Here is a 57,671-nt window from a genome sequence, read left to right as displayed (position 1 = left end):
TCGCCATCAAAGGTCAGACGCGCACGCACCTGTCCTTCTTTGCTGTCCGGGAAATCAAACGGACGACGGATCATCTCAATGCTGTTGGCCTGCACGGTAAATTCGCCAGGGCGCGTCATTTTCGACACCTGACGATACTGGGTCGCCTCCAGCAGCTTCACCATCTCGTTTTTGCTGATGGTCATGTCTGGCTCAAGGTTGACCATTCGGCCATAAACAGCCGCAGGCAATTGCCAGACTTTGCCATCAATACGGCTACGAATTTTTTGATCGAGATAAACGCCGTAAATGGCGATCAGCACGGCAAAAACAATAGCCAGTTTTAGCAGCAGCCATAGCCAGCCGCGTTTGCCACGAGGCTTACGCCCTTTGCCTTTGCCCTTACCTTTGCGCGGCATCGGTTCTTCATCCTCATAGTCATCATAATCGTCGTAATCATCGTCATCTTCGTAACGACGACGGCTTACCTTTTGTTTGACCGGACGCGTCGGTTTCCCTTTGCGTCCAATTGGCTCGCGGTCATTCCCGGCCATGCTTTTTCTCCGCAATATTCAGGCGCAAAAGCCCGATTTTCTGTTCTTCTGTAACAAGACAGAAGAAGATATCTCTCAAATTTACTTTGGTCTTCATGAATACTTTTTCGTCCGTCGCGTCGGTGCGGTATTTGCCGGATCATCCGGCCAGACGTGTTTGGGATAACGCCCTTTCATCTCTTTTTGCACATCGCAATACGCTCCTTTCCAGAAGGCGCTCAAATCTCGTGTGATTTGCAGCGGCCTTTGGGCAGGAGAAAGCAACTCCAGCACCAGCGGCACACGCCCCTGGGCGATCGTCGGATTGGTGGCCTCGCCAAACATCTCCTGCATTCTCACCGCCAGCGCGGGCGGGTTATCTTCATGGTAACGAATGGCGATCCGGCTTCCCGTCGGCACAGTGTAATGCGCAGGCAATTCACTATCCAGACGTTGCTGCATCCCCCAATCAAGTAATCCGCGTAGCGCCTGATAAATATCGAGTGATTTCAGGCCGCGTAGCGAATGTACGCCTGCCATATGCGGCAGTAGCCACGTTTCCAGCGTCGCCAACAAACTTTCATCATCAACCGCTGGCCAGTCATATTCTGGCAACCACCTGGCGGCGCATAACAAACGCAAGCGTAGCTGTTCCGCTTCCGGCGTCCAGTTAAGCACGCTTAAGCCTTTTTCACGAATGCCGTTAAGCATCGCCTGATGCAGCTCGTCTTCTGAAGGCTTCGCCAGCGGCTGCACTTTTACCGTCAGTTGGCCGATTTGCAACCGACGCCAGGCTTTCAGCGTACCTTGCGCATCATCCCACTCCACGGTGTCCGATTGCTGCACCAGCTGCGGACAGCGTTGCACTAATTCATCGATATCGACCGGTAGCGCCAGTAAAATCCGCGCATCCGGCGAGGCGCTACCCTGCAATAATAACGGTGCGATCAACCATTCGTGGCGGCTGAGCGCATCATCGGCATCGAGCATTGCCCCCATGCCGTTTGCCAGTTGATAGCGCCCCTCTTGCCCACGGCGGCGAGCGATGCGATCGGCAAACGCTCCGGCAAGTAACGGTGCGATAAGCGAACTGTCTGCCTCACCGCCGCGTACGTTTAAGCGCTTTAACAGTTGCTGGCTACGTTGCTGCCAGGCAGGTTGATTGCGCGAAAACGCCACGCCCAGATCGATATTGCCCATCCGTGGTGGCTCTTCGAGAATAGCGGCAATTTTTGCAGCGGTAGCAGCTTCGTCGTCGCTCTTTGCGCTCACCAGCATTGCCGCTAAACGCGGATCGTTACCCAGCGTCGCCATTTTCTGCCCTTTCGTGCTTAGCCGTTCACCGTCCATCGCCCCCAGCATCCGCAACAGGCGTTTCGCGGCCTGTAAATTCACGGCTGGCGGTTGATCCAGCCAGCTCATCTGCGTCGGATCGCTGCATCCCCATTGCAGTAATTCCATCAGCAAACCGGAGAGATCGCTTTGTAAGATTTCCGGTTCACTTTGCGCGGAGGCGCGTTCTGCTTGTTCTTTGGCGATTAAATGTAGACAGATCCCCGGCTCCAGACGTCCGGCACGCCCCGCACGCTGCGTCATAGATGCCTGACTAACGCGTTGAGTAATCAGCCGCGTAAGCCCCGTGCGCGGATCAAAGCGCGCCACACGTTCCTGAGCACAATCCACCACCAGACGAATACCTTCGATGGTTAAACTGGTTTCAGCAATATTGGTTGCCAGCACTACTTTGCGCATCCCTTCTGGTGCCGGAAGGATCGCTTTTCGCTGATCGTTCAGCGACAACGCGCCATACAGCGGGCAGAGCAACACATCACTACCGATGCGCGAAGCCAGTTGTTCCTGAACGCGCTGAATTTCTCCGACACCAGGTAAAAATAACAGTAATGAGCCGCTTTCCTGATGCAGCAATTCGGCGGTGGCAACCGCCACGGCTTCATCAAAACGCTGATGAGCGGGCAGCGGTAAATATCGGCGTTCAACCGGAAACGAGCGCCCTTCTGAGATGACGACGGGCGCTTCTGGCAGCATCTGCTGCAAGCGGTCATTGTCCAGCGTAGCCGACATAATCAGTAGTTTAAGGTCATCACGCAGACCTTGTTGCACATCGAGTAACAGCGCCAACGCCAGATCCGCCTGCAAGCTGCGCTCATGAAACTCATCGAGGATCACCAATCCAACGCCGCTCAGTTCAGGGTCACGCTGGATCATGCGCGTCAACACGCCTTCGGTAACTACTTCCAGGCGAGTATTTGGCCCGACACAGTTTTGCGCGCGCATCCGGTAGCCTACCGTATCACCTGTTTTTTCGTTAAGCAGTTCCGCCAGTCGTTGCGCAACGTTACGCGCCGCCAGGCGACGCGGCTCCAGCAGGATAATTTTTCCGTTAATGCCGGGATGCGCCAGCAGTTGCAGCGGCAGCCAGGTTGATTTCCCGGCCCCGGTCGGCGCACTTAATAACACCTGCGGTGCACCATCGAGGGCAGCAAGTAACTCAGGTAAGACGGCAGCAACGGGCAACGACGACACAAAACGCTCCAGAGGGTTAACATTCTTCGCGCCACATTGTAGCATCGCGGTAATGCATAACCGAGTACCTCACATGTCTGAACCGCAACGGCTGTTCTTTGCTATCGACTTACCTGCAGAAATCCGCGAACAGATTATCCACTGGCGCGCCGCACAGTTCCCACCAGACGCGGGACGTCCGGTCGCCGCCGATAATTTACATCTGACACTGGCATTTTTAGGCGAAGTGAGCGCAGAGAAAGAGAAGGCGCTTTCTCTTTTAGCCGGACGGATTCGTCAGCCCGGTTTCACACTCAAGCTTGATGACGCCGGTCAGTGGCTGCGTTCGCGTGTGGTATGGTTAGGGATGCGTCAGCCGCCACGCGGCTTAATCCAGTTGGCGAATATGCTTCGTTCACAAGCTGCACGCAGCGGTTGTTTTCAAAGCAATCGACCGTTTCATCCACATATCACCTTATTGCGCGACGCCAGCGAGGCGGTGACAATCCCGCCGCCAGGCTTTAACTGGTCGTATACGGTGACGGAGTTCACCCTTTACGCCTCCTCGTTTGCCCGTGGGCGCACACGCTACACGCCGCTAAAACGCTGGGCGCTAACGCAATAACAAGGATTGTCGCAATGGAATTTTCTCCCCCTCTACAGCGCGCAACGCTAATTCAACGTTACAAACGCTTTTTAGCCGATGTGATCACACCCGATGGTTGCGAATTAACGCTACACTGCCCGAATACGGGTGCGATGACCGGATGTGCAACGCCTGGCGATACCGTCTGGTATTCAACTTCAGACAACACAAAACGGAAATACCCACACACCTGGGAGTTAACCCAAAGCCAAAGCGGCGCATTTATTTGCGTCAATACACTTTGGGCTAACAGGTTGACGAAAGAGGCTATCCTTAATGAATCCATTTCAGAACTGTCAGGATATAGCTCTCTGAAAAGCGAAGTAAAATACGGCGCCGAACGCAGCCGTATTGACTTCATGTTGCAGGCGGATTCGCGTCCAGACTGCTATATTGAAGTGAAATCGGTTACGTTAGCGGAGAACGAGCAGGGATATTTTCCCGATGCGGTCACTGAACGAGGTCAGAAACACCTTCGGGAGTTAATGAGCGTAGCGGCTGAAGGCCAGCGTGCGGTTATCTTTTTCGCCGTGCTGCATTCAGCCATTACACGGTTTTCACCCGCGCGCCACATCGATGAGAAATACGCGCAACTATTGTCAGAAGCTCAACAGAGGGGGGTAGAAATTCTGGCTTACAAAGCAGAACTTTCTGCTGAAGGCATGGCTCTTAAAAAATCACTGCCGGTTACATTGTAGTAGAGTAAGTAACTGGTTAATTTACATTCTGGTCGCGTGCGCAAATACGCTTTTCCTCACACAGTTGTCAAGTGTTACGTTTAGATAATTGCTATCCGGAAAAGCTTCTGCTATTTATAGCGGCCTCATTTTTCCCCCGAACATGGGGATCGATAGTGCGTGTTAAGGAGAAGCAACATGCAAGAAGGGCAAAACCGTAAAACATCGTCCCTGAGTATTCTCGCCATCGCTGGGGTGGAGCCATATCAGGAGAAGCCGGGCGAAGAGTATATGAACGAAGCCCAGCTGGCGCACTTCCGTCGTATTCTGGAAGCATGGCGTAATCAACTCAGGGATGAAGTCGATCGCACCGTTACACATATGCAGGATGAAGCAGCCAACTTCCCGGATCCGGTAGACCGTGCAGCCCAGGAAGAAGAGTTCAGCCTCGAACTGCGTAACCGCGATCGCGAGCGTAAGCTGATCAAAAAGATCGAGAAAACGCTGAAAAAAGTGGAAGACGAAGATTTCGGCTACTGCGAATCTTGCGGCGTTGAAATTGGTATTCGTCGTCTGGAAGCGCGCCCGACAGCCGATCTGTGCATCGACTGCAAAACGCTGGCTGAAATTCGCGAAAAACAGATGGCTGGCTAATTACAGCCGTTCCATCACGTTTACCACAGGCGGGAAATGCTCCCGCCTTATTTTTTGTTCAACGAGATGACAGACACACACTATATTGGTCGCTTCGCCCCCTCTCCTTCTGGCGAGCTTCATTTTGGCTCTCTGATTGCCGCGCTTGGAAGCTTTCTACAGGCTCGCGCCCGGCAAGGTCGCTGGCTTGTTCGCATTGAAGATATCGATCCGCCTCGTGAAGTTCCCGGTGCCGCAGAGACCATCCTGCGCCAGCTGGAACATTACGGTCTACACTGGGACGGCGATGTTCTCTGGCAATCGCAACGTCACGACGCCTATCGCGAAGCACTCGCATGGTTACATGAGCAAGGGTTAAGTTATTACTGCACCTGCACGCGCGCACGTATTCAAAGCATTGGCGGTATTTACGACGGTCATTGCCGGGAGTTGCATCATGGGCCAGAAAACGCTGCTGTACGTATTCGCCAGCAGCATCCGGTCACCCAGTTTACTGACCAGCTGCGCGGCATTATTCATGCCGACCAAAAACTGGCGCGGGAAGATTTTATTATTCATCGCCGTGATGGTTTATTTGCCTATAACCTGGCGGTGGTCGTTGACGATCACTACCAGGGCGTGACAGAAATTGTCCGTGGCGCGGATTTGATCGAACCCACGGTGCGCCAAATCTCGCTGTACCAGCTTTTTGGCTGGCAGGTGCCAGATTACATTCATTTGCCACTGGCACTTAATCCACAAGGCGCTAAACTTTCCAAGCAGAATCATGCGCCTGCGTTGCCAAAAGGCGATCCTCGGCCGGTGTTAATCGCGGCACTTCAATTTCTGGGCCAGCAGGCAGAAACACACTGGCAGGATTTCAGCGTCGAGCAAATTCTCCAGTCAGCCGTCACAAACTGGACGCTGACTACCATTCCTGACTCGGCAATTGTAAATTCAACATTCTCAAATGCGTCATGCTGAGCTATGATTAGCCGCTATTTTTTTGTCCTGAATGATGTTTGACACTACCGAGGTGTACTATTTTTACCCGAGTCGCTAATTTTTGCCGCAAGGTGCTAAGCCGCGAGGAAAGCGAGGCTGAACAGGCAGTCGCCCGTCCACAGGTGACGGTGATCCCGCGTGAGCAGCATGCTATTTCCCGCAAAGATATCAGTGAAAATGCCCTGAAGGTAATGTACAGGCTCAATAAAGCGGGATACGAAGCCTGGCTGGTTGGCGGCGGCGTACGCGACCTGTTACTTGGCAAAAAGCCGAAAGATTTTGACGTGACCACCAACGCCACGCCTGAGCAGGTGCGCAAACTGTTCCGTAACTGCCGCCTGGTGGGTCGCCGTTTCCGTCTTGCTCATGTCATGTTTGGCCCGGAGATTATCGAAGTTGCGACCTTCCGTGGACATCACGAAGGTAACGTCAGCGACCGCACGACCTCCCAACGCGGGCAAAACGGCATGTTGCTGCGCGACAACATTTTCGGCTCCATCGAAGAAGACGCCCAACGCCGCGATTTCACTATCAACAGCCTGTATTACAGCGTGGCAGATTTTACCGTCCGCGATTACGTTGGTGGCATGAAGGATCTGAAAGACGGCGTTATCCGTCTGATTGGTAACCCAGAAACGCGCTACCGTGAAGATCCGGTACGTATGCTGCGCGCGGTTCGTTTTGCCGCCAAATTGGGCATGCGCATCAGCCCGGAAACCGCAGAACCGATCCCACTCCTGGCAACCTTGCTAAACGATATTCCTCCGGCGCGTTTGTTTGAAGAATCTCTGAAACTGTTGCAAGCGGGCTACGGTTACGAAACCTATAAACTGCTGTGTGAATACCATCTGTTCCAGCCGCTGTTCCCGACCATTACCCGCTACTTTACGGAAAATGGTGACAGTCCAATGGAGCGGATCATTGAGCAGGTGCTGAAGAATACTGACACGCGTATTCATAACGATATGCGCGTCAACCCGGCGTTCCTGTTTGCCGCCATGTTCTGGTATCCCCTGCTGGAAACAGCACAGAAAATTGCCCAAGAGAGCGGCCTGACTTATCACGACGCTTTCGCGCTGGCAATGAACGATGTGTTAGACGAAGCCTGCCGTTCACTGGCGATCCCGAAACGGCTAACCACTTTAACCCGTGATATCTGGCAATTACAGTTGCGCATGTCCCGCCGTCAGGGTAAACGCGCATGGAAATTACTCGAACATCCGAAGTTCCGCGCCGCTTATGACCTGCTGGCACTGCGTGCTGAAGTAGAACGCAACGCCGAGCTACAACGTCTGGCGAAATGGTGGGGTGAGTTCCAGGTTTCCGCGCCGCCAGACCAAAAAGGGATGCTTAACGAACTGGATGAAGAACCGTCACCGCGTCGTCGTACTCGTCGCCCGCGCAGACGTGCGCCGCGCCGTGAGGGCACCGCATGACAGTGGCGTATATTGCCATCGGCAGCAATCTGGCCTCTCCGCTGGAGCAGGTCAATGCTGCCCTGAAGGCAATAGATGACATTCCTGAAAGCCGCATTCTTGCCGTTTCTTCGTTTTACCGCACCCCACCGCTGGGGCCGCAAGATCAACCCGATTACTTAAACGCAGCCGTGGCTCTGGAAACCTCTCTTACAGCAGAAGAGCTCCTCAACCACACACAGCGTATTGAGCTGCAACAGGGTCGTGTCCGCAAAGCTGAACGCTGGGGACCGCGCACGCTCGATCTTGATATCATGTTGTTTGGTAATCAGGTCATAAACACTGAGCGCCTGACCGTTCCGCACTATGATATGAAGAATCGTGGATTTATGTTGTGGCCGCTGTTTGAGATCGCGCCGGAACTCGTGTTTCCTGATGGTGAAACGTTGCAAGCAAGACTCACTACTTTCCCTCCCAGCCCACAGCACTGGTAAACCACATTCCTGGAAAAACGTATTGGGTAATGCAATGTTGTATAATATTATTTTATAGTTTCAATGAATTAATTCTCTCTCCCCCATCATATAAATCACAAAAAAACAGCATTAAAAATATAATTACGGCAAATATATTTTCATTACCTATATTAACTTTTCTCTTTATAAGAGGTTTTTAATGATAATTAACCAATTTATTCTGAGTACTATGCCTCACTCCCGGTATTAGCACTGGATAGCACTTAATTGGATTCTGTCAGGCTGGGACGGGGGCAACAAGTGCATACAACGACCTGTCCTTAACGCGTAATTATTAATTTCTACAGCGTATTATCACATTATTTAAACCTGCCCAACCTCACCAAATACATTCATAAAATGCATAATTATAATAAATCATAAAAATCCATTCACCGAAGATATTTTTCTTTAAAGAGTGTGGCATTTATAATAAGTTTTGGTGAGAAAATTCACCACCATTAATTTTAATAAGGATATTTCTATGTTAAATAAAAGTGCTATTGCTGCGGCATTAGTCATGTTCACCAGTTCAGCCTTCGCGCTTGATGGCGGTCAATTAGATTTCTCAGGTTTGGTCAGTGACAATACCTGCGCCCTGCACGTCAACGGTGGCGCGCAGGACGGTCAAATTACTCTGCAAACCGCTACAACCGCTGAAGTTAATGGCGCAGGTGTCGTAAAGACTGCCGACGTTGGTGCAAAACCGGAAGCCTTTTCTATTGCGATAGATTGCTCGGGCGATCCAAAAAATAACGCCAGTCTGAGCATGGGTTCTGTGTTCTTCAGTAACAGCCAGGGCACTCTGAACAACGATCTCTCTATCAGCCAGGCGGCAACCGGGGTCGCTATTGCCATTCACTACCTTACCAATGCCACCACCTACCAACAGGTGAAAGTTAACGACAGCACCGATGTTAAAAACCTTGTGTTTACCAACGGCAAAGCGGTTTACAACTTTAAAGCGTCGTATGTTAAACAGGCAGCAACAGTTGACGCAACGGCAGGTTATGTCAAAACCAACGCCGCTTATACAGTGACTTATCAGTAAATCTCTGCATCACCCGACAGCCCACTGCTGTCGGGTAACTCAATAAGGATAGTGTTATGACCAGGATGTGTCAGTTTGTTGTTTCCGCTGTTTTCATCGCATCGACAGCCGTTTTCAGCCTCACCGCGCAAGCAGATATCGTGCTTTCCGGTACGCGCATTATTTACAATGCAGACCAGAAAGACGTTACTTTGCGCATGGAAAACAAAGGCGCCCGCCCATTATTAGTCCAGACCTGGATTGATACCGGCAGCGAGAATGCCGACCCCAGCACATTGAAAGTGCCTTTTACCGTGACGCCACCGGTTTCCCGCGTTGATGGTAAAAAAGGCCAAACGGTTAAAATTGCGTGGAACGCCAGCCAGACCCTTCCAGCCGATCGCGAAAGCATTTATTGGTTCAATGCGCTGGAAGTTCCCCCCAAGATGAGCGATGCCGATGCCAAAGGAAAAAACATTCTGCAACTGGCTTTCCGCACCCGTATCAAGCTGTTCTATCGCCCAACCGGTCTGGCGGGTAACCCGGCTGATGCACCAAAACAGTTAACCTGGCGTCTCCAGTCTTCAGCCGGAAAAGTGGTGCTGCAGGCGACAAACCCTACGCCTTATCACGTCTCATTCAGCAGCATTACCCTTGGCTCAGGCGGTAATAAATATACCGTGGAGACCAGTATGGTCGCACCCATGAGCAGTGCGGAAATGGTGGTAAAAGGCGCTCCCCGTTCTGTGTCTGGTGCAACAGTTGATTACTCCGCCATTAATGATTTTGGCGGTGGCATTGACGGCCAAGTCAAACTTTGATGCCCACAAATTATATCGGCTGAGATCGTACAATGAAGCTCCCCTACGATGGCAAAAAAATTCAACGATCGCCGCTCGCTTGCCTGATTGCGTGCAGCCTGCTGCCCTGTACTCAAAATGTGTGGGGGGCAGACGAGACCGTTGAGTTTGATAACACGTTCCTGATGGGCGCAGGCGCCAGGGATATTGATGTCAATCGTTACAGCAAAGGTAACGCAACATTACCTGGACGCTATGACGTCAGCGTGTTTATTAATAACCAGGCCAGCGCCAATCTGAAAATCGAGTTTATTGAATTAGACCCTAAACACGCTGCTCAACCCTGCATCTCCGCGAACACGTTATTACAGCTGCATATTCGCCAGCCAGAAAAGCTAACGGATAACGCAATTTTGCAAAAACGCGAAAATGCTGCGCAGGATTGCCTCAACCTAGAGGTTGCTATTCCGCAATCAAGCGTCGCTTACAACAGCAATGATCAGCGGCTTGATATCAGCATGCCGCAAATCTGGCTGCAAAGAACCTATGCCAACTATGTCGACGCCTCACTCTGGGATGAAGGCATCAATGCCGCAATGCTCTCTTACACCCTTAACGGCTGGCGCAGTGAATCCCCCAATCAAACCACAGAAACCAGCTACGCCGGACTAATGGGCGGTATCAATTTATGGGGATGGCATTTTCGCTCACATGGTAACTATTCGTGGGACAAAGAGGACGGCGGCAGTTTTGAATTTCAGGATAAATACCTGCAACGCGATATCGCCGCGCTTCGCTCTCAACTGGTGATGGGTGAAACCAATACCACAGGAGAAACCTTCGACTCGGTGCCTATTCGCGGGATGCGACTCTATAGCGAAAGCCGCATGTTGCCACCCACGCTGGCATCGTATGCGCCCGTTATCCGTGGCGTGGCAAACTCTAACGCGAAAGTCACGATCACCCAAAACGGCTATAAAATTTATGAAACGACCGTGCCACCAGGGCCATTCGCGATTGACGATCTCACTCCGGCAGGGTTCGGTGCCGACCTCGAAGTGACCATCACCGAATCGGACGGCTCAAAGCGTACGTTTAGTCAGGCCTATTCATCGGTGATCCAGATGATGCGTCCCGGCGTAGGCAAATGGGATATCAGCGGCGGTGAGGTCAATAAAGAGGAACTTCAGGATAAACCGAACCTGCTGCAAGGGACCTACTATTACGGATTGAGCAACACCTTCACCGGCTACACTGGTCTGCAAATGACCGATAACGGCTACTGGGCCGGTTTACTGGGGGTGGGGATGAATACATCGCTGGGCGCATTCTCCTTCGATGTTACTCAGTCTCATGCCGAAATCCCTGACGATAAAACTTATAGTGGGCAGAGCTACCGTATTTCATGGAATAAATATTTCGCCCCGACCGAAACGTCACTCAACATTGCCGCCTATCGCTACTCCACTGAAAACTATCTGGGGCTAAACGACGCGTTAACGCTGATTAATTCAGCCAATCATCCTGATGAAGAGGACTACTCGGGTATTGTCAGTTATGCGCGCATGAAAAATCAGTTCAGCGTTAGCATTAACCAAACGTTAAAAAGTGATGAACGTGACTATGGATCTTTCTATGTGAATGGCACATGGACAGATTACTGGGTAACCAACGAATCACAGAGCAGTTTTTCCTTTGGCTACAGTAATTCCTTTAACTGGGCGAGCTACAGCGTCAGCCTGCAACGCACATACGATGAAGACAATAAGAAGGATGATTCAGTTTACCTGAGCGTGACCATTCCGCTTGATAAACTGCTGGGTCGTGATAGCCGCCAGGGTGGCTTCAAAACGCTGAACACCAGCGTTAACAGCGATATGAAAGGGAGTTCGCAATATAACGCCATTGCCTCGGGCTACAGCCAGGATAATCGCTGGAGTTACAGCGTGAATACCGCCTATAACGCGCAGAAAAACAGTGACAGCCTGAAAAGTATCAGCGGTTATACCAGCTATGAATCGCCGTGGGGAACATTTTCAGGCTCAGCCTCCACCAGTAGCGATCACTCACGTCAGTATGGGCTCAGCACCGATGGCGGTTTTGTACTCCACCGCCACGGTCTGACCTTCAGTAACGACAGTTTTACCGACTCTGACACGTTGGCGCTGATCAACGCCCCCGGTGCAAAGGGCGCGCGCATTAACTTTGGTAACAGCACCATCGATCGCTTTGGGTACGGCGTGAGCAGTTCACTGTCACCGTATCGGGAAAATACTGTCGTGCTCGATGTTAACGATCTGGATAACGACGTGGAGCTCAAAAACACCAGTAGCATCGCCATTCCGCGCCAGGGTTCCGTCATTTTCAGCCATTTTGACACCGACACCGGGCGTTCTGCCATTCTCAATTTACTGCGCAGCAACAATCAGCCCGTGCCGTTTGCTTCTGATATTACCGACGAAAAAGGGACCTCTATCGGGACCGTCGGACAGGGTAGTCAGGCATTTGTACGTGGTATTGCCGACAGCGGTGAATTGACGGTCACCTGGTATGAGAAAAATAGTCGCCAGCAGTGCCGTATTCATTATCAGATACCGTCATCACCCACCATGACCGGTAAAACTATCGTACTCAACGGCGTGCCATGCACCCAGCAATAATGTTCCAGGAGAGGAAATGAGAACTTTTTTACTACCGCCCCTGCTGCTGCTGACGTCGCTTTGTCTCCGCCCTGCACTGGCAACCGATCTTTCGGTCAACTTTACCGCAACAATCAAAGAGACGACCTGTGCCATGACGCTCAATGCATTGAATGGGGCCAATATCAGCGGTGATGCCACAGCGAATAACTATTATCTGGATCTGCCTGACATGGGCGTTTCGGACATTGTGAATAAATCGTCAATGTCGGAGGCTAATTTTAAAATCCTTCCCAGCAATTGTAATAACTATATTTCCAGCATGTCGATGACGCTTAATGGCGCAGTCAGCGGCTATACAGATTCGTTAATCGCTAATGACCAGACCGTTTCGGGGCATACCAACTATGTTGGTCTTGGTATTAAACGTATGAACGCAAATGAAAATCTCCGTTTTAAACTCAACGGTAGCCAGCGAGTCACCTGGACGAGTGATGAAATAAGTAATGGATTGGATCTCACTGCCATGCTTCGTCAGACCACCACAGCGAATCCGATCACCACTGGACAATTCCAGGCCAAAGTGACTTTCGTCTTTACCTACGAATAGCAGGTTTGTTTATGAATTATCAAAATATAACCTTTGTATTGCTGCTGTGCTTTGGATATATCGCCATCGGCCACGCCGCCAGTAGCTCTATGGACGTTACGGTACGCGCTAAGGTCATTGCCAGTACCTGCACGGCGGAATTGCGCAATGCGCAGGATCAGCAAGCCACCACCATCGCAATTGGCGATGTCTATCTCAACGAGCTTTCCGCTAAATCGAAATACCAGAACTTCAGTCTGGTGTTTTCAAACTGCGAAGGGTTAGCAAAGGATCAGGCCAAAGTTGTGCTTTCGGCACAGACGGGCTGCGATGGCGCTTCCAGTTCCGGTGGCGGATATCGTAATGAACTGACGACGGCGGACGATGATGCGGCAACCGGTGTCGCAGTTGAAGTGTGGACGACGAATCAGCCAGAAGGTCAGGGCAGCATTCAGCTTAATTGTAAAACCAAACCGACCAGCATTGTCGATTTAACCGCGGCAACAGGCTCGAATATTGTCCACTGGCCGCTCAGTGCCCGAATTGTCATTGCATCGGATAATACCATCGCGGATGTTCGTGCAGGTCAATTCTCCACCAACGCTATATTTTTTGTAACCTATGAGTAGATGATGATGAAAACATTTATCTACATATTCGCACTGTGGTTTTCATACAATGCCATTGCCGCCAGCACCAATATTAATATGACCGCCAATATTGTCAGCACCAGCTGTAAAGTCACGTTCGACAATAGTGGGAGTATTGATTTAGGAACGGTGGATTACAACTACCTGAACAATAATACTTCCGTCGATCGCGTTTATACCGGTGGTCACTCGTTCTACATTTCTGTCAGCGACTGTGCGCAGGTTGCAGGAAAGAACCCTGCTCGTCTTACAGTGAGTTTTACGCCCGTCGCTGGTACGCTCGGTGCAACAAACCAACAGGTTTTCGCTAATCAGACGACTAATGGCGCTAAAAATGTCGGCATCGTGATCTTATCCACTCAGGATGCGCAAAATATTTTCAATGTACTGGATACCCACGGTCAACCGCAGAGCATTTATCCTGTGAGTGCCGATCAGTTAGCTAATGCTACCTATCATTTTCATGCGAGGATGCAGAAGGTCGACCTGACGCAAGCCGCGACAGCCGGCTTAGTACGAGCCAGTGTGTTTGTGGGTGTTTATTATGAGTAATGTTTTTCGTTTTCAAGGATGATGAAATGAACCGTTTACAGCTAACAACGTGGGGCAACATTTTATTGCTATTATTGCCCCTATATTCAGGCTGCCTCCAGGCCGCATACACACTTGTTGTCGGAGGTAAAGATACCACTGGTGATCGAGTTCAAAACAATGGTCCGGCTAGTGATGGTTATTCCACTACCATCTATACTACGGGTAGCAGCCAGGTCGTGATTGGGCGTGCCACAGCACTGCAATACAGCAATGTTAAAATCAAGCTAGATCTGGATACCGCTGCCATTCCTAATACAGGGGTTATTTACTGCTCCCCTGACGGTACGGGCGGACCGATTTCACTGGAGAACCATTTTATTAAAAGTCCGTACATCTACGATGGTCACCAACTTTTTAAAACCAATATTCAAGGGCTGTATTTTACCGCACGCATGTATGGTCTTTGGTCGTATGGTGTAGAGTCATCAGACAACTTTTATATCGGTGATACAAATCCACAACCACTGGATCTTCGCACATCAACGTGCCCGGGCAGTTCTGGATGGTATCTGACCCTTGGTGGCTTAGTCTCTCAAATGGACATCGACTTATATAACGACGCAACCTTTGACCCCGATGCCAGCGGCAGCATTGCCCTGCTGAGTGACGCACCCTATCACTACTCTCTGAAAAATCAGTCCCCTGGCGGAAATCTCAAATCCCGTACAATTTTTCAGACGTTTAATATGGGAAATGTCACGTTAACCTCTCCTACCTGTTTGTCGGCGGTCCTCACTGGCAGCAGTGTCAGTCAGGGTGACACGGTAGGTTTGGGCGAATACAGTCCAAAAGAAGTTATTGACGGTGCGAATGGTGTGCCTTTTTCGATCACACTAAAAGGATGTTACCGGGTAACAGACATCGAAGTAAAATTGACGACAGGAGCTCCTGCGCTATCAGCGTCGCTATTGGGCAACTCGCTTACAGCAAATGCGGCAAGCGGTGTAGGTGTAGAGATCAAAGGTAAGCCCAACTCACATTATCCAGAAGTGACGCTGATGCCCAACGACGCCTCCTCAATCTATAAAGCGTATGGCGATAACCCGGATAACTCAAACGGTATTATTGGCAGTAACTCTTCGGGTTCTCCTGCCGACCAAACGCTGAATTTCACCGCGACTCTTAAGCAGGATGACAATCAGCAGATCCGGGCCGGAGATTTTAAAGCGACTGGCATCTTCTCAATCACCTACCCCTGAGCCCCGCTACCGGCAGGTCCCCCTGCCGGTTTTGACCACAAAGGGCTAACACTCATCACTGACATCCCCTACAATGCGCCAATCCTATCGATAACACTTATGACTAACAGGGGTTATGATGAAACCGACCACCATCTCCTTACTGAATAAATACAAACAAGAAAAAAAACGCTTCGCCACCATTACCGCTTACGACTACAGCTTCGCCAAACTGTTTGCTGATGAAGGGCTGAACGTGATGCTGGTTGGCGATTCTCTGGGTATGACTGTTCAGGGGCACGACTCCACACTCCCGGTAACCGTTGAAGATATCGCTTATCACACCGCCGCCGTGCGTCGTGGCGCACCAAATTGCCTGCTGCTGGCTGACCTGCCGTTTATGGCTTACGCCACCCCGGAACAGGCCTTTGAAAATGCCGCCACAGTAATGCGTGCCGGAGCCAATATGGTCAAAATTGAAGGCGGCGCATGGTTGGTTGAGACGGTACAAATGCTGACTGAACGCGCAGTTCCGGTGTGTGGTCATTTAGGTTTAACCCCACAGTCAGTTAATATATTTGGCGGCTACAAAGTACAAGGGCGTGGCGATGAAGCGAGCGATCAACTGCTCAGCGATGCGTTAGCCTTAGAAGCCGCTGGTGCACAGTTGCTGGTGCTGGAATGCGTACCGGTTGAACTGGCGAAACGCATTACCGAAGCGCTGGCGATTCCGGTCATCGGTATCGGGGCGGGCAACGTCACCGACGGGCAGATTCTGGTGATGCACGATGCGTTTGGCATTACCGGCGGCCATATCCCTAAATTTGCCAAAAATTTCCTCGCCGAAACGGGCGACATCCGCGCAGCGGTGCGTCAGTATATGGCTGAAGTCGAGTCCGGCGTTTATCCGGGCGAAGAACACAGTTTCCATTAAGGAGTCACGTTGTGTTAATTATCGAAACCCTGCCGCTGCTGCGTCAGCATATCCGCCGTCTGCGTATGGAAGGCAAGCGCGTGGCGCTGGTGCCTACTATGGGCAATTTACATGATGGTCATATGAAGCTGGTTGATGAAGCGAAAGCGCGGGCCGATGTGGTCGTGGTCAGTATTTTCGTTAACCCGATGCAGTTTGACCGCCCGGAAGATCTGGCGCGCTATCCGCGCACCTTGCAGGAAGATAGCGAGAAGCTGAACAAGCGCAAAGTGGATCTGGTTTTCGCTCCCTCGGTAAAAGAGATCTACCCGAACGGTACAGAAACCCACACCTATGTCGATGTTCCAGGCCTTTCCACCATGCTGGAAGGTGCCAGTCGTCCAGGACATTTTCGCGGCGTATCGACCATCGTCAGCAAACTGTTCAACCTGGTCCAGCCGGACATCGCCTGCTTCGGGGAAAAGGATTTTCAGCAACTGGCACTGATCCGCAAAATGGTTGCCGATATGGGCTTCGATATTGAGATTGTCGGAGTGCCGATTATGCGCGCGAAAGACGGTCTGGCGCTCAGTTCCCGTAACGGCTATCTGACAGCGGAACAACGTAAAATTGCGCCGGGTCTGTACAAGGTCTTAAGTTCAATTGCCGACAAATTGCAGGCTGGCGAACGGGATCTCGATGAAATTATTGCTATTGCCGGGCAAGAACTGAATGAAAAAGGTTTCCGTTCCGATGATATTCAGATTCGCGATGCCGACACCTTGCTGGAAATCGCTGAAAACAGCAAACGAGCTGTGATTCTGGTAGCCGCCTGGCTTGGCGATGCTCGCCTGATCGACAACAAAATCGTCGAACTGGCGTAATACTTATACTCTAAATAATTCAAGTTGCAGGAAGGCGGCAAGCGAGTGAATCCCCAGGAGCTTACATAAGTAAGTGACTGGGGTGAGCGAACGCAGACGCAGCACATGCAACTTGAAGTATGACGAGTATAACTGGCGCTACGGCTGATGGCGCCAATTATTAATTTGCCCCACGTCATGGCGATGACGTCTGTAAGCGGTTATTCATATCGCAGGCAATTTAGTTAATCAGCTTATCAAGCTCAGCAAGAGGTAAATTTGCCATCTCTGCAACGTCTTCCCGAGACATTCCTTTACTCAGAAGACGCAGGGCGAATTCTTGCCTTTCCTCCTGTCTTCCCAGCTGAATCCCCTTCTCAATCCCCTTCTCAATTCCCTTCTCTTCAAACCACTGCGCCAGCGTCATCATAGACTCCCCTCCCGTTTCCCTGTCTCTCACCACACCATAAAACAAATCCGCTTGTTCAGTATGACCACGTTGCAGCATATAGTTTTGCATGGCAACTAACTGACTTCCGCTAGTGTACCCTTCGTCAATCAGCGTGACCAGTTTCTCCAGCAATAACATTAAGTCGCGCTGGCGAATATGTTTTTGCAGCAGTTCGAGAATCGCAATCCGCCGATGTTGCATGATTTCGTCATCCGGTGTGATAGTGATATCCACCAGCGGGAAAGGACTGTTATAGACGCGTCGCGCCAGCTCCGGCGAGTAAAACATATCAAACCAGCACATTGAGAGCGGATAAGGTGTGGCCTCGCCCTGATAAAACAGAATCGGCACCACCAGCGGCAGCTTATCGTGATCTGCCTCCAGATGCCGGTGCATGGCAGCAATAGAATAACGCATCATGCGAAACGCCATTTTTTTATCCGGCTTGCTTTGGTGTTCAATCACAACATGTAGATAGCCCGTATTACCCTGCATTTGCACGGAATAGAGCACGTCAGTGCTGTGCCCTTTCAGGCTTTCTTCAATAAAACTCCCCGACTCAAGATGCAGCGTGTCGAGATCACACAGTTCGCGTAGCTCCGCTGGCAAATGGATATCCAGAAAGTCGCGAGCCGTTTCCGCGTGCATTAAAAATTGTTTAAACACCGCATCATGCGGTGTGGTACTCGGTGCATCCATCTTCCCTGCCTTCCGTGTTGTCTTGCGTGAAGGCAGTATCCAGTCAAGGCGCGCCGTCGTCAGCCGCCTCTTTAGTGTTTACCGAGCAGCGTTCAGAGAAATTTCAATTGGTTACAGGTGTTACATGGCTCGCTTCGGCACGGTACGCAAACTGCTGATGCAAATGCCGTCAGATGAGTAGACACTAAACAAAAATCGGGCAATACTGCGTGAGAATTTCCTCAAAGCAGGCACCGCCTGCTTCGTTAACGACAGGGTAGAAAGGTAGAAGTTATGATTCGCACGATGCTGCAGGGCAAACTCCACCGCGTGAAAGTGACTCATGCGGACCTGCACTATGAAGGTTCTTGCGCCATTGACCAGGATTTTCTTGACGCAGCCGGTATTCTCGAAAACGAAGCCATTGATATCTGGAATGTCACCAACGGCAAGCGTTTCTCCACCTATGCCATCGCAGCAGAACGCGGTTCGAGAATTATTTCTGTTAACGGTGCGGCAGCCCACTGCGCCAGCGTCGGCGATATTGTCATCATCGCCAGCTTCGTCACCATGCCGGATGAAGAAGCTCGCACCTGGCGGCCCAACGTTGCCTACTTTGAAGGCGACAACGAAATGAAACGTACCGCAAAAGCGATTCCAGTTCAGGTGGCCTGATAATCACCCCTGCGGCTGGTTACTCACCAGCCGCGACATCGTCTCCAGCGAATCCGTTCTTAAGATATAAAGCCGTTTTAGTAACAACGGATTATCCCCCGGTTTTACTTTGCCTTTCATGGTGGTCACTGCCAGATGAAATCCGGCTTCACGTGCCGCCTTAACCGCTTTGTCATTAAAACCGCCAAACGGATAAGAAAGATACAAGACATGTGGATTAAACTGCGCCAGCGCCCGACGCGATCGCGCAAAATCAAACAGAATATTGTGCTCACTACGGCTCAGTAATATGGGGCGGCGATAGCCATCTATCCGATGCAAAAAATGAGTATGTGACTGGAAATCAAATACATCACGAATTTCGTTAAGCTCAGAAATGCTCATAAATTGCAGCGATTTTGGATCCCATTTCTGCGGGTGACGTTTGATGCGCGAGGTAACAATAAATGCCGTCGCCTTCATACCATAGTGTTTCAACACAGGATACGCATAGCGGCTCACCGACTTGAGACCATCATCAAAGGTAATCACCACGGCACGTGCCGGGAGATTAATTTTATTCTGCACGTAACCTTCCAACTGCGTCATGCTCAGTGTCGCGTACCCCCTGTCGCGCAGCCAGGCCATCTGGTTATTGAAGGCGCGTACCGAGGTGGTCGTCGAAGTATGGCGAAAACGGGTATTTTCTTCGTCGCGCAGAATATGATGATAGGTTAGCACCGGCAGGCCATTGTCGGGTTGGGCATCCAGCGCGCTGATATAGGCCAGTCGATCGCCAATACGGATCTGATACCAGGTTTGGTTTAACCTGTCTTTCAGTTTATGCAAAATCGGATAACGCAAATTGTCCGCCAGTACCCCAAATGGCGCACTGCCCACACTCGGCGCGTTATAAACCGGCGTATCTTTCCAGGTTATTAAGTTCTGATTACTCAGCGGCTTGTTGAGGTCACCCAAACCGTCTTCAACTTTTTGTCGCCCCTGAACCGGCTCGAGATGACCTTTATCGATAAACCCTTTGCCAAAGCCAAAATTAAATGCGTAATAACTTGCGGCAGTGGGCTCCACGGCAATGATTTGTCCGGCCCGAATATTCCCTACCGTCACCATTTTGTCGCCAATTTGCGCCCAGACCGCAGCATTTTCGATGGTTTGCATATAACGGGCAGGTAATGCGGCACTGACGCTTGTGGTAAACAGCATCAGCAGGAGAATAACAGCTTGTTTATACATGAAAAAATAACCAAGGATGAAACAACGCTTTTATTGTAGCAAAAGCGTCATCAGGATCGCGGGTTAATACTCATACAAATTATGTTTGAGGACGAAAGGCGGATTTTTTTGTTGTTGGTGCCAAAGACTACTGACCTCCGGCGCACCCAGTTCGACAATTCGCTCGCGAAACTCAGCGCTGGATAATGTTTCACGGTAGGCCAGCATCTGTTCAACTAACGGTAACGTTACCCCAGAAATCACTTCACAGCGGGAGTGTTTGTGGCTTAATAGCGAAGCCACGCGGTACGGCGGCGCTCCGGCAATATCAGTTAAAAAGATCACCCCATCGCCAGAGTCTGCTTCATGCAGAGCATCGCACATCATACGGCTGAGCATATTAGAACTTAATCCGCGCCAGAAATTCACGGCCCGGCACTGAAGAAGCGCCCCGTGTTTTTTCTCCAGCGCATCCAGTATCTCTTGCGCCCGATCATCGTGACAGGTAATAACCCAACCTAGCATCGCCTTCCTCCTTAGCCGAAAATCAGTCTACCCTGACCATTGTTGATAAAGGGTGATAGCCGTCAAAACTCCTCTCCCCCGAATCCAGAGGAGAGGAAATAGCCTTAGCTACGTAGACCACGCCCACGTTGGATCAGCGACCAGCAAATCAAATAAAACGCCACAATAAAGACCACCAGTACGCCAAAGGTAGTGACCAGCGGCACATCATTGATTCCGAGGAAGCCGTAGCGGAAACCACTGATCATATAAACGATCGGGTTCAGGTGCGACAGTCCCTGCCAGAACGGCGGCAGCAAAGTCAGGGAGTAAAAGACCCCGCCCAAATACGTGAGTGGCGTTAACACAAAGGTTGGCACCAGGCTGATGTCATCGAACGTTTTGGCAAACACGCCGTTCAGCAATCCAGCAAGGGAGAATAACACCGCCGTGAGCACCAGCGTTAAAGCGACAAATACCCACGAATGTACCTGAAAAGGCACAAAAAACAGTGAAATTGCCGTCACCAGAATGCCAACAAACAGTCCGCGCGCCACGCCACCGCCAACATATCCGGCAATAATCACGTGAGTCGGTACGGGTGCAACCAGCAGCTCTTCAATATTACGCTGGAACTTGGCACCAAAAAATGATGAAGCGACGTTGGCGTAGGCATTGGTGATTACCGACATCATGATCAGCCCCGGCACGATGAACTGCATATAGCTGAAGCCATGCATATCGCCGATGCGCGAACCAATCAGGTTACCGAAGATAATAAAATAAAGGGTCATGGTGATGACCGGTGGCACCAGCGTCTGCACCCAGATACGCATAAAGCGATGGATCTCTTTCGCCCAGATGCTTTTTAGTGCCACCCAGTAAAGATGCATCATGCGCGATCTCCTTGTTTTTCATTAACCAGTGAAACAAACAGCTCTTCCAGACGGTTAGCTTTGTTACGCATACTTAATACCTGAATACCCTGCTCACTTAACTGCGTGAACACGCTGTTAATCCCCTGCTCACGCAGCACTTCAACTTCCAGCGTAGCGGTATCGACCAGTCGATACTGATAGCCATCGAGCTTCGGTAATGGGCTTTTCGGCGCGAGATCGAGAATAAAAGTTTCCGATTTCAGCTTCGCCAGCAGCGCCTTCATCGAGGTATTTTCCACCAGCTCACCATGTTGAATAATGCCGATATTGCGGCACAGCATTTCTGCTTCTTCCAGGTAGTGCGTGGTAAGAATGATGGTGGTGCCTTTGTCGTTTAAATCCTTCAAAAATCCCCACATTGAGCGGCGAAGTTCGATATCCACGCCTGCGGTCGGTTCGTCAAGAATCAGCAGTTTAGGTTCATGCATTAACGCACGAGCAATCATTAAACGGCGCTTCATCCCACCCGATAACATACGCGCACGTTCGTTACGCTTTCCCCATAAATCGAGCTGTTTAAGATACTTTTCGCTGCGGATGTACGCTTCTTTGCGCTCTACACCGTAGTACCCCGCCTGGTTCACCACAATTTGTTGCACGGTTTCAAACGGGTTGAAGTTAAATTCCTGCGGCACCAGTCCCAACTGACGTTTAGCGTTCACGACATCCTTCTCGAGATCGTAACCAAATACGCTGACCCGCCCGGAGGTTTTATTTACCAGAGAGCTGATAATACCGATAGTGGTTGATTTCCCGGCCCCGTTCGGCCCGAGAAGCGCATAAAAATCACCCGCTTCGACCTGCAAATCGATTCCACGAAGCGCCTGAACGCCGCCTGGATAGGTTTTTTTAAGCTGTTGAAGTTCCAGTGCAATGGTCATAAATTTTTACTTACCTTACGTTCTTACACTTTATCTGTGGTTTAAATCGTCCCGGAGTTGCCCTATATTAGCCAAACGTAATTATTTGGTTACAGGTCGTTAACCTCCATGAAAGACATAGATACACTCATCAGCAACAATGCACTATGGTCAAAAATGCTGGTGGAAGAGGATCCCGGGTTTTTTGAGAAACTGGCGCAAGCGCAAAAACCGCGCTTTCTATGGATTGGATGTTCCGACAGTCGCGTTCCTGCAGAACGTTTAACCGGTCTTGAGCCGGGCGAACTCTTTGTTCACCGTAATGTTGCTAACCTGGTCATTCACACCGACCTGAACTGCCTTTCCGTGGTTCAGTATGCAGTGGATGTTCTCGAAGTTGAACACATTATTATCTGTGGCCACTACGGTTGCGGCGGCGTACAGGCCGCAGTTGAAAACCCGGAACTGGGGCTTATCAACAACTGGCTGCTACACATTCGCGATATCTGGTTCAAACATAGCTCATTGCTTGGCGAAATGCCGCAAGAGCGCCGTCTGGATACCTTGTGCGAACTGAACGTCATGGAGCAGGTATATAACCTGGGCCACTCCACCATTATGCAATCAGCGTGGAAACGCGGGCAGAAAGTCACCATTCACGGCTGGGCCTACGGCATTCACGACGGTTTGCTGCGTGATCTGGATGTTACCGCCACCAACCGCGAAACCCTTGAACAACGTTACCGTCACGGGATTTCCAATCTCAAGCTGAAACACGCCAACCACAAATAAAAACACCATGCCGGATGCAACACATCCGGCACATCCGCACTTACTCGTCCAGCAGCACTACTTTGCCGATGTACGGCAGATGGCGGTAACGCTGAGCGTAATCAATGCCGTAGCCCACCACAAACTCATCCGGGATCGAGAAACCGATAAATTCTACCGGGACATTCACTTCACGACGGGACGGTTTATCCAGCAGCGTACAAATCGCCAGCGACTTCGGTTCGCGCAGGCTTAAGATTTCACGCACTTTCGACAGTGTATTACCCGAGTCGATGATATCTTCAACAATCAGCACGTCCTTACCACGGATATCTTCATCCAGATCTTTGAGGATTTTCACATCGCGGGTGGTGGACATGCCGCTACCGTAGCTGGAGGCGGTCATAAAATCGACTTCATGAGATACCTGAACTTCACGGCACAGGTCCGCCATAAACATAAATGAGCCACGCAGCAGGCCTACCAGCACCATATCGCTGCCGCTGTCTTTGTAACGCTCAGTAATCTGACGACCCAGTTCGGCGATACGCGCTTTAATCTCCGCTTCGGGGATCATTACTTCTACAGTATGTTTCATATCTCTAACCATATGATTTAAAAACAAATCACTTCGCACGGGCAGGTTTTGGCACCGCAACAAAGCGCAAGACACGCAGTATACCAGTAAAACTATTCATTCGCGGAATCTGTTAATAAAGCTCGAATTGTGATGACGATCACACATGTTAAAACCTATAATTAATTGCTACTAAAATATTAATGAATTGAAATGGTGTCTCTTTATGGCAATTAACAATACCGGCTCGCGACGATTACTCGTCACGCTAACAGCCCTTTTTGCAGCGCTTTGCGGGCTGTATCTACTCATTGGCGGAGGCTGGCTGGTCGCGATTGGCGGCTCCTGGTACTACCCTATCGCTGGCCTTGTGATGCTCGGCGTCGCCTGGATGCTGTGGCGCAGTAAACGCGCTGCGCTTTGGCTATACGCCGCCCTGCTGCTCGGCACCATGATTTGGGGCGTCTGGGAAGTGGGTTTCGACTTCTGGGCGCTGACTCCGCGCAGCGACATTCTGGTCTTCTTTGGTATCTGGCTGATCCTGCCGTTTGTCTGGCGTCGCCTGGTCATTCCTACCAGCGGCGCAGTTGCCGCACTGGTGGTGGCACTGCTGATTAGCGGTGGCATTCTGACCTGGGCCGGATTTAACGATCCGCAGGAAATCAACGGCACCTTAAGCGCCGATGCCACACCTGCCGAAGCTATCTCCCCCGTTGCCGATCAGGACTGGCCTGCCTATGGTCGCAATCAGGAAGGTCAACGCTTTTCACCTCTGAAACAAATTAACGCTGATAACGTCCACAAGCTGAAAGAAGCCTGGGTGTTCCGTACTGGCGATGTGAAGCAGCCGAACGATCCGGGCGAAATCACCAATGAAGTGACGCCGATTAAAGTAGGCGACACGCTTTACCTGTGTACCGCTCACCAGCGTTTGTTTGCGCTCGATGCCGCCAGCGGCAAAGAGAAATGGCATTACGATCCTGAGCTGAAAACCAACGAGTCTTTCCAGCATGTAACCTGCCGTGGTGTCTCTTATCATGAAGCCAAAGCAGAAACTGCTTCGCCGGAAGTGATGGCGGATTGCCCGCGTCGTATCATTCTCCCGGTCAATGATGGCCGCCTGATTGCGATTAACGCTGAAAACGGCAAGCTGTGCGAAACCTTTGCCAATAAAGGCGTGCTCAATCTGCAAAGCAATATGCCGGACACCAAACCGGGTCTGTATGAGCCGACTTCACCACCGATTATCACTGATAAAACCATCGTGATGGCGGGTTCCGTCACTGATAACTTCTCAACCCGCGAAACGTCTGGCGTGATCCGTGGTTTTGATGTCATTACCGGGGAGCTGTTGTGGGCCTTTGATCCAGGCGCGAAAGATCCGAACGCGATCCCGTCTGACGAACACACCTTTACCTTTAACTCGCCAAACTCGTGGGCACCTGCGGCCTATGACGCGAAGCTGGATCTGGTGTATCTGCCGATGGGCGTTACCACGCCAGATATCTGGGGCGGTAACCGCACCCCAGAACAGGAACGTTATGCCAGCTCAATTCTGGCGCTGAATGCCACTACCGGGAAACTGGCGTGGAGCTATCAGACCGTTCACCACGACCTGTGGGATATGGATCTTCCGGCACAGCCAACGCTGGCAGATATCACCGTTAATGGTCAAAAAGTTCCGGTTATTTACGCTCCAGCGAAAACCGGCAACATTTTTGTGCTTGATCGCCGCAATGGTGAACTGGTGGTTCCGGCCCCGGAAAAACCGGTGCCGCAAGGCGCAGCGAAAGGTGATTACGTTACACCTACTCAACCGTTTTCTGAACTGAGCTTCCGCCCGACGAAAGATTTAAGCGGTGCGGATATGTGGGGCGCCACCATGTTTGACCAACTGGTGTGCCGCGTAATGTTCCACCAGATGCGTTATGAAGGTATTTTCACCCCGCCATCTGAACAGGGTACGCTGGTCTTCCCGGGTAATCTGGGGATGTTCGAATGGGGCGGAATTTCCGTTGATCCGAATCGTGAAGTGGCAATTGCCAACCCAATGGCGCTGCCGTTCGTTTCGAAACTGATCCCACGCGGTCCTGGCAACCCGATGGAACAGCCGAAAGATGCCAAAGGCACCGGTACGGAATCCGGCATTCAGCCACAGTACGGCGTACCGTATGGCGTTACGCTCAACCCGTTCCTTTCGCCGTTTGGTCTGCCGTGTAAACAGCCAGCATGGGGCTATATCTCGGCGTTGGATCTGAAAACCAACGAAGTGGTGTGGAAGAAACGCATTGGTACGCCGCAGGACAGCATGCCGTTCCCGATGCCCATTCCGGTGCCGTTCAATATGGGTATGCCGATGCTGGGCGGGCCAATCTCCACGGCGGGTAACGTGCTGTTTATTGCCGCTACGGCAGATAACTACCTGCGCGCTTACAACATGAGCAACGGTGAAAAACTGTGGCAGGGCCGTTTACCGGCGGGTGGTCAGGCAACACCGATGACCTATGAAGTGAATGGCAAGCAGTATGTGGTGATCTCCGCAGGCGGTCACGGTTCATTTGGTACGAAGATGGGCGACTATATTGTGGCTTATGCGTTGCCGGATGATGTGAATTAAGATTGACTCATATTGCTGACAAAGTGCGCTTTGTTCATGCCGGATGCGGCGAAAACGCCTTATCCGGCCTACTAAAACTCGCAAATTCAATAAATTGCAGAGTTCACGTAGGCCTGATAAGCGTAGCGCATCAGGCAGTTTTGCGTTTGTCAGCAGAATAATGCCCGGAGAGATCCGGGCATATTTCCGAATACGGTCTTTTTATACCGTAAACCCTAACATCATCCCCGTATCTTCATGCTCCAGCAGATGGCAGTGCGCCATATATGCATGTTCTTTCGGTGCGTCGTGATTAAACTTCACCAGGACTTCGCTGACATTACCTTCTACCTTAACAGTATCTTTCCAGCCTGCGCGATGCGTCGCTGGCGGTTTGCCATTTTCTGACAAGATACGGAACTGCGTACCGTGGATATGGAACGGATGCAGCATCATGTCGCCCACGCCAGAGATAACCCAACGCTCGTACTGCCCTTTTGCTGCCGCAAACATCGGCTTATTCATATCAAACGCCTGACCGTTGATTTTATTGGCATGGTGGAAATCGAACTTCCCGCCGTGGTTCATATGATTCATATTGCCGTGCCCCATATGGCCCATCATCTGGCTGTGATCCATCCCGGCCATCGCCTGATCGCCATATTTCTCCATCAGCATCTGCATCCCCATCATATCGAGCATCGGGTCCATAGAGAGTTGCAGCTTGCGTACCGTCAGCCCTTCCAGCGAAGGTAATGCTGGCAGGCTACTTAACGCGTCAGGTAAGGCACCTGAAGCACTAATGGAAATCGGCTGGATCCGCATTACCGGATGCGGCTTGTCAAACGGTGCAATTGCCATTCCCATCTGGCTGACCGGTAGCGTCACCAGATCAAAGGGTTTGTTGTCGTTAACCTCCACCAGCACTTCGAAACGCTCGCCCATCAGCACCGGCAGCTCGCTCACCTTCACTGGTTCAGGTAGCAGACCACCGTCGCTGGCAATCACATACAGCGGGCGATTGTCACTGGTAGCGAAATTGAGCGAGCGGGCGTTACAGCCATTGAGCAAACGCAGGCGCAGCCAGCCGCGCGGGGCGGCGTGTTGCGGGTAGATAGCACCATTGGTCAGCAGCGTATCGCCAAACCAACCCACGGCAGCGGTCATCACATCCAGTTGATAATCAATCTGCCCGTCAGCGTTAAATTTTTTATCCTGCACGATCACCGGGACATCATCGATACCCCACTGTTTTGGCAGCATTAATTTTAGAATCTCGTCATCTTCAATCACTACCAGCCCCGCCAGCCCCATCGCCACCTGTCGCCCGGTTTTGCCATGTTGATGCGGATGGAACCAGCAGGTAGCGGCAGGTTGATCAACGTTCAACGTCACCGTACGCTTGCCACCTGGCGGAATAATTCCCTGCGGGCCGCCGTCGACTTCACCCGGTACTTCCAGCCCGTGCCAGTGCAACGTCGTTTCTTCCGTCAGTTGGTTATAGATATCAACCGTTACCGCTTTGCCGCGCTGTAATTTCACCGCCGGCCCCAGCAGATTGCCGTTATAGCCCCAGGTAGTTGCAGTTTTCTCGCCAAAGGTGGACTGACCTGCGCCAATAGTTAACTGAATGCGATTACGGGCATCGGTCGTGAGCAAATCAGGGATCGGTAACGTTGGGCGTTCCGCCGCAAATACTGCGCGGCTCCACAGCGGCAAGGCTGAAGCTACGCCCAGCGCAATGGAATATTTCAAGAAATCACGACGTTGCATAGTTATTTCCTTATTCTTAAGCAGGCGAAACAAAATCAAACGTTGAGCATAGTCCTTCCCCTTACGGGAAGGTCAAGCCGCAGACACAATTTAATCAACAATAATGGTCGTCGCCTCGCTCGCAGTGTGCTAACGTTTATCTTCTTTAAGCCCCTGGTAGAAGCAATGAAGACGTTTTTCAGAACAGTGTTATTCGGCAGCTTGATGGCCGTCTGCGCAAACAGTTACGCGCTCAGCGAGTCTGAAGCCGAAGATATGGCCGATTTAACGGCAGTTTTTGTCTTTCTGAAGAACGATTGTGGTTACCAGAACTTACCAAACGGGCAGATTCGTCGCGCACTGGTCTTTTTCGCCCAGCAAAACCAGTGGGATCTCAGCAACTACGATACCTTCGACATGAAAGCCCTCGGTGAAGACAGCTACCGCGATCTCAGCGGCATCGGCATTCCCGTCGCTAAAAAATGCAAAGCCCTGGCTCGCGATTCCTTAAGCCTGCTTGCCTACGTCAAATAATCCCTGATACCTTTTTGTAGAAATATTGACCGTGCATCCGCGGTCAATGTTAGCTATTATGTTGCGCCCTTTTTTTACGGGTGTTAACAAAGGAGGTATCAACCCATGGCCGAAAAAAAACAGTGGCATGAAACGCTACACGACCAGTTTGGGCAGTACTTTGCTGTAGATAACGTTCTGTATCATGAAAAGACCGCTCACCAGGATCTGATCATTTTTGAGAACGCCGCATTTGGTCGCGTAATGGCGCTGGATGGCGTAGTACAAACCACCGAGCGCGACGAGTTTATCTATCATGAGATGATGACCCACGTTCCGCTATTAGCCCACGGTCACGCGAAACATGTGCTGATTATCGGCGGCGGCGACGGTGCCATGCTGCGTGAAGTGACCCGACATAAAAACGTTGCGTCAATCACGATGGTGGAAATCGATGCGGGTGTCGTATCGTTCTGCCGTCAGTATCTGCCCAACCATAACGCCGGTAGCTACGACGATCCGCGCTTTAAACTGGTAATCGACGATGGCGTCAATTTCGTTAATCAAACCAGCCAGACCTTTGATGTTATTATCTCCGACTGCACCGATCCTATCGGTCCCGGCGAGAGTCTGTTCACCTCAGCATTTTATGAAGGCTGCAAACGTTGCCTGAATCCTGGCGGTATCTTCGTCGCACAAAACGGCGTCTGCTTTTTACAGCAGGAAGAGGCTATCGACAGCTATCGTAAACTCAGCCATTACTTCAGCGATGTTGGCTTTTATCAGGCGGCAATCCCGACCTATTACGGCGGCATCATGACCTTTGCATGGGCGACAGATAACGACGCCTTACGCCATCTCTCAAGCGAAATTATTCAGGCGCGTTTTCTCGCTTCTGGCCTGAAATGCCGTTATTACAATCCGGCAGTCCATACGGCAGCTTTTGCCTTACCTCAGTATCTGCAAGACGCACTGGCCTCACAGCCGTCCTAAGGAGAAGATAAGAAATTGAAAAAACTGAAACTGCATGGCTTTAATAATCTGACCAAAAGTCTGAGTTTTTGTATTTACGATATCTGCTATGCCAAAACAGCCGAAGAGCGCGACGGTTATATCGCTTATATCGATGAACTCTATAATGCCAATCGTCTGACCGAAATCCTGTCAGAAACCTGTTCCATTATCGGGGCCAATATTCTTAACATTGCCCGCCAGGATTACGAACCACAGGGTGCCAGCGTCACTATTCTGGTGAGTGAAGAACCGGTCGACCCGAAACTTATCGACAAAACAGAACACCCCGGCCCACTGCCAGAAACGGTCGTTGCCCATCTCGATAAAAGTCATATTTGCGTACATACCTACCCGGAAAGCCATCCTGAAGGTGGTTTATGTACCTTCCGCGCCGATATTGAAGTCTCGACCTGCGGCGTGATTTCTCCGCTGAAGGCGCTGAATTACCTGATCCACCAGCTTGAGTCCGATATCGTAACCATTGATTATCGCGTGCGCGGTTTTACCCGCGACATTAACGGTATGAAGCACTTTATCGACCATGAGATTAATTCGATTCAGAACTTTATGTCCGAGGATATGAAGGCGCTGTATGACATGGTGGATGTGAACGTCTATCAGGAAAATATCTTCCATACAAAAATGTTGCTTAAAGAGTTCGACCTTAAGCACTACATGTTCCACACTAAACCGGAAGATTTAACCGACAGCGAGCGCCAGGAAATTACCGCTGCGCTGTGGAAAGAAATGCGCGAGATTTATTACGGGCGCAATATGCCAGCTGTTTAACGGCTCTGGCGGAGCTCGCAGGCTCCGCCAGATTTATCTACTTCTGCTGCACAAAATCGCGATAAGCCGCCACTACCTGCAAGAAGTCCTCAACGCCGCACAGCGACAGGCTTTCCTCGTCGTAGTAGTTCATTCCCTCTTCCATTTCATCGCCAGCGAATTCCAGTTGATTGGCGCGAACCATTACCTCTTCACCGTCCATCCACAGGGTGTATTCATGCCCTGCCCGCTGCCAGGAACGTTCGCTGCCTTTGAGCGTGCGCGCGGCGTCTTCCACTTCATCAAGCAAGGCCAGGTTTTCTTTTACCTCTTCATTAAACCAGTGCCCGACCACCTCATGCCCCATGGACATGCGCACCTTTACCACTCCGGTTACATCGCGCAGAAATTCATAATCCATAGTGTGTTCCTCTGCTCCCGGCAATGCGCCGAAATCGCATTGCGCCATTGATTTAATTATCGCAGCCTTATCGGAGAAAAACAGCGGAACGGCGATGGTTTAGAAATAAAAAATGCCCGGGAATCTCATTCACCGGGCATTGTCTCGTTTATGCGCAGCGGGTGCGCTTACTTATTAAACCGCAGTCTGGAAAATCACCCCATCTGCTTTTTCGGTGTACTGAGAAAGCTGGTTGAAGTTCAGATAACGGTAAGTATCAACGGCTGTTTTATCTACCTGCGCCACGTAGGTCTGGTACTCTTCCGGCGTCGGCAGTTTGCCAATCAGCGCCGCAACAGCAGCCAGTTCCGCAGAAGCCAGGAAGACGTTCGCGCCAGTCCCCAGACGGTTCGGGAAGTTACGGGTAGAGGTGGAAACCACCGTCGCACCGTCTGCTACACGCGCCTGGTTACCCATACACAGGGAACAGCCAGGGATCTCGATACGCGCACCACTCTTACCGAAGACGCTGTAGTAGCCTTCTTCGGTCAACTGCGCGGCGTCCATACGCGTTGGCGGAGCCACCCACAGACGGGTCGGCAGCTGACCTTTATGCGCATCCAGCAGTTTACCGGCGGCACGGAAGTGACCGATGTTGGTCATGCAAGAACCGATAAACACTTCGTCGATCTTCTCGCCCTGTACCGCAGACAGCGGACGTGCGTCGTCCGGGTCGTTCGGTGCACAGAGGATTGGCTCTTTGATATCAGCCAGATCGATGTCGATTACTGCTGCGTATTCTGCATCAGCATCGGCTTCCAGCAGCTCAGGATTCGCCAGCCATTTTTCCATGCCCTGAATACGGCGTTCCAGGGTACGACGATCGCCGTAACCTTCCGCGATCATCCACTTCAGCAGGACGATGTTAGAGTTCAGGTATTCAATGATCGGCTCTTTGTTCAGCTTGATGGTACAACCGGCAGCAGAACGCTCGGCGGACGCATCGGTCAGCTCAAAGGCCTGCTCAACTTTCAGATCCGGCAGACCTTCAATTTCCAGAATGCGACCAGAGAAGATGTTTTTCTTGCCTTTCTTCTCAACAGTCAGCAGACCTTGTTTGATCGCATACAGCGGAATGGCGTGTACCAGATCGCGCAGGGTGATGCCCGGCTGCATTTTGCCTTTGAAGCGAACCAGAACGGATTCCGGCATATCCAGCGGCATTACGCCTGTTGCAGCTGCAAATGCCACCAGACCAGAGCCCGCCGGGAAAGAGATACCGATCGGGAAACGGGTATGGGAGTCACCGCCAGTACCGACGGTATCCGGCAGCAGCATACGGTTCAGCCAGGAGTGGATTACGCCATCACCCGGACGCAGCGACACACCGCCACGGTTCATGATAAAGTCCGGCAGCGTGTGGTGCGTGTTCACGTCAACTGGTTTCGGATACGCCGCGGTGTGGCAGAAAGACTGCATCACCAGATCAGCCGAGAAGCCCAGGCACGCCAGGTCTTTCAGTTCATCACGGGTCATCGGGCCGGTGGTGTCCTGAGAACCGACAGAGGTCATTTTCGGTTCGCAGTACGCACCCGGACGAATGCCTTTCACGCCGCAGGCACGACCGACCATTTTCTGCGCCAGCGAGAAGCCGCGATCGCTCTCAGCGACATCTTTCGCCTGACGGAACACATCGCTGTGTGGCAGGCCGAGTGCTTCACGCGCTTTGGTGGTCAGGCCACGCCCGATAATCAGCGGAATACGACCGCCAGCACGCACTTCATCAATCAGCACGTCGGTTTTCAGTTCGAAGGTTGCCAGCAGTTCGCCGGTTTCGTGGTTACGCACTTCACCTTTGTACGGGTAAACGTCAATCACGTCGCCCATGTTCAGGTTAGAGACGTCGACTTCGATTGGCAATGCACCCGCGTCTTCCATCGTGTTAAAGAAGATTGGTGCAATTTTACCACCGAGGCACAAACCACCGCCGCGTTTGTTCGGTACATGAGGAATATCTTCACCCATAAACCACAGCACGGAGTTAGTCGCAGATTTACGCGAGGAACCGGTACCCACAACGTCACCCACATAGGCCAGCGGGAAACCTTTCTGTTGCAGAGCTTCGATTTGCTTGATCGGACCAACAACACCCGGCTGATCTGGCTCGATGCCTTCACGCGCGTTTTTCAGCATCGCCAGCGCGTGCAGTGGGATATCCGGGCGCGACCACGCATCCGGTGCCGGAGAAAGGTCATCGGTGTTGGTTTCGCCAGTTACTTTGAAGACGGTAACGGTCAGTTTTTCAGCCAGCGCCGGGCGATTCAGGAACCATTCGGCATCCGCCCAGGACTGCATTACCTGCTTCGCATATTCGTTACCTGCTTTCGCTTTCTCTTCTACGTCATAGAAGTTATCGAACATCAGCAGCGTGTGAGAAAGTGCTTTGGCAGCGATCGGTGCCAGTTTGGCATCATCCAGCGCGTCGATCAGCGGATGAATATTATAACCACCCTGCATGGTGCCCAGCAGTTCGATGGCTTTTTCCGGAGTCAGCAGTGGGGATTTAGCTTCGCCTTTGGCGACAGCAGCCAGGAAGCCTGCTTTGACATAGGCGGCTTCATCGACGCCAGGGGGAACACGGTTGGTTAACAGATCTAACAGGAATTCTTCTTCGCCCGCGGGCGGGTTTTTCAGCAGCTCTACAAGTGCGGCCATTTGGTTTGCATCCAGGGGTTTGGGCGCAATCCCCTCAGCGGCACGCTCAGCTACGTGCTTACGGTATTCTTCTAGCACGACGGTTCTCCTCGCTCTCATTGTCATAGTGCGGCAGGCGATTCTCTTCACGCTCCTGTGAGACAGCAGTTTGTAGGGTAAATGCCCAGTACCGCAACGGGCAGAATAGCAGGATTTTGACGATGTGTTAATCTGTTTACAAAAAAGCAACATAAAAAAGTGGCTGAATCGTTAAGGATGGTCTAGAGATTGTTTCCCTCCGTAAAAACTTCGTTAATTCGCATGGTGATAATCACCTTTCTCAACGAATCCCAAGATTAGTCAAAATTTAAACTACCGCCTCTTTATACTCGGATTCACAGCACCTGCGGGTGGCAGTTCGCCGACCATTGCGATTTCCTTGAGATCCGAATTATGAAAATGACTTTGCCGTTTAAACCCCATGTGCTGGCGCTAATTTGCAGTGCCGGGCTTTGTGCCGCCTCTGCAGGGCTATATATAAAAAGCCGCACAGTGGAAGCGCCTGTGGAAGCGCAATCGACACAACTGGCTGCGCCTGACATCACCGCAGTTACGCTTCCTGCAACGGTTTCCGCACCGCCCGTAACGCCCGCCGTCGTTAAAACCGCATTCAGCACTGCGCAAATAGATCAATGGGTTGCACCTGTCGCGCTGTACCCCGACTCTTTGCTTTCACAAGTGTTAATGGCATCAACCTATCCGGCAAACGTTGCGCAAGCAGTGCAATGGTCGCACGATAATCCACTTAAACAAGGCGATGCTGCTATTCAGGCGGTATCTGACCAGCCGTGGGACGCCAGCGTCAAATCGCTGGTGGCTTTTCCGCAATTGATGGCGTTAATGGGCGAAAACCCGCAATGGGTGCAAAACCTGGGCGATGCTTTTCTGGCGCAGCCGCAGGACGTGATGGACTCGGTACAGCGGTTGCGGCAACTGGCGCAACAAACCGGCTCGCTGAAGTCATCAACCGAACAGAAAGTTATTACCACAACGAAGAAAGCTATACCGGTAAAACAGACAGTCACGGCTCCCGTCATACCATCCAATACCGTTACAACTGCCAACCCTGTCATTACAGAGCCTGCAACAACCGTCATTTCCATTGAGCCCGCCAACCCTGATGTGGTCTATATTCCCAACTACAACCCAACCGTGGTTTACGGGAACTGGGCCAATACTGCGTATCCGCCGGTTTATCTGCCACCACCAGCCGGAGAACCGTTTGTTGACAGCTTTGTGCGCGGATTCGGCTATAGCATGGGCGTTGCTACTACATACGCACTATTCAGCAGCATCGACTGGGATGACGACGATCATGACCATCATCATGACGATGATGATTATCACCACCACGATGGCGGTCATCGTGACGGTAATGGCTGGCAACACAACGGCGACAACATCAATATCAACGTCAACAATTTCAACCGTATCACCGGTGAGCATCTTACTGATAAGAATATGGCATGGCGGCACAATCCAAACTACCGTAATGGTGTGCCCTATCATGATCAGGATATGGCAAAGCGGTTTCACCAAACCGATGTCAACGGCGGCATGAGCGCCACGCAGTTACCTGCTCCAACACGCGACAGCCAGCGTCAGGCGGCAGCAAGTCAGTTTCAGCAACGAACACACGCCACACCCGTCATTACGCGAGATACCCAACGTCAGGCAGCGGCACAGCGGTTTAATGAAGCTGAACACTATGGGAGCTATGACGACTTCCGCGACTTCAGCCGTCGCCAACCACTGACCCAGCAACAAAAGGACGCCGCTCGTCAGCGTTATCAGTCGGCCTCTCCTGAGCAGCGCCAGGCAGTCCGCGAGAGAATGCAGACTAACCCACAGAACCAGCAGCGAAGAGAGGCAGCGCGTGAGCGTATTCAGTCTGCCTCGCCTGAGCAGCGCCAGGTATTTAAGGAAAAAGTACAGCAGCGCCCACAGAACCAACAGCAACGTGATAACGCCCGCCAGCGTGTTCAATCAGCATCACCTGAACAACGTCAGGTTTTTCGGGAGAAAGTTCAGGAGAGCCGCCCACAACGTCTAAACGACAGTAACCATACTGCCAGGCTGAATAACGAGCAACGGTCAGCAGTACGCGAACGGCTGTCTGAGCGTGGAGCAAGAAGACTGGAAAGGTAAATTGCAGACGTAAAAAAGCGGCGTGGTTAGCCGCTTTTTTAATTGCCGGATGTTCCGGCAAACGAAAAATTACTTCTTCTTCGCTTTCGGGTTCGGCAGGTCGGTGATGCTACCTTCGAACACTTCTGCCGCCAGGCCCACAGACTCGTGCAGAGTCGGGTGCGCGTGGATGGTCAGTGCGATGTCTTCGGCATCACAACCCATTTCGATTGCCAGACCGATTTCACCCAGCAGCTCGCCGCCGTTAGTACCGACAATCGCACCACCGATCACACGGTGAGATTCTTTGTCGAAAATCAGCTTGGTCATACCATCTGCGCAGTCAGAAGCGATAGCTCGACCAGAAGCAGCCCACGGGAAGGTGGCGGTTTCGTAGCTGATGCCTTTCTCTTTCGCTTCTTTCTCAGTCAGACCCACCCATGCAACTTCTGGTTCGGTATAGGCGATAGACGGGATAACTTTCGGATCGAAGTAGTGTTTCTTACCGGCAATAACTTCAGCGGCAACGTGACCTTCGTGAACACCTTTGTGTGCCAGCATCGGCTGACCGACGATATCGCCGATAGCAAAGATGTGCGGTACGTTGGTACGCAGCTGTTTATCAACGCGGATGAAACCACGGTCGTCCACTTCCACGCCTGCTTTGCCTGCGTCGAGGTTTTTACCGTTCGGCACACGACCAATCGCTACCAGTACGGCGTCGTAACGCTGCGGTTCAGCCGGTGCTTTTTTACCTTCCATCGTCACATAGATACCGTCTTCTTTCGCTTCAACGGCGGTAACTTTGGTTTCCAGCATCAGGTTGAATTTCTTGCTAATACGCTTGGTGAAGACTTTAACGATGTCTTTGTCAGCTGCCGGGATAACCTGATCGAACATTTCAACCACGTCAATCTGTGAACCCAGCGCGTGGTATACGGTCCCCATTTCCAGACCGATGATACCACCACCCATTACCAGCAGGCGTTCTGGTACTTCTTTCAGTTCCAGCGCATCTGTGGAGTCCCAAATACGCGGATCTTCATGCGGAATAAACGGCAGTTGGATCGGGCGAGAACCCGCTGCAATGATCGCGTTGTCGAAGTTGATCACGGTTTTGCCGTTCTCACCTTCCACTTCCAGGGTGTTAGCCCCGGTGAATTTACCCAGACCGTTGACCACTTTGACTTTGCGGCCTTTCGCCATACCAGCCAGACCACCGGTCAGCTGATTGATCACTTTCTCTTTCCAGGTACGAATCTTGTCGATATCGGTTTTCGGTTCGCCGAAGACGATACCGTGTTCAGCCAGCGCTTTGGCTTCTTCGATAACTTTTGCTACGTGCAGCAGTGCTTTAGAAGGGATACAGCCGACGTTCAGGCAAACACCGCCGAGGGTGTTGTAGCGTTCTACGATTACGGTTTCCAGACCTAAATCAGCGCAACGGAAGGCAGCGGAGTAACCTGCGGGGCCTGCCCCAAGTACCACGACCTGAGTTTTGATTTCAGTACTCATCATGACCTCTATATATTTATCTCCGGCGGTCATACCCGTCGTCTTTCAGGCCGCAGCGGCGTTAGCTTCACGCCCTCACCCCAGTCACTTACTTATGTAAGCTCCTGGGGATTCTGGCGCTTGCTACCTTGCTGCACCCAGAAATCCATAGGGTATGTGAAGTAATACCCTAACCACCACCGGGTCGTTCTATCCGTCGGTATTTTACAAAATTGTTAACAATTTTTAAACAACAAACGGCAACCGATTTGTCTATTCGCTAATAACCTCAATACATTCATGAGATTACCAGAAAAAAGCCGGCCGTTGGGCCGGCTCTTTTACTTACATCACCAGACGGCGAATGTCAGACAGCGTGTTGTTAATGATGGTAATGAAACGGGCACCATCAGCACCGTCGATCACGCGGTGGTCGAAGGAGAGAGAAATCGGCAGCATCAGACGCGGCACGAACTCTTTACCATTCCACACCGGCTCCATCGCGGACTTGGAAACGCCTAGGATAGCCACTTCCGGCGCGTTCACAATCGGCGCGAAGTGGGTAGTACCCAGGCCGCCGATGCTGGAGATGGTGAAGCAACCGCCCTGCATTTCGCCCGCAGTCAGCTTACCGTCACGCGCTTTCTTAGAAATAGTCATCAGCTCGCGAGACAGCTCGATGATGCCTTTCTTGTTGACGTCTTTGAATACCGGAACAACCAGGCCGTTCGGGGTATCCACCGCCACACCGATGTTGATGTATTTCTTCAGGGTCAGACGCTGACCGTCTTCCGACAGAGAACTGTTGAAGCGAGGCATCTGCTCAAGTGCCGCAGCAACGGCTTTCATGATGAAGACAACTGGGGTTATCTTCACATCCAGCTTACGTTTCGCTGCTTCTTCGTTCTGCTGTTTACGGAACGCTTCCAGCTCAGTGATATCGGTTTTGTCGAAGTGAGTAACATGCGGGATCATCACCCAGTTACGGCTCAGGTTCGCACCAGAGATTTTCTGGATGCGGCCCAGTTCCACTTCTTCGATTTCACCAAACTTGCTGAAGTCCACCTTCGGCCACGGCAGCATGCCAGGGATACCGCCGCCAGTTGCCGCCGGAGCCGCTTCTGCACGTTTGATCGCTTCTTTCACGTAAGCCTGAACGTCTTCGCGCAGGATACGACCTTTACGGCCAGTGCCCTTCACTTTCGCCAGGTTAACGCCAAATTCGCGTGCCAGACGGCGGATCAGCGGAGTCGCGTGAACGTAAGCGTCGTTTTCAGCAAACTCAGATTTGCCTTCTGCTTTCGCAGCCGGTGCTGCTGCCGGAGTTTCAGCTTTTGCTGCCGGAGCCGGCGCTGCCGCTTCCTGTTTCGCAGGAGCTGCCGCAGGTGCTGCGCCTTCAACTTCGAAGATCATAATCAGCGAGCCAGTTTTCACTTTGTCGCCAACGTTGACTTTCAGTTCCTTCACGACGCCTGCAAACGGAGCCGGAACTTCCATAGAAGCTTTATCGCCTTCTACGGTGATCAGTGACTGTTCAGCGGCAACTTTGTCGCCCACTTTCACCATCACTTCGGTCACTTCAACTTCGTCACCGCCGATATCCGGAACGTTAACTTCTTTCACGCCAGCCGCTGGTGCAGGGGCCGCTGCCGGAGCCGCTTCCTGTTTAGCCGCCGGAGCTGCCGCGCCTGCTTCACCCGCGACTTCGAAGACCATAATCAGCGAGCCGGTAGACACTTTGTCACCCACGGTCACTTTGATCTCTTTCACGGTGCCTGCAAACGGAGCCGGAACTTCCATAGAAGCCTTGTCGCCTTCTACGGTGATCAGCGACTGTTCAGCTTCAACTTTGTCGCCCACTTTCACCAGGATTTCGGTCACTTCGACTTCATCGCTGCCGATATCCGGAACATTTACGTCTTTTGCCGCCGCAGCCGCGGGTGCTGCTGCCGGAGCTGCTTCTTTCTTCTCTTCTGCCTGAGCAGGTGCAGCGTCAGCTGCACCGTCGGCGGAATCGAAAATCATAATCAGTGCGCCGGTCTGGGTTTTATCGCCAACAGAGACTTTGATCTCTTTAACGATACCCGCCTGCGGAGACGGTACTTCCATAGAGGCTTTGTCGCCTTCTACGGTGATCAGCGACTGTTCGGCTTCAACTTTGTCGCCCACTTTGACCAGGATCTCGGTGATTTCAACTTCATCAGCCCCGATGTCCGGTACTTTGATTTCGATAGCCATTATTCTTTTACCTCTTACGCCAGACGCGGGTTAACTTTTTCTGCATCGATGTTGAATTTGGCGATTGCGTCAGCAACCACTTTCTTATCGATTTCGCCACGTTTAGCCAGTTCGCCCAGCGCCGCAACCACGACATAAGAAGCATCAACTTCGAAGTGGTGACGCAGGTTCTCACGGCTGTCGGAACGACCGAAGCCATCAGTACCCAGTACGCGGTAGTCGTCAGCCGGTACGTAAGTACGGACTTGCTCAGCGAACAGTTTCATATAGTCGGTAGATGCCACTGCCGGAGCGTCGTTCATCACCTGAGCGATATACGGAACGCGCGGAGTTTCCAGCGGGTGCAGCATGTTCCAGCGCTCACAATCCTGACCATCACGCGCCAGTTCGGTGAAGGATGTCACGCTATATACGTCAGAACCTACGCCGTAATCTTTCGCCAGGATCTCTGCCGCTTCACGGACGTGACGCAGGATAGAACCGGAGCCGAGCAGCTGAACTTTACCTTTGCTACCTTCAATGGTTTCGAGTTTGTAGATACCTTTACGGATACCTTCCTCAGCACCTTCCGGCATTGCCGGCATGTGGTAGTTTTCGTTCAGCGTAGTGATGTAGTAGTAAACGTTCTCTTGTTTCTCACCGTACATACGCTCCAGACCATCATGCATGATGACAGCAACTTCGTAAGCGTAAGCCGGGTCGTAAGAAATACAGTTCGGGATAGTCAGCGACTGAATGTGGCTGTGACCATCTTCGTGCTGCAGACCTTCGCCGTTCAGGGTGGTACGACCGGAAGTACCGCCGATCAGGAAGCCACGTGCCTGCTGGTCGCCAGCAGCCCAGCACAGATCGCCGATACGCTGGAAGCCGAACATCGAGTAATAGATGTAGAACGGAATCATCGGCAGATTGTTGGTGCTGTAAGAGGTCGCCGCTGCCAGCCAGGAGCAACCTGCGCCCAGCTCGTTGATCCCTTCTTGCAGAATCTGACCTTTCTCGTCTTCTTTATAGTAAGCAACCTGCTCGCGGTCCTGCGGGGTGTACTGCTGACCGTTCGGGCTGTAAATACCAATCTGACGGAACAGACCTTCCATACCGAAAGTACGCGCTTCGTCGGCGATGATCGGCACCAGACGATCTTTGATCGACTTGTTCTTCAGCATCACGTTCAGGGCACGAACGAAAGCGATAGTGGTAGAGATCTCTTTGCTCTGCTCTTCCAGCAGCGCGCCGAAGTCTTGCAGGCTCGGCAGCTCCAGCTTCTCGGTGAAGTTCGGCTGGCGGCTTGGCAGATAACCGTGCAATTTCTGACGCTGAGCGTGCAGATAGGTATGCTCTTCAGAACCTTCCGGGAAGGTGATGTACGGCAGTTTTTCGATATCAGCATCAGACACCGGCACATTGAAACGGTCGCGGATATGACGCACGCCGTCCATGTTCATTTTCTTAACCTGGTGCGCGATGTTTTTACCTTCAGCTGCGTCGCCCATGCCGTAACCTTTAATGGTATGAGCAAGGATTACTGTCGCTTTGCCTTTGGTTTCCTGCGCTTTCTTGAATGCAGCGTAGATTTTCTTCGGATCGTGACCACCACGGTTCAGCGCCCAGATCTGCTCATCAGTCCAGTCTGCAACCAGAGCTGCGGTTTCCGGATATTTACCGAAGAAGTGTTCACGAACGTACGCACCATCTTTCGATTTGAAGGTCTGGTAGTCGCCGTCAACAGTTTCGTTCATCAGCTGGATCAGTTTACCGCTGGTATCTTTACGCAGCAGCTCATCCCAACGGCTACCCCACATCACTTTGATCACGTTCCAGCCTGCACCTTCGAAGATGCCTTCCAGTTCGTTGATGATCTTGCCGTTACCGGTGACCGGGCCGTCAAGACGCTGCAGGTTACAGTTGATAACGAAGACCAGGTTATCCAGTTTTTCACGGGTAGCGATGGTGATCGCACCTTTGGATTCTGGTTCGTCCATCTCGCCGTCGCCGAGGAAGGCGTAAACGGTCTGTTTAGAAGTATCTTTCAGGCCACGGTGTTCCAGATATTTCAGGAATTTAGCCTGGTAAATAGCACCAATCGGACCCAGACCCATAGATACGGTCGGGAACTGCCAGAATTCCGGCATCAGTTTCGGGTGCGGATAGGAAGAGAGGCCATTGCCGTGAACTTCCTGACGGAAGTTATCCAGCTGCTCTTGAGTCAGACGACCTTCCAGGAAAGCACGTGCGTAAACGCCCGGGGAGATGTGGCCCTGGAAGTAAACCAGGTCGCCGCCATCCTGCTCGTTGCGCGCACGGAAGAAGTGGTTAAAGCACACATCATAAATGGTTGCGGACGACTGGAAGGACGCCATGTGGCCGCCCAGTTCGAGGTCTTTTTTCGACGCACGCAGAACCGTCATGATGGCGTTCCAGCGGATAGCTGAACGAATACGGCGTTCCAGTTCCAGATTACCCGGATACTCCGGTTGTTCTTCAACGGGGATGGTGTTGATGTAGTTGCTGATACCGGTGCCTGCGGCTACGTTGACACCGCCTTTGCGGGCTTCAGCAAGCAGTTGGTCGATCAGATACTGAGCACGCTCAACACCTTCTTCACGGATGACCGATTCGATCGCCTGGAGCCAGTCGCGAGTTTCGATCGGATCCACGTCATTTGGGAAACGTTCTGACATGGGTTATTCCTTATCTATCTAATAACGTTGAGTTTTCTGGAACCTGTCCCATTGAACTCTCGCAGGAAAGCTCAATAAGACAGGTTCTACGTTTAGTTGCCGCGCTTTTATATGCGCTTGATTTACAACATCTTCTGGATAATTTTTACCAGAAAAATCACTAATTCTTTCGTTGTTCCAGACGACGCAGAGAACGCTCACGGCGGCTCTCTTCACGGCTTCTGTCGAGCAAAATTTCTTCGATAAAGGCCAGATGGCGATGCGATGCTTCGCGCGCTTCTTCCGGCTTACCGGCCATAATCGCTTCGAATATGCGAGTGCGGTGACTACTCACCAGCGGCAGCATCTCGCGACGCGAATAGAGCAATTCGAAGTTCTGACGGACATTCTGAGCCAACATCGGCTCCATACACCTTAGCAGATGAAGCAGAACTACATTGTGGGCTGCTTCGGTGACGGCAATCTGATACTGGAGGACGGCGTTTGATTCCGCGTCCAGATCGCCAGACTGCTGCGCCAGCTCTATGGCGTGGTGGAGTTCACGGATGCGTTCCTTGTCTTCATCGGTACTACGCAGCGCGGCGTAATAGGCGGCGATACCTTCCAGGGCGTGTCGTGTTTCGAGCAAGTCATACTGTGATTCAGGATGGTCGGAGAGCAGCTCCACCAGCGGATCGCTGAAACTTTGCCAGAGGCTGCTCTGAACAAAAGTGCCGCCACCCTGGCGACGAAGCAACAAGCCCTTTGCTTCGAGACGTTGAATCGCCTCACGCAAGGAGGGACGGGAGACGTCGAACTGTTTCGCCAGTTCGCGTTCCGGTGGGAGTTTTTCGCCCGGGCGGAGTGTGCCTTCGAGGATCAAAAACTCCAGTTGCTGCTCAATCACATCGGAGAGTTTTGGTTGGCGGATTTTGCTGTAGGCCATGAGTTCCTGTCTTAAGCCACTTGCCGAAGTCAATTGGTCTTACCAATTTCATGTCTGTGACGCTAAAGTAACAAAGTATTCACCTTATGTCCATACAGGTTTTGATTGAAATCATGAAACTGTGCACATTTTAACAACTTGACATATATAACGTTTCAAAGTTGTAACTATGCACAAATGTAGACTTTACGTAGGAAAGGGATTTTTTAACGATTATTAAACTATAAAAATCCGAATTGAACCGATTCACTTACCAATTTTGTGATTTTTAATTCAATTAAAACGAATTTAAATTCATTCTGCATATTGAGAGGGGTTGAGGCTGAGCTTTACAAACGGTTTCTTTTTAAGCAACTCATCTTCAACCATGCATAAAGCGGGTGCATTCGCTGTCGCATACCATTATTCTTGATCTGACGGAAGTCTTTTTGTAACAATTCAAACTTCTTTGATGTAAACAAATTAATACAACAAACGGAATTGCAAACTTACACACGCATCACTGCGTAGATCAAAAAAACAATCACCGCACGAGGTTTCATGATGGAAGGTCAACAGCACGGCGAGCAGCTAAAGCGCGGCCTTAAAAACCGCCATATTCAGCTTATCGCGCTGGGTGGCGCGATAGGGACAGGGCTATTCCTGGGTAGCGCCTCCGTAATACAGTCCGCAGGGCCAGGGATTATCCTGGGATACGCCATTGCTGGTTTTATCGCCTTTCTGATCATGCGTCAGCTGGGTGAAATGGTGGTCGAAGAACCTGTCGCAGGCTCCTTTAGCCACTTTGCTTATAAATACTGGGGCAGTTTTGCCGGTTTCGCCTCTGGCTGGAACTACTGGGTACTGTACGTTTTAGTTGCCATGGCAGAGCTGACTGCCGTGGGTAAATACATTCAGTTCTGGTATCCGGAAATCCCAACCTGGGTTTCTGCCGCCGTGTTCTTTGTGGTGATCAACGCCATCAACCTGACAAACGTAAAAGTGTTTGGTGAGATGGAGTTCTGGTTTGCCATTATCAAAGTTATCGCGGTGGTAGCAATGATCATCTTCGGCGGCTGGCTGCTATTCAGCGGCAACGGCGGCCCGCAGGCGACCGTTAGCAACCTGTGGGATCAGGGTGGTTTCCTGCCGCACGGCTTCACCGGGCTGGTGATGATGATGGCGATTATCATGTTCTCTTTCGGCGGTCTGGAACTGGTGGGGATCACCGCAGCAGAAGCTGATAATCCGGAGCAAAGTATCCCGAAAGCAACTAACCAGGTTATCTACCGCATCCTGATTTTCTACATTGGTTCGTTAGCCGTTCTGCTCTCGCTGATGCCATGGACCCGCGTTACTGCTGATACCAGTCCGTTTGTACTGATCTTCCACGAATTGGGCGATACCTTTGTGGCTAATGCGCTGAACATCGTGGTACTGACTGCTGCGCTCTCCGTGTACAACAGCTGCGTATATTGCAACAGCCGTATGCTGTTTGGTCTGGCACAACAGGGCAACGCGCCAAAAGCGCTGGCGTCTGTCGACAAACGCGGTGTACCGGTTAACACTATTCTGGTGTCTGCGCTGGTTACGGCATTGTGCGTGCTGATTAACTACCTTGCACCGGAATCCGCATTCGGACTGTTAATGGCGCTGGTGGTATCTGCACTGGTCATCAACTGGGCGATGATCAGTCTGGCGCATATGAAATTCCGTCGTGCCAAACAAGAACAAGGCGTGGTAACTCGCTTCCCTGCCCTGCTTTATCCGCTGGGTAACTGGATCTGCCTGCTGTTTATGGCGGCGGTACTGGTGATTATGCTGATGACCCCAGGAATGGCGATTTCGGTATACCTGATCCCGGTATGGCTGATCGTGTTAGGTATCGGCTATCTGTTTAAAGAGAAAACCGCCAAAGCCGTAAAAGCGCATTAATCTCTCTACGCCCTCACCCGTGCAGGGTGAGGGCAATAATCTTTACACCAACGCCCCGTAAATCGTCAGTAGCGCAATTACCACCACGACCACGAACGAGGTTTTCTTCGCCATTGAAACCGCTGCCTTTGGCGTCTCCACCTTATCGACATGCGGTTCACGCGCCAGAGAGAACTGTGCCAGACGCGTTAATACCTGATATTGCGAAGTATGGAAATCACCCAGCGAAGCAAACCAGGCCGGTAACGCTTTCTCACCATGACCGATCAAGGCATATACCACACCCGCAAGACGAACCGGCACCCAATCCAGTACATGAAGCACGGCATCAATGCCGGACTGTAAACGATGATGCGGCGTCTGGTATCGCGCCAGCCAGTATTGCCATGCACGCAAAAACGCATACCCCATCAGCGTAACGGGTCCCCAGGTTCCCCCCACAATCAGCCAGAACAACGGAGCAAGATAAAAACGAAAGTTAATCCACAGCAATGCATTTTGCAGCTCACGCAAATACTCACGTTCATCGCAGCCTGCCGGGACGCCGTGAATCATGGTGAGTTCGCCAGCCATCGTGGCACGGGCATGGCTATCATTACGTGAAGCAGCTGTCAGATAAGCATGATAATGAAGACGAACTTTACCTGCGCCAATACACAGCAAACCAATCAGCAGCCACACCAGCAGCGTGGGAACGTTGAACAATACTCCCTGCAATGCGCGTAACAGTAAAAAAGTCACGCCCATCGCAATAATGGTCATGCCTAATGTGCGCCCGAGAGAAAAATGTTTCACCCGCCGGAAGAACGCCTCAAGACGATGATCAAGCTGCCAGTGCTCGCCCAGCTTAAACAGGCGCTCGAAAATTAACACCAATAGGGTTGTAAACAGCGTCATGTTGTCTCCTTGCTGACCAGGGCGCGAAACCGTGCCCAATCAAAGGCGGGGCCGGGATCGGTTTTCCGATCCGGCGCAATATCACAATGGCCCGTCATGTTATTAGCGATATCTGGATAGCGATCAATCAGTGCCCGCGTAACCGCCGCAAGCTGTTGATACTGCGCATCGGTATACGCCAGCGTATCGGTGCCTTCCAGCTCAATCCCAATAGAAAAATCATTGCAGCGTTCGCGCCCCTGATACTGAGAGACTCCGGCATGCCAGGCACGTTTATCGAAAGGAACATACTGGACTATTTCACCATCGCGGCGAATCAAACAGTGAGCGGAGACGCGCAAATGGGCGATCTCAGCAAAGAAAGGATGTGCCTGCGGATCAATAGTTCCAGTGAATAATGCGTCGATCCACGGACCGCCAAACTCGCCTGGCGGCAGGCTAATATTGTGCACCACCAGCAGGGTGGGTGTTTCGTCATCCGGGCGGCAATCGTAATGTGGTGAGGGAACGCGGCGCGCGCCAACCAGCCACCCCTGTTCTAACAACATGCAGGATCTCCTTATATGTGGTGCTAATACCCGGTTCAGAGTAGCATGTTTCTACCTTATGATTCGTTAGCTATCTGGAGTTTTAACATGCCGCCTCGCCGCTATAACCCTGACACCCGACGTGACGAGCTGCTGGAACGCATTAATCTCGATATCCCCGGCGCGGTGGCCCAGGCGCTGCGGGAAGATTTAGGCGGAACAGTCGATGCCAACAATGACATTACGGCAAAACTTTTACCGGAAAACTCTCGCTCTCATGCCACAGTGATCACACGCGAGAATGGCGTATTTTGCGGCAAACGCTGGGTTGAAGAGGTGTTTATTCAACTGGCAGGCGACGATGTCACCATAATCTGGCATGTGGATGACGGCGATGTCATCAACGCTAATCAACCCTTGTTCGAACTTGAAGGCCCATCTCGCGTGCTGTTAACGGGCGAACGCACTGCGCTTAATTTTGTGCAAACCCTTTCAGGAGTTGCCAGTAAGGTACGCCACTATGTCGAATTACTGGAAGGCACCAACACGCAGCTGTTGGATACGCGCAAAACCTTACCCGGCCTGCGTTCAGCTCTGAAATACGCGGTACTTTGCGGCGGCGGAGCGAATCACCGCCTGGGGCTTTCTGATGCCTTCCTGATCAAAGAAAACCATATTATTGCCTCCGGCTCAGTGCGCCAGGCGGTCGAAAAAGCGTCCTGGCTGCACCCAGATGCGCCAGTAGAAGTCGAAGTAGAGAATCTGGAAGAACTTGATGAAGCCCTGAAAGCAGGTGCCGATATCATCATGCTGGATAACTTCGAAACAGAACAGATGCGCGAAGCCGTCAAACGCACCAACGGCAAGGCGCTACTGGAAGTGTCTGGCAACGTCACTGACAAAACACTGCGCGAATTTGCCGAAACGGGCGTGGACTTTATCTCCGTCGGTGCGCTAACTAAACACGTACAGGCACTCGACCTTTCAATGCGTTTTCGCTGATTGCTGACAGATTTATCCGCTCCATCGCGGGCGGATAATCTCCCCTTTCCCAACTTTCTTCGTAACGCCTCGCAAATTTCTTGTCTTTCGCTGCAACGTAATAAAAAACTCCGGAAGCTGCTTTCCCGTTTCGTTTTTTGCCCCTCGCTTGTGCTGATGGCGTTTGCCAAAGTAGCGCCAACCAAATCAAGGAGCGAAACAAATGGACAAGCAACGCGGTTTTACACTTATCGAACTGATGGTGGTTATTGGCATCATTGCCATTTTAAGCGCCATTGGTATTCCCGCTTATCAAAACTACCTGCGCAAAGCCGCACTCACCGACATGCTACAAACCTTTGTGCCTTACCGTACCGCCGTAGAGTTGTGCGCGCTGGAACATGGTGGATTAGATACCTGCGACGGTGGCAGCAATGGCATTCCCTCGCCTACCACCACCCGCTATGTTTCAGCCATGAGTGTGGCAAAGGGCGTGGTGTCGCTGACCGGGCAAGAAAGTCTCAATGGGCTAAGCGTCGTCATGACACCGGGTTGGGATAACGCAAACGGCGTCACCGGCTGGACGCGCAACTGCAATATTCAAAGTGACAGCGCATTGCAGCAAGCCTGCGAAGATGTCTTTCGCTTTGATGACGCCAACTAAGGAGCGGCAATGAATATTCCACAGCTCACCGCCCTGTGTCTGCGTTATCAGGGAGTCTTGCTGGATGCCAGCGAAGAGGTGGTTCATGTTGCGGTGGTCGATGCCCCTTCGCATGAGCTACTGGACGCATTGCATTTCGCTACCACCAAACGTATTGAGATCACCTGCTGGACGCGCCAACAAATGGAAGGTCACGCCAGTCGCACCCAACAGACATTGCCCGTAGCTATTCATGAGAAGCATCAGCCCAAAGCAGAGTTGCTGACTCGAACGTTACAATCTGCGCTGGAACAACGCGCGTCTGATATTCATATCGAACCAGCGGACAATGCCTACCGCATCCGCTTGCGTATCGACGGTGTATTGCATCCTTTACCGGATGTTTTACCGGATGCCGGAGTCGCATTAACCGCCAGATTAAAAGTGCTGGGCAACCTGGATATTGCGGAACATCGCCTGCCGCAGGACGGGCAATTCACTGTCGAACTGGCAGGAAACGCCGTCTCATTTCGTATTGCGACCTTACCATGCCAGGGTGGTGAAAAGGTGGTATTAAGGTTGTTACAGCAGGTGAGCCAGGCACTGGATATCAACACGCTGGGGATGCAGCCGTTACAACTGGCGGACTTTGCTCATGCCTTGCAACAACCACAGGGACTGGTGCTGGTAACTGGCCCTACAGGCAGCGGCAAAACGGTCACGCTTTATAGTGCCCTGCAAACGCTGAATACCGCTGACATTAATATTTGTAGCGTCGAAGATCCGGTTGAGATCCCCATAGCCGGACTAAACCAGACGCAAATCCATCCGCGTGCCGGTCTTACCTTTCAGGGCGTTTTGCGTGCGTTATTGCGCCAGGACCCTGACGTCATCATGATCGGAGAGATCCGCGATGGCGAAACAGCAGAGATCGCTATTAAAGCGGCGCAAACCGGTCACCTGGAGTTGTCTACCCTACACACCAATTCCACCACTGAAACGCTGGTACGTTTACAGCAAATGGGAGTCGCCCGCTGGATGCTCTCATCGGCGCTTACGCTGGTAATAGCCCAGCGTCTGGTACGTAAACTTTGCCCACATTGTCGCCTGCAGCAAGGGGAGCCCATCCATATTCCAGACAATGTATGGCCGTCGCCGCTGCCCCGCTGGCAAGCACCCGGTTGTGTACATTGCTACCACGGTTTTTATGGTCGCACGGCCTTATTTGAAGTTCTGCCCATAACACCGGTCATACGTCAGCTTATTTCCGCTAATACCGACGTTGAATCGCTGGAAACGCACGCCCGACAGGCGGGTATGCGAACGCTTTTTGAAAACGGCTGCCTGGCGGTGGAGCAAGGCTTAACCACCTTTGAAGAGTTAATCCGCGTATTGGGAATGCCGTATGGCGAGTAAGCAACTCTGGCGCTGGCGTGGCATAACCGGCGACGGCAATGCGCAAGATGGGATGCTATGGGCAGAGAGCCGTGCTTTGCTGCTCATAGCACTACAGCAACAGATGGTTACCCCACTTAGCCTGAAGCGAATCGCCATCAATTCTGCGCAGTGGCGAGGAGATAAAAGCGCGGAAGTCATTCATCAACTGGCGACGCTACTCAAAGCCGGGTTAACGCTTTCTGAAGGGCTGGCACTGCTGGCGGAACAGCATCCCAGTAAGCAATGGCAAGCGTTGCTGCAATCGCTGGCGCACGATCTCGAACAGGGCATTGCTTTTTCCAATGCCTTATTACCCTGGTCAGAGGTATTTCCGCCGCTCTATCAGGCAATGATCCGCACGGGGGAATTGACTGGTAAGTTAGATGAATGTTGCTTTGAACTTGCTCGACAGCAAAAAGCCCAACGTCAGTTAGCCGATAAAGTGAAATCAGCGTTGCGTTATCCCATCATCATTTTAGCGATGGCAATCATGGTGGTTGTGGCAATGCTGCATTTTGTACTGCCGGAGTTTGCTGCTATCTACAAGACCTTTAACACCCCATTACCGGCGCTAACGCAGGGGATCATGACGCTGGCAGACTTTAGTGGCGAATGGGGCTGGCTGCTGCTGTTGTTCGGCTTACTGCTGGCAATAGCCAATAAGTTGCTGGTGCGCCGCCCGACCTGGCTCATCGTGAGGCAAAAATCACTGTTACGCATCCCAATTATGGGTTCACTGATGCGAGGGCAAAAACTCACGCAGATCTTTACGATTCTGGCGCTGACACAAAGTGCAGGCATTACTTTTTTACAGGGCGTAGAGAGCGTCAGAGCAACAATGCGCTGTCAGTACTGGGAGCAACTTCTGACACAAATCCAGCACGATATCAGTAACGGTCATCCTATCTGGCTGGCGCTAAAAAATGCCGGTGAGTTTAGCCCGCTCTGTTTGCAATTAGTGAGAACAGGAGAGGCATCCGGTTCGCTGGATCTCATGTTAGACAACCTCGCCCGTCATCATCGGGATAACACCATGGCGCTGGCGGATAACCTTGCAGCCTTGCTCGAACCGGTGTTGCTGGTCATAACGGGAGGAATTATCGGTACGCTAGTGGTGGCAATGTATTTGCCAATTTTCCATTTAGGCGATGCGATGAGTGGGATGGGATAACGCTGGCGTGTTACTCCACGCCAGCATTGGGAGATTACAGATTGTTGAAGATGCGGTTTTCTTGTTCCTGTACACGGATAAATGTGGTGCGCTTGGTCAGCTCTTTCAGGCGTGAAGCCCCAACGTATGTACAAGCTGAACGCAGGCCGCCCAAAATATCACGCGCGGTATTTTCAACCGGGCCTCGCAGCGGCAGCTTAACGGTTTTACCTTCTGCTGCGCGATATTCCGCAACGCCGCCAACGTGACGTTTCATCGCAGACTCGGAGCTCATGCCGTAGAACAGCATAAATTTCTCGCCGTTCTCCTCAACGATGCGACCACCGCTCTCTTCGTGGCCCGCCAGCATGCCGCCAAGCATGACGAAATCGGCACCGCCGCCAAAGGCTTTCGCGACATCGCCCGGCGTGGTGCAGCCACCGTCGCTGACGATCATTCCGCCCAGACCATGCGCAGCATCGGCACATTCGATCACCGCAGAAAGTTGCGGATAACCGACGCCTGTTTTGACGCGAGTTGTACAAACAGAACCTGGGCCAATGCCAACTTTAACGATATCAGCACCGGAGAGGATAAGCTCCTCACACATTTCACCTGTCACGACGTTGCCAGCACAAATGGTTTTGGTCGGCCACGCTTCACGCGCTTTCGCAACGAACTGCACGAAGTGTTCGGAATAACCATTCGCCACGTCAATACAAACGAAGTTTAATGCCGGGTTCAGGTCGAGAATCTGTTTAGTTTTTTCGAAGTCCGCATCAGACGTACCGGTAGAAACCATCACATGTTTCAGCACATCAGCGGAAGAATTGTTGATAAACGCTTGCCACTCTTCGACAGAATAGTGTTTATGCACAGCAGTCAGAATATCAAAAGAAGCCAGCGCAGAGGCCATAGAAAATGTGCCTACGGTGTCCATATTTGCGGCGATAATCGGCACGCCGGACCAGCTCTGACCTGAATGTTTGAAGGTGAATTGACGTTCCAGTTCAACATCGGAACGGCTTTTAAGAGTGGAGCGTTTAGGGCGGATGAGAACGTCTTTAAAACCTAACTTCAGATCTTCTTCAATACGCATGTGCGGATTCCTGGGGTTAATGGCTATAAGGGTAAGAGCGCAACTCCAGTGACGCTATCATACGCACTAATCAATGCGGCGCAAGACTGCGAAATTGTCTTTTTTTACGCTACAATCCCATAAATTTACCTGGTAAATAGTGAGCGAACGTTTCATCAATTTCGCTTTCGTGCGCTCATTTTTAACGTTTTGATAATCATGATGAATTCCCGGGAATATAAATTATGAGGTATATAGTTGCCTTAACGGGAGGCATTGGCAGTGGCAAGAGTACCGTTGCCAATGCGTTTGCTGATCTCGGAATTAACGTCATTGATGCCGATATTATTGCGCATCAGGTGGTTGAACCAGGTGCACCTGCGCTACATGCAATTGCTGATCACTTTGGCGCTAACATGATTGCTGCTGATGGAACATTGCAGCGCCGGGCCTTGCGCGAGCGGATTTTCGCCAACCCGGAAGAGAAAAACTGGCTTAACGCCCTGCTGCATCCGCTGATTCAGCAAGAGACGCAACACCAGATCCAGCAAGCATCTTCCCCCTATGTACTTTGGGTTGTGCCATTGCTGGTAGAAAACTCATTGTATAAAAAAGCGAATCGAGTGCTGGTGGTGGATGTCAGCCCAGAAACGCAACTTAAACGCACCATGCAGCGCGATGATGTCACTCGCGAGCATGTTGAACAAATTCTTGCTGCTCAGGCAACGCGCGAAGCCCGCCTTGCCGTGGCAGATGACGTCATTGATAATAACGGCGCACCGGATGCTATCGCATCGGATGTTGCCCGCCTGCACGCACACTATTTGCAGCTTGCGTCGCAGTTTGTCTCACAGGAAAAACCGTAATGCAGACCCAGGTCCTTTTTGAACATCCACTAAATGAAAAAATGCGTACATGGCTGCGCATTGAGTTTTTGATTCAGCAACTCACCGTTAATCTACCCATCGTTGACCACGCTGGCGCGCTGCATTTCTTCCGTAATGTCAGTGAATTACTGGATGTTTTCGAGCGCGGCGAAGTCCGTACTGAGCTGTTGAAAGAACTTGACCGGCAGCAACGTAAACTCCAGACCTGGATTGGCGTGCCTGGCGTGGACCAGAGCCGTATTGAAGCATTAATTCAGCAGTTAAAAGCGGCGGGGAGCGTATTAATTTCCGCGCCGCGTATCGGGCAATTTCTGCGTGAAGATCGTTTGATTGCTCTGGTGCGTCAGCGACTGAGCATCCCAGGCGGCTGTTGTAGCTTTGATTTACCTACATTGCACATTTGGCTGCATCTACCCCAGGCGCAGCGCGACAGCCAGGTAGAAACCTGGATTGCCAGCCTGAACCCGCTCAACCAGGCACTTACCATGGTGCTGGATTTAATTCGCCAGTCGGCCCCCTTCCGTAAACAAACCAGCCTGAATGGTTTTTATCAGGATAACGGTGGCGATGCCGACTTGCTGCGCCTGAATCTGTCGCTCGATTCACAGCTTTATCCGCAAATTTCCGGTCATAAGAGCCGTTTTGCCATTCGTTTTATGCCGCTGGACAGTGAAAACGGACAGGTACCGGAACGTCTGGATTTCGAACTGGCCTGTTGCTAAGGAGTAAAAATGTCAGAAACTATTACGGTGAATTGCCCAACCTGCGGGAAAACGGTGGTGTGGGGTGAAATCAGCCCGTTTCGGCCATTTTGTTCCAAACGTTGTCAGCTGATCGACCTCGGAGAATGGGCTGCTGAAGAAAAACGAATCCCCAGCAGTGGCGATCTTTCCGAAAGCGATGACTGGAGCGAAGAGCCAAAGCAGTGACATTTTATCTGATGCGACGCTGGCCTGATAAGACGCGGGCAGCGTCGCATCAGGCATCGTGTGCAAATGTCGGATGCGGCGGGAACGCCTTATCCGACCTGCAAGATCTTTTATATCAACGTGTTAAAAAATTGTAGGCCTGATAAGACGCGCCAGCGTCGCATCGGGCATCCAGTGTAAATGTTGGATGCCTTAACCGATCTACAGACACTTAAGCTTCGCAATTACCGGTTCATTGGCTGGCGGAAAATCATCGGCATTCAGACCAACCAGCGACATCCACTCACCGGGTTGCCCTTCTTTACCCCACGGCTCCCCTTCCCAGCTTTCGACCAGCCAGAACCACAGAGTTATATGCCTGTCCGGGAATTCATATTCCAGTTTTTCAAATAGCGAAAAATGTTGTGGGGTAATCCCGACTTCTTCCTGAAGTTCACGCACCACCGCCTGTTCCGGCGTTTCGCCCATTTCAATTTTACCGCCAGGAAACTCCAGTTTATTCGCCATGTGCGCATCTGCGGCGCGACGGGTTATAAAGATTTCATTGTTCTCGTTGCGAATAATACCTACCGCAATTTGCAGCTTTTTCATTGTCTTAAACCTATAAAAAAGGCGCAGAATCCTGCGCCTTTTACTTCAACTGTTAGCTTTTATTGCAGGCGACCGTGGCACTGCTTGTATTTTTTACCAGAACCGCACGGGCAAGGATCATTACGTCCAACTTTGCGTTCACCAGTTTGTGCCGCCAGTGCAGCTGCGGCTGCAGAGTCGTCATCCTGATGGCTAAGCTGCTGCATTTGCGCTAAACGCTCGGCTTCCATACGACGCTGTTGTTCCAGCTCCTCAACCTCTTCAGGCATACGTACCTGAACTTTGCTCAGCGTGCTGATAACTTCATATTTCAACGACTCCAGCATCGCTGCAAACATGGAGAACGATTCACGTTTGTATTCCTGCTTCGGATCTTTCTGTGCATAGCCACGCAGGTGGATACCTTGACGCAGATAATCCATCGCCGCCAGGTGCTCTTTCCACAGGGAGTCAAGCGTTTGCAGCATGACGCCTTTCTCGAAGTGACGCATCATCTCAGCGCCAACCACTTCTTCTTTACGCTGATACACTTCGATGGACTGCGCCAGAATACGCTCACGCAGCGTCTCTTCATGCAGTTCTGGCTCTTTGTCCAGCCACTCGGCAATCGGCAAATCGAGGTCGAAATCGTTCTTCAGACGTTCCTGCAGCCCCGGAATATCCCACATTTCTTCCAGCGACTGCGGCGGAATGTAGGCATCGATGGTCGCTTTGAACACATCTTCACGAATGCTGTTGATGGTATCGCTCACATCGCTGACATCCAGCAGTTCATTACGCTGGGAGTAAATGGCGCGACGCTGATCGTTAGCCACGTCATCATATTCCAGCAGTTGCTTACGAATATCGAAGTTACGGCTTTCAACTTTACGCTGAGCGTTGGCAATCGCTTTGGTCACCCACGGGTGCTCGATGGCTTCGCCTGGTTTCATACCCAGTTTACGCATCATGCCGGAAACACGGTCAGAAGCAAAAATACGCATCAGCGCATCTTCCATCGACAGGTAGAAACGGGAAGAACCGGCATCCCCCTGGCGCCCAGAACGACCGCGTAGCTGGTTATCGATACGACGAGATTCGTGACGTTCTGTACCGATGATATGCAGACCACCTGCAGCCAGTACCGCATCGTGACGCACCTGCCAGTCGGCTTTGATTTTTTCAATTTGCTCTGCGGTCGGATTTTCCAGCGCGGCAACTTCTGCCTGCCAGCTACCACCGAGCACAATATCTGTACCACGACCCGCCATGTTAGTCGCGATAGTCACCGCCGCGGGATAACCCGCTTGTGCAACAATCGCTGCTTCGTTAGCGTGGAATTTGGCGTTCAGAACGTTGTGTTTGATACCGGCTTTGGTCAGCTCGTTTGACACCAATTCCGATTTTTCGATGGAGATAGTACCCACCAGCACCGGCTGGCCTTTCGCAGTACGTTCTTTGATATCTTCAATGATCGCCTGAATTTTTTCCGCTTCAGTCATGTAGACCAGGTCCGGCAGATCTTTACGAATCATTGGACGGTTGGTCGGAACAACGACGGTATCCAGCTTATAGATGGAGCTGAATTCGAAAGCTTCGGTATCAGCAGTACCGGTCATCCCCGCCAGTTTTTCATACAGACGGAAGTAGTTCTGGAAGGTGATCGACGCCAGCGTCTGGTTTTCGTTCTGGATCTGTACACCTTCTTTCGCTTCCACTGCCTGATGCAGGCCATCGGACCAACGACGTCCCTGCATGGTACGACCGGTGTGTTCGTCAACGATGATAACTTCACCATCTTTAACGATGTAGTCGACGTCTCGGGTAAACAGCGCATGAGCGCGCAGCGCCGCCGTTACGTGGTGCATCAGCATGATGTTGGCCGGAGAGTACAGAGACTCCCCTTCATCCATGATGCCTTCTTTCACCAGCAGTTCTTCAATCAGCACCAGACCACGTTCGGTCAGGTTCACCTGGCGAGATTTTTCGTCCACCGAGAAGTGGCCTTCGCCCTGGAAGGTTTCGGAGTCTTCTTTTTCCTGACGGATCAGGTGCGGAATAATTTTATTCACGCGTTTATACATTTCCGAGCTGTCTTCTGCCGGGCCGGAAATGATCAGCGGTGTACGCGCTTCATCGATCAGGATGGAGTCCACTTCGTCCACCAGCGCATAGTGCAGTTTACGCTGTACACGTTCTTCAGGGCTGAACGCCATGTTATCGCGCAGGTAGTCAAAGCCGTATTCGTTGTTCGTACCGTAAGTGATGTCAGCTGCGTAAGCTTCACGCTTCGCCGGTGCTGGCATGCCCGGCAGGTTGATACCGACAGTCAGGCCAAGGAATTCAAACAGCGGACGGTTGTTTTCGGCGTCACGTTGCGCCAGGTAGTCGTTGACGGTAACAACGTGTACGCCCTTACCGGTTAATGCGTTCAGGTAAGCAGGCAGCGTTGCGGTCAGGGTTTTACCTTCACCGGTACGCATTTCCGCGATGCAGCGTTCGTTAAGAACCATACCGCCGAGTAACTGAACGTCGAAGTGACGCATACCAAAGACGCGCTTACTTGCCTCACGCACCACAGCGAAAGCTTCTGGGATCAGATTTTCCAGCACTTCGCCTTTTTCCAGACGTGCACGAAACTCTGCGGTTTTCCCTTTCAGTTCTTCGTCGGAGAGTTTTTCCATCTCCGGTTCCATGGCATTGATGATGTTGACGACTTTGCGCATCCGGCGCAGGGTGCGATCGTTACGACTACCGAAAACTTTAGTTAATAATTTGATTAGCATAATAAAATCTCAAACGCCCCGCGTTGCGGAGTCAATAAAATGAAGTAAAGGTTTATTGTTGTTAGCTGAGGCGTTGAGGGCCAGCACGGATGCCTTGCGCCTGGCTTATCCAGACGGGCGTGCTGAATTTTGCTTGCGGGGTAAAATGCGCATAATCAATGCGATAACCCTTTTCAGACGGCGTGCCTTCCTGGGTCAACAGCGCGCTGAGCGTATCCAGTAATGCAAGATGTTGCGCCTGAAGAGGCAAAGATTCTTCAGCAACGGGCAGCGTTTGCGGTGCCATTGCGAAGGAAAGATGACGGATTACCGTGCGAATGGCATGTTGATGCCAGTAATCAACGGAATAGTTCGAATTCGGGCGGCGCGTGTTCGCTTCCAGCAAGGCCAATTGACCAAAGTTAACTTTGGCTGAAGGCTCGTGGTTGCGGGTTGTCGCTTTTGCGGGCGCGTTTGGTTCGGCGGCGTTGCTGAGCGCAGGCAAACCTAAACTCGCCGCGACCATCCCTAATAAGAGATGCGGCCAGAAGTAGCGTTTACCAAACTGTCGCCAGCGCGTCAGTATTCCACTCACGTTATTGCCATCCCGATCGTATTCAAACGTATTTAGCGCACAAATCTTATCATTAAAGCCTGAAGTCCACAGCACGAATGAAGATAAGTTGTGCGTAAAAGTGCTTAAGAAAACAGCGTTCGCACCGTTTTTTATCGTTCTTATAAAATTCAAAAAAAAACGACTGGTTCACCTGGCCGGAGAGAGTGCCA

At 51.6% G+C, this 57,671-nt stretch carries 52 protein-coding genes (1 of these 52 only partly in view); 30 read left to right on the top strand and 22 right to left on the bottom strand.

Going from position 1 to position 57,671, the window contains the following annotated elements; genetic code table 11:
- Together mrcB and hrpB are read right to left on the bottom strand one after the other, a co-directional pair.
- Positions 1 to 533: the 5' portion of a bifunctional glycosyl transferase/transpeptidase gene (mrcB, locus tag QUE74_RS00775; protein WP_000918155.1), read on the bottom strand. It extends 2,002 nt beyond the left edge of the window; only the first 533 of its 2,535 coding nucleotides appear in the window; it begins with the start codon at positions 531 to 533; its stop codon lies off the left edge, out of view.
- Positions 534 to 626: 93 nt separating this feature from the next.
- Positions 627 to 3,056, bottom strand: coding sequence for an ATP-dependent helicase HrpB (gene hrpB / locus QUE74_RS00770; protein ID WP_001363864.1), 2,430 nt, complete (start codon positions 3,054 to 3,056; stop codon positions 627 to 629).
- 73 nt (positions 3,057 to 3,129) lie between these two features.
- On the opposite strand from hrpB, the gene thpR reads away from it, so the two are divergent.
- The 15 genes from thpR to panC all read left to right on the top strand — a co-directional run bounded on the left by thpR (position 3,130) and on the right by panC (position 17,203).
- Positions 3,130 to 3,660 carry an RNA 2',3'-cyclic phosphodiesterase gene (gene thpR / locus QUE74_RS00765; RefSeq protein ID WP_001294669.1) on the top strand — a complete coding sequence of 177 codons (531 nt, stop codon included), beginning with the start codon at positions 3,130 to 3,132 and terminating at the stop codon, positions 3,658 to 3,660.
- Positions 3,661 to 3,674: 14 nt separating this feature from the next.
- Positions 3,675 to 4,379: a DNA/RNA nuclease SfsA gene (gene sfsA / locus QUE74_RS00760; protein ID WP_000396023.1), complete on the top strand. Its 705-nt coding sequence runs from the start codon at positions 3,675 to 3,677 to the stop codon at positions 4,377 to 4,379.
- A 177-nt stretch (positions 4,380 to 4,556) separates the two neighbouring features.
- Positions 4,557 to 5,012 (top strand): RNA polymerase-binding protein DksA, encoded by a 456-nt coding sequence (gene dksA, locus QUE74_RS00755; RefSeq protein WP_001155227.1) that lies wholly within the window; start codon positions 4,557 to 4,559, stop codon positions 5,010 to 5,012.
- 66 nt (positions 5,013 to 5,078) lie between these two features.
- Complete coding sequence (gene gluQRS, locus QUE74_RS00750) at positions 5,079 to 5,975, top strand: tRNA glutamyl-Q(34) synthetase GluQRS (RefSeq protein ID WP_001360390.1); 897 nt, start codon at positions 5,079 to 5,081, stop codon at positions 5,973 to 5,975.
- 59 nt (positions 5,976 to 6,034) lie between these two features.
- Positions 6,035 to 7,432: a polynucleotide adenylyltransferase PcnB gene (gene pcnB, locus QUE74_RS00745; protein WP_286332199.1), complete on the top strand. Its 1,398-nt coding sequence runs from the start codon at positions 6,035 to 6,037 to the stop codon at positions 7,430 to 7,432.
- The gene (folK, locus tag QUE74_RS00740; protein ID WP_000215120.1) at positions 7,429 to 7,905 is read left to right on the top strand and encodes a 2-amino-4-hydroxy-6-hydroxymethyldihydropteridine diphosphokinase; all 477 of its coding nucleotides are present in this window, start codon (positions 7,429 to 7,431) and stop codon (positions 7,903 to 7,905) included. Before pcnB ends, folK begins: the two co-directional genes overlap by 4 nt.
- A gap of 505 nt (positions 7,906 to 8,410) precedes the next feature.
- Positions 8,411 to 8,977 carry a fimbrial protein gene (locus QUE74_RS00735; protein WP_000932938.1) on the top strand — a complete coding sequence of 189 codons (567 nt, stop codon included), beginning with the start codon at positions 8,411 to 8,413 and terminating at the stop codon, positions 8,975 to 8,977.
- 65 nt (positions 8,978 to 9,042) lie between these two features.
- Complete coding sequence (locus QUE74_RS00730; RefSeq protein ID WP_001355207.1) at positions 9,043 to 9,777, top strand: fimbrial chaperone; 735 nt, start codon at positions 9,043 to 9,045, stop codon at positions 9,775 to 9,777.
- A 32-nt stretch (positions 9,778 to 9,809) separates the two neighbouring features.
- Positions 9,810 to 12,416: an outer membrane usher protein gene (locus QUE74_RS00725; protein ID WP_000775698.1), complete on the top strand. Its 2,607-nt coding sequence runs from the start codon at positions 9,810 to 9,812 to the stop codon at positions 12,414 to 12,416.
- Between the two features lie 16 nt (positions 12,417 to 12,432).
- A complete protein-coding gene (locus tag QUE74_RS00720) occupies positions 12,433 to 13,005 on the top strand; it encodes a fimbrial protein (RefSeq protein WP_001258736.1) in 573 nt (190 codons plus the stop codon).
- Positions 13,006 to 13,016: 11 nt separating this feature from the next.
- A complete protein-coding gene (locus QUE74_RS00715; protein ID WP_001109254.1) occupies positions 13,017 to 13,613 on the top strand; it encodes a fimbrial protein in 597 nt (198 codons plus the stop codon).
- On the top strand, positions 13,614 to 14,186 hold the full coding sequence (locus QUE74_RS00710; RefSeq protein ID WP_000980010.1) for a fimbrial-like protein: 573 nt from the start codon (positions 13,614 to 13,616) through the stop codon (positions 14,184 to 14,186).
- A 26-nt stretch (positions 14,187 to 14,212) separates the two neighbouring features.
- Positions 14,213 to 15,427: a fimbrial protein gene (locus tag QUE74_RS00705; protein ID WP_001081045.1), complete on the top strand. Its 1,215-nt coding sequence runs from the start codon at positions 14,213 to 14,215 to the stop codon at positions 15,425 to 15,427.
- 118 nt (positions 15,428 to 15,545) lie between these two features.
- Positions 15,546 to 16,340 carry a 3-methyl-2-oxobutanoate hydroxymethyltransferase gene (panB, locus tag QUE74_RS00700; protein ID WP_000805482.1) on the top strand — a complete coding sequence of 265 codons (795 nt, stop codon included), beginning with the start codon at positions 15,546 to 15,548 and terminating at the stop codon, positions 16,338 to 16,340.
- An 11-nt stretch (positions 16,341 to 16,351) separates the two neighbouring features.
- Complete coding sequence (gene panC, locus QUE74_RS00695) at positions 16,352 to 17,203, top strand: pantoate--beta-alanine ligase (RefSeq protein ID WP_000905338.1); 852 nt, start codon at positions 16,352 to 16,354, stop codon at positions 17,201 to 17,203.
- Positions 17,204 to 17,423: 220 nt separating this feature from the next.
- On the opposite strand, the gene rpnC is transcribed toward panC, so the two are convergent.
- The gene (gene rpnC, locus QUE74_RS00690; protein ID WP_000339923.1) at positions 17,424 to 18,332 is read right to left on the bottom strand and encodes a recombination-promoting nuclease RpnC; all 909 of its coding nucleotides are present in this window, start codon (positions 18,330 to 18,332) and stop codon (positions 17,424 to 17,426) included.
- 273 nt (positions 18,333 to 18,605) lie between these two features.
- Here rpnC and panD point away from each other — a divergent pair, with 273 nt between their 5' ends.
- Positions 18,606 to 18,986: an aspartate 1-decarboxylase gene (panD, locus tag QUE74_RS00685; protein ID WP_000621515.1), complete on the top strand. Its 381-nt coding sequence runs from the start codon at positions 18,606 to 18,608 to the stop codon at positions 18,984 to 18,986.
- Positions 18,987 to 18,989: 3 nt separating this feature from the next.
- On the opposite strand, the gene QUE74_RS00680 is transcribed toward panD, so the two are convergent.
- The 4 genes from QUE74_RS00680 to QUE74_RS00665 form a co-directional block, all read right to left on the bottom strand.
- A complete protein-coding gene (locus QUE74_RS00680; RefSeq protein ID WP_000277947.1) occupies positions 18,990 to 20,219 on the bottom strand; it encodes a polysaccharide deacetylase family protein in 1,230 nt (409 codons plus the stop codon).
- A gap of 63 nt (positions 20,220 to 20,282) precedes the next feature.
- Positions 20,283 to 20,723 carry a PTS sugar transporter subunit IIA gene (locus tag QUE74_RS00675; protein ID WP_000901977.1) on the bottom strand — a complete coding sequence of 147 codons (441 nt, stop codon included), beginning with the start codon at positions 20,721 to 20,723 and terminating at the stop codon, positions 20,283 to 20,285.
- A 104-nt stretch (positions 20,724 to 20,827) separates the two neighbouring features.
- Positions 20,828 to 21,598 (bottom strand): ABC transporter permease, encoded by a 771-nt coding sequence (locus QUE74_RS00670; protein WP_000972203.1) that lies wholly within the window; start codon positions 21,596 to 21,598, stop codon positions 20,828 to 20,830.
- Entirely contained in the window at positions 21,595 to 22,521 is a 927-nt protein-coding gene (locus tag QUE74_RS00665) for an ABC transporter ATP-binding protein (protein ID WP_000150637.1), read from the bottom strand. The genes QUE74_RS00670 and QUE74_RS00665 overlap by 4 nt, the downstream gene beginning before the upstream one ends.
- A 108-nt stretch (positions 22,522 to 22,629) precedes the next feature.
- On the opposite strand from QUE74_RS00665, the gene can reads away from it, so the two are divergent.
- Complete coding sequence (gene can / locus QUE74_RS00660; RefSeq protein ID WP_000651599.1) at positions 22,630 to 23,292, top strand: carbonate dehydratase; 663 nt, start codon at positions 22,630 to 22,632, stop codon at positions 23,290 to 23,292.
- Positions 23,293 to 23,332: 40 nt separating this feature from the next.
- Here can and hpt read toward each other — a convergent pair whose 3' ends face one another.
- Positions 23,333 to 23,869: a hypoxanthine phosphoribosyltransferase gene (hpt, locus tag QUE74_RS00655; protein ID WP_000683336.1), complete on the bottom strand. Its 537-nt coding sequence runs from the start codon at positions 23,867 to 23,869 to the stop codon at positions 23,333 to 23,335.
- A 205-nt stretch (positions 23,870 to 24,074) separates the two neighbouring features.
- On the opposite strand from hpt, the gene gcd reads away from it, so the two are divergent.
- Complete coding sequence (gene gcd / locus QUE74_RS00650; protein ID WP_000996829.1) at positions 24,075 to 26,465, top strand: quinoprotein glucose dehydrogenase; 2,391 nt, start codon at positions 24,075 to 24,077, stop codon at positions 26,463 to 26,465.
- Between the two features lie 201 nt (positions 26,466 to 26,666).
- Here gcd and cueO read toward each other — a convergent pair whose 3' ends face one another.
- Entirely contained in the window at positions 26,667 to 28,217 is a 1,551-nt protein-coding gene (gene cueO / locus QUE74_RS00645; RefSeq protein ID WP_001189574.1) for a multicopper oxidase CueO, read from the bottom strand.
- 165 nt (positions 28,218 to 28,382) lie between these two features.
- Here cueO and QUE74_RS00640 point away from each other — a divergent pair, with 165 nt between their 5' ends.
- The 3 genes from QUE74_RS00640 (at position 28,383) to speD (ending at position 30,512) form a co-directional block, all read left to right on the top strand.
- Complete coding sequence (locus tag QUE74_RS00640) at positions 28,383 to 28,730, top strand: YacC family pilotin-like protein (RefSeq protein WP_001295568.1); 348 nt, start codon at positions 28,383 to 28,385, stop codon at positions 28,728 to 28,730.
- Positions 28,731 to 28,835: 105 nt separating this feature from the next.
- Positions 28,836 to 29,702, top strand: a complete 867-nt coding sequence (speE, locus tag QUE74_RS00635) for a polyamine aminopropyltransferase (protein ID WP_000818397.1) — start codon at positions 28,836 to 28,838, stop codon at positions 29,700 to 29,702.
- Positions 29,703 to 29,717: 15 nt separating this feature from the next.
- Positions 29,718 to 30,512 carry an adenosylmethionine decarboxylase gene (speD, locus tag QUE74_RS00630; RefSeq protein WP_000734290.1) on the top strand — a complete coding sequence of 265 codons (795 nt, stop codon included), beginning with the start codon at positions 29,718 to 29,720 and terminating at the stop codon, positions 30,510 to 30,512.
- Between the two features lie 37 nt (positions 30,513 to 30,549).
- On the opposite strand, the gene yacL is transcribed toward speD, so the two are convergent.
- Together yacL and acnB are read right to left on the bottom strand one after the other, a co-directional pair.
- Entirely contained in the window at positions 30,550 to 30,912 is a 363-nt protein-coding gene (gene yacL / locus QUE74_RS00625; protein WP_001353457.1) for a protein YacL, read from the bottom strand.
- Positions 30,913 to 31,086: 174 nt separating this feature from the next.
- On the bottom strand, positions 31,087 to 33,684 hold the full coding sequence (acnB, locus tag QUE74_RS00620) for a bifunctional aconitate hydratase 2/2-methylisocitrate dehydratase (RefSeq protein ID WP_001355211.1): 2,598 nt from the start codon (positions 33,682 to 33,684) through the stop codon (positions 31,087 to 31,089).
- Positions 33,685 to 34,038: 354 nt separating this feature from the next.
- On the opposite strand from acnB, the gene QUE74_RS00615 reads away from it, so the two are divergent.
- Complete coding sequence (locus QUE74_RS00615; protein ID WP_000784402.1) at positions 34,039 to 35,793, top strand: DUF3300 domain-containing protein; 1,755 nt, start codon at positions 34,039 to 34,041, stop codon at positions 35,791 to 35,793.
- A 69-nt stretch (positions 35,794 to 35,862) separates the two neighbouring features.
- Here QUE74_RS00615 and lpdA read toward each other — a convergent pair whose 3' ends face one another.
- The 4 genes from lpdA to pdhR form a co-directional block, all read right to left on the bottom strand.
- A complete protein-coding gene (gene lpdA / locus QUE74_RS00610) occupies positions 35,863 to 37,287 on the bottom strand; it encodes a dihydrolipoyl dehydrogenase (RefSeq protein WP_000102485.1) in 1,425 nt (474 codons plus the stop codon).
- A 324-nt stretch (positions 37,288 to 37,611) separates the two neighbouring features.
- A complete protein-coding gene (gene aceF / locus QUE74_RS00605) occupies positions 37,612 to 39,504 on the bottom strand; it encodes a pyruvate dehydrogenase complex dihydrolipoyllysine-residue acetyltransferase (protein WP_000963545.1) in 1,893 nt (630 codons plus the stop codon).
- A gap of 14 nt (positions 39,505 to 39,518) precedes the next feature.
- A complete protein-coding gene (gene aceE, locus QUE74_RS00600; protein WP_000003821.1) occupies positions 39,519 to 42,182 on the bottom strand; it encodes a pyruvate dehydrogenase (acetyl-transferring), homodimeric type in 2,664 nt (887 codons plus the stop codon).
- Between the two features lie 160 nt (positions 42,183 to 42,342).
- Positions 42,343 to 43,107 carry a pyruvate dehydrogenase complex transcriptional repressor PdhR gene (pdhR, locus tag QUE74_RS00595; protein ID WP_000331776.1) on the bottom strand — a complete coding sequence of 255 codons (765 nt, stop codon included), beginning with the start codon at positions 43,105 to 43,107 and terminating at the stop codon, positions 42,343 to 42,345.
- 540 nt (positions 43,108 to 43,647) lie between these two features.
- Here pdhR and aroP point away from each other — a divergent pair.
- Complete coding sequence (gene aroP / locus QUE74_RS00590; RefSeq protein WP_000969915.1) at positions 43,648 to 45,021, top strand: aromatic amino acid transporter AroP; 1,374 nt, start codon at positions 43,648 to 43,650, stop codon at positions 45,019 to 45,021.
- Between the two features lie 42 nt (positions 45,022 to 45,063).
- On the opposite strand, the gene ampE is transcribed toward aroP, so the two are convergent.
- On the bottom strand, positions 45,064 to 45,918 hold the full coding sequence (ampE, locus tag QUE74_RS00585; protein ID WP_000172005.1) for a beta-lactamase regulator AmpE: 855 nt from the start codon (positions 45,916 to 45,918) through the stop codon (positions 45,064 to 45,066).
- On the bottom strand, positions 45,915 to 46,466 hold the full coding sequence (gene ampD / locus QUE74_RS00580; RefSeq protein ID WP_000923726.1) for a 1,6-anhydro-N-acetylmuramyl-L-alanine amidase AmpD: 552 nt from the start codon (positions 46,464 to 46,466) through the stop codon (positions 45,915 to 45,917). Before ampD ends, ampE begins: the two co-directional genes overlap by 4 nt.
- 87 nt (positions 46,467 to 46,553) lie before the next feature.
- Between ampD and nadC the strand changes: the two genes are divergently transcribed.
- The 4 genes from nadC to hofC all read left to right on the top strand — a co-directional run bounded on the left by nadC (position 46,554) and on the right by hofC (position 50,677).
- Positions 46,554 to 47,447, top strand: a complete 894-nt coding sequence (gene nadC / locus QUE74_RS00575) for a carboxylating nicotinate-nucleotide diphosphorylase (protein ID WP_001135168.1) — start codon at positions 46,554 to 46,556, stop codon at positions 47,445 to 47,447.
- 202 nt (positions 47,448 to 47,649) lie between these two features.
- The gene (gene ppdD / locus QUE74_RS00570) at positions 47,650 to 48,090 is read left to right on the top strand and encodes a prepilin peptidase-dependent pilin (protein ID WP_000360904.1); all 441 of its coding nucleotides are present in this window, start codon (positions 47,650 to 47,652) and stop codon (positions 48,088 to 48,090) included.
- A gap of 9 nt (positions 48,091 to 48,099) precedes the next feature.
- A complete protein-coding gene (gene gspE, locus QUE74_RS00565; protein ID WP_001025163.1) occupies positions 48,100 to 49,485 on the top strand; it encodes a type II secretion system protein GspE in 1,386 nt (461 codons plus the stop codon).
- Positions 49,475 to 50,677, top strand: coding sequence for a protein transport protein HofC (gene hofC, locus QUE74_RS00560; protein WP_000157286.1), 1,203 nt, complete (start codon positions 49,475 to 49,477; stop codon positions 50,675 to 50,677). Before gspE ends, hofC begins: the two co-directional genes overlap by 11 nt.
- Positions 50,678 to 50,711: 34 nt before the next feature.
- Here the strand turns inward: hofC and guaC are convergent, their stop codons facing one another.
- Both guaC and QUE74_RS00550 read right to left on the bottom strand, forming a co-directional pair.
- Positions 50,712 to 51,755, bottom strand: a complete 1,044-nt coding sequence (gene guaC / locus QUE74_RS00555) for a GMP reductase (protein ID WP_001217338.1) — start codon at positions 51,753 to 51,755, stop codon at positions 50,712 to 50,714.
- Positions 51,756 to 51,910: 155 nt separating this feature from the next.
- Positions 51,911 to 51,955: a protein YacM gene (locus QUE74_RS00550; protein WP_120795372.1), complete on the bottom strand. Its 45-nt coding sequence runs from the start codon at positions 51,953 to 51,955 to the stop codon at positions 51,911 to 51,913.
- A gap of 24 nt (positions 51,956 to 51,979) precedes the next feature.
- On the opposite strand from QUE74_RS00550, the gene coaE reads away from it, so the two are divergent.
- From coaE to yacG, 3 genes are read left to right on the top strand one after another with little or no spacing between them, the layout of a single operon-like run.
- Positions 51,980 to 52,600 carry a dephospho-CoA kinase gene (coaE, locus tag QUE74_RS00545; RefSeq protein ID WP_001269503.1) on the top strand — a complete coding sequence of 207 codons (621 nt, stop codon included), beginning with the start codon at positions 51,980 to 51,982 and terminating at the stop codon, positions 52,598 to 52,600.
- Entirely contained in the window at positions 52,600 to 53,343 is a 744-nt protein-coding gene (gene zapD / locus QUE74_RS00540; RefSeq protein WP_001194729.1) for a cell division protein ZapD, read from the top strand. Before coaE ends, zapD begins: the two co-directional genes overlap by 1 nt.
- Before the next feature lie 9 nt (positions 53,344 to 53,352).
- A complete protein-coding gene (gene yacG / locus QUE74_RS00535; RefSeq protein ID WP_000005042.1) occupies positions 53,353 to 53,550 on the top strand; it encodes a DNA gyrase inhibitor YacG in 198 nt (65 codons plus the stop codon).
- Positions 53,551 to 53,751: 201 nt separating this feature from the next.
- Here yacG and mutT read toward each other — a convergent pair whose 3' ends face one another.
- From mutT to secM, 3 genes are all read right to left on the bottom strand, one after another.
- Positions 53,752 to 54,141 (bottom strand): 8-oxo-dGTP diphosphatase MutT, encoded by a 390-nt coding sequence (mutT, locus tag QUE74_RS00530; RefSeq protein WP_000736012.1) that lies wholly within the window; start codon positions 54,139 to 54,141, stop codon positions 53,752 to 53,754.
- Positions 54,142 to 54,200: 59 nt separating this feature from the next.
- Positions 54,201 to 56,906 carry a preprotein translocase subunit SecA gene (gene secA / locus QUE74_RS00525; RefSeq protein ID WP_000905777.1) on the bottom strand — a complete coding sequence of 902 codons (2,706 nt, stop codon included), beginning with the start codon at positions 56,904 to 56,906 and terminating at the stop codon, positions 54,201 to 54,203.
- Positions 56,907 to 56,967: 61 nt separating this feature from the next.
- Positions 56,968 to 57,480: a secA translation cis-regulator SecM gene (gene secM, locus QUE74_RS00520; RefSeq protein WP_000014320.1), complete on the bottom strand. Its 513-nt coding sequence runs from the start codon at positions 57,478 to 57,480 to the stop codon at positions 56,968 to 56,970.
- Positions 57,481 to 57,671 lie beyond the last annotated feature (191 nt).

This window comes from Escherichia sp. 10290 (genome assembly GCF_030295155.1).
Classification (GTDB): Bacteria; Pseudomonadota; Gammaproteobacteria; order Enterobacterales; family Enterobacteriaceae; genus Escherichia; species Escherichia coli_F.
This window is presented reverse-complemented; position numbering and strand designations above follow the sequence as displayed.

Coding starts and splice junctions, on each gene's coding strand:
- thpR (WP_001294669.1), top strand. CDS start 3,130: ATGTCTGAACCGCAACGGCTGTTCTTTGCTATCGACTTACCTGCAGAA.
- sfsA (WP_000396023.1), top strand. CDS start 3,675: ATGGAATTTTCTCCCCCTCTACAGCGCGCAACGCTAATTCAACGTTAC.
- dksA (WP_001155227.1), top strand. CDS start 4,557: ATGCAAGAAGGGCAAAACCGTAAAACATCGTCCCTGAGTATTCTCGCC.
- gluQRS (WP_001360390.1), top strand. CDS start 5,079: ATGACAGACACACACTATATTGGTCGCTTCGCCCCCTCTCCTTCTGGC.
- folK (WP_000215120.1), top strand. CDS start 7,429: ATGACAGTGGCGTATATTGCCATCGGCAGCAATCTGGCCTCTCCGCTG.
- QUE74_RS00735 (WP_000932938.1), top strand. CDS start 8,411: ATGTTAAATAAAAGTGCTATTGCTGCGGCATTAGTCATGTTCACCAGT.
- QUE74_RS00730 (WP_001355207.1), top strand. CDS start 9,043: ATGTGTCAGTTTGTTGTTTCCGCTGTTTTCATCGCATCGACAGCCGTT.
- QUE74_RS00725 (WP_000775698.1), top strand. CDS start 9,810: ATGAAGCTCCCCTACGATGGCAAAAAAATTCAACGATCGCCGCTCGCT.
- QUE74_RS00720 (WP_001258736.1), top strand. CDS start 12,433: ATGAGAACTTTTTTACTACCGCCCCTGCTGCTGCTGACGTCGCTTTGT.
- QUE74_RS00715 (WP_001109254.1), top strand. CDS start 13,017: ATGAATTATCAAAATATAACCTTTGTATTGCTGCTGTGCTTTGGATAT.
- QUE74_RS00710 (WP_000980010.1), top strand. CDS start 13,614: ATGATGATGAAAACATTTATCTACATATTCGCACTGTGGTTTTCATAC.
- QUE74_RS00705 (WP_001081045.1), top strand. CDS start 14,213: ATGAACCGTTTACAGCTAACAACGTGGGGCAACATTTTATTGCTATTA.
- panB (WP_000805482.1), top strand. CDS start 15,546: ATGAAACCGACCACCATCTCCTTACTGAATAAATACAAACAAGAAAAA.
- rpnC (WP_000339923.1), bottom strand. CDS start 18,332: ATGGATGCACCGAGTACCACACCGCATGATGCGGTGTTTAAACAATTT.
- panD (WP_000621515.1), top strand. CDS start 18,606: ATGATTCGCACGATGCTGCAGGGCAAACTCCACCGCGTGAAAGTGACT.
- QUE74_RS00680 (WP_000277947.1), bottom strand. CDS start 20,219: ATGTATAAACAAGCTGTTATTCTCCTGCTGATGCTGTTTACCACAAGC.
- QUE74_RS00675 (WP_000901977.1), bottom strand. CDS start 20,723: ATGCTAGGTTGGGTTATTACCTGTCACGATGATCGGGCGCAAGAGATA.
- QUE74_RS00670 (WP_000972203.1), bottom strand. CDS start 21,598: ATGATGCATCTTTACTGGGTGGCACTAAAAAGCATCTGGGCGAAAGAG.
- QUE74_RS00665 (WP_000150637.1), bottom strand. CDS start 22,521: ATGACCATTGCACTGGAACTTCAACAGCTTAAAAAAACCTATCCAGGC.
- can (WP_000651599.1), top strand. CDS start 22,630: ATGAAAGACATAGATACACTCATCAGCAACAATGCACTATGGTCAAAA.
- hpt (WP_000683336.1), bottom strand. CDS start 23,869: ATGAAACATACTGTAGAAGTAATGATCCCCGAAGCGGAGATTAAAGCG.
- gcd (WP_000996829.1), top strand. CDS start 24,075: ATGGCAATTAACAATACCGGCTCGCGACGATTACTCGTCACGCTAACA.
- cueO (WP_001189574.1), bottom strand. CDS start 28,217: ATGCAACGTCGTGATTTCTTGAAATATTCCATTGCGCTGGGCGTAGCT.
- QUE74_RS00640 (WP_001295568.1), top strand. CDS start 28,383: ATGAAGACGTTTTTCAGAACAGTGTTATTCGGCAGCTTGATGGCCGTC.
- speE (WP_000818397.1), top strand. CDS start 28,836: ATGGCCGAAAAAAAACAGTGGCATGAAACGCTACACGACCAGTTTGGG.
- yacL (WP_001353457.1), bottom strand. CDS start 30,912: ATGGATTATGAATTTCTGCGCGATGTAACCGGAGTGGTAAAGGTGCGC.
- QUE74_RS00615 (WP_000784402.1), top strand. CDS start 34,039: ATGAAAATGACTTTGCCGTTTAAACCCCATGTGCTGGCGCTAATTTGC.
- lpdA (WP_000102485.1), bottom strand. CDS start 37,287: ATGAGTACTGAAATCAAAACTCAGGTCGTGGTACTTGGGGCAGGCCCC.
- aceF (WP_000963545.1), bottom strand. CDS start 39,504: ATGGCTATCGAAATCAAAGTACCGGACATCGGGGCTGATGAAGTTGAA.
- aceE (WP_000003821.1), bottom strand. CDS start 42,182: ATGTCAGAACGTTTCCCAAATGACGTGGATCCGATCGAAACTCGCGAC.
- pdhR (WP_000331776.1), bottom strand. CDS start 43,107: ATGGCCTACAGCAAAATCCGCCAACCAAAACTCTCCGATGTGATTGAG.
- aroP (WP_000969915.1), top strand. CDS start 43,648: ATGATGGAAGGTCAACAGCACGGCGAGCAGCTAAAGCGCGGCCTTAAA.
- ampE (WP_000172005.1), bottom strand. CDS start 45,918: ATGACGCTGTTTACAACCCTATTGGTGTTAATTTTCGAGCGCCTGTTT.
- ampD (WP_000923726.1), bottom strand. CDS start 46,466: ATGTTGTTAGAACAGGGGTGGCTGGTTGGCGCGCGCCGCGTTCCCTCA.
- nadC (WP_001135168.1), top strand. CDS start 46,554: ATGCCGCCTCGCCGCTATAACCCTGACACCCGACGTGACGAGCTGCTG.
- ppdD (WP_000360904.1), top strand. CDS start 47,650: ATGGACAAGCAACGCGGTTTTACACTTATCGAACTGATGGTGGTTATT.
- gspE (WP_001025163.1), top strand. CDS start 48,100: ATGAATATTCCACAGCTCACCGCCCTGTGTCTGCGTTATCAGGGAGTC.
- hofC (WP_000157286.1), top strand. CDS start 49,475: ATGGCGAGTAAGCAACTCTGGCGCTGGCGTGGCATAACCGGCGACGGC.
- guaC (WP_001217338.1), bottom strand. CDS start 51,755: ATGCGTATTGAAGAAGATCTGAAGTTAGGTTTTAAAGACGTTCTCATC.
- coaE (WP_001269503.1), top strand. CDS start 51,980: ATGAGGTATATAGTTGCCTTAACGGGAGGCATTGGCAGTGGCAAGAGT.
- zapD (WP_001194729.1), top strand. CDS start 52,600: ATGCAGACCCAGGTCCTTTTTGAACATCCACTAAATGAAAAAATGCGT.
- yacG (WP_000005042.1), top strand. CDS start 53,353: ATGTCAGAAACTATTACGGTGAATTGCCCAACCTGCGGGAAAACGGTG.
- mutT (WP_000736012.1), bottom strand. CDS start 54,141: ATGAAAAAGCTGCAAATTGCGGTAGGTATTATTCGCAACGAGAACAAT.
- secA (WP_000905777.1), bottom strand. CDS start 56,906: ATGCTAATCAAATTATTAACTAAAGTTTTCGGTAGTCGTAACGATCGC.